This is a genomic window from Streptomyces acidiscabies, assembly GCF_020010905.1.
GTDB lineage: Bacteria > Actinomycetota > Actinomycetes > Streptomycetales > Streptomycetaceae > Streptomyces > Streptomyces acidiscabies.
In genome coordinates this window covers 950001-1006460 of record NZ_JAGJBY010000001.1, presented here as the reverse complement: position 1 = coordinate 1006460, position 56460 = coordinate 950001, and the positions used below count along the sequence as shown (strand labels likewise).

Here is a 56460-nt window from a genome sequence, read left to right as displayed (position 1 = left end):
GAGGGTGTAGCGGAGGTTCGCGGACGGCTGAAGGACCTTCGGTGAGGCCGCGTTCGTACCGCTGACCTGCTCCTTCAGGATCTGGATCACCTGCGCGCCGGTGAAGTTCTGAAGGTTGACGGTGTTCGCGAACGGCTGGACGGTGAACCCTTCCGCGTACGTCACGACGCCGTCGCCCTCCGCGCCCTTGGCCGCGTACGTGAACCCGGCGCGCACGCCGCCGGGGTTCATCAGCGCGAGGTCGGTCTCCGGGTCGAGGCCCTTGCCGTACGCGAGTTGCGCGTCCGCGATCAGGTCGCCCGCCGGGGACTCCGTGCCCGTGTTCGGGATGTCGGCCGCGATGTAGCCGATCGGGCGGTTGCCGATGGGCGCCGCGAGGATGTTCCACTTGTCGATCAGCTGCGTCATGTCCGGCGCCTTGGGGACGTCCCGGGTGACGACGTGGTTCGCGGACTTCACGGCCGTACGGGCGATGTCACCCGTCCAGCGGTCGTACGTCAGCGTCGTGTCGGTGTAGAGGCGGCCGAACGACGCCGCCGAGGTGACCATGCGCGGCTTGCCCGCCGGGTCGTTGATCGTGCACACGTACGCCGCGTGCGTGTGGCCGGTGACCAGCGCGTCGACCGCCGGGGTGACGTTCTTCGCGATGTCGACGATCGGTCCTGAGATGCCGTCGCCCGCGCCCGGGGAGTCGCAGTTGTAGTTGTACGACTGCGAGGCGGGCTGGCCGCCCTCGTGGATCAGCGCGACGATCGACTGCACGCCCTGGCGCTGGAGTTCGCGCGCGTACTTGTTGATCGTCTCGACCTCGTCCTTGAACTTGAGGCCCTTCACGCCCTCCGCCGAGACGACGCCCGGCGTGTCCTCCAGGGTGACGCCGATGAAGCCGACCTTCACGCCGTTCTTCCGCCACACCCAGTACGGCTTGAGGATCGGCTTGTTGGTCTTCTCGTCGAGGACGTTCGCCGCGAGGTACGGGAAGTCCGCGCCCGTGAACTTCGTGTCCGTGTAGCAGCCGTCCTTCGGGTGACAGCCGCCGTTCTGGAGGCGCGCGAGTTCCTTCGCGCCCTCGTCGAACTCGTGGTTGCCGACGCTCGTGACGTCCAGGTCGAGCTTGTTGAGCGCCTCGATCGTCGGCTCGTCGTGGAACAGGCCCGAGATCAGCGGCGACGCGCCGACCATGTCCCCGCCGGCCGCCGTCACCGAGTACGCGTTGCCCTTGCGGGCGTTGCGCAGGTGCGTGGCGAGGTACTCGACGCCCCCCGCGTCGATCGTCTTCGTCGTGCCGTCCGCCTGGAGCTCGGTGACCCGGCCGGACGAGCCGGACGGCGGCTCCAGGTTGCCGTGCAGGTCGTTGAACGACAGCAACTGCACGTCCTGGTACCGCTTGAACTGCGGCTTTCCGCCGTGCTTCGCGTCGTGCGCGTCCGCCGGCAGCGCGGCGGCCATGGCCCCGGCGGTGGCGAGCGCGGCGGCTGCGGCGAGTAGCCGGTACGTCCGTCTGCGGCCCGGGTGCGGCTGGGAACTGGCTGGCATGAGCCCCCCTGAAGATGGCTAGGAACATGTGGCCCCGTCCGGCGCAGCCTAGATTCAACGCGCGTAGCACGACAGGGGGTTCATGGTTACATCCTGGTTTCCCTTTGCCCCGCCCTTTGCGTACGGCGCCGCGGCGCGGGCAGGCCGGGGCGGGTGCGGCGGCGTACGGGGGTGAGTGCGGCGGCGTACGGGGTGCGGTCGCGCGGCGTACGCGGGTGCCCTCCCGCCCCCTCCCCGTACCCTCGTACGCATGACCAGCGACGACTCCGTACGGCCCCGATCCCTTGAGACCCTGCCCGTCCTCGACCCCGAGCAGATCGACGCCGTTCTCGCCCTGCTCGGGGACGCCGCTCGCGCCGACGGTCAGCAGGCGGTGTCCGAGCAGGGGCGGCTGAACCTGCGCGGGGGCGCCCGCGAGGGCATCTCCCACCTGCTCCTGTCCACCGGCCCCGAACTCGTCGGCTACGCCCAGCTGGAGGACACCGACCCCGTCGAGGCACCGGCCGCCGAACTCGTCGTCCACCCCACGCACCGGGGTCACGGGCACGGGCGCGTCCTCGGTACGGCGCTGCTGAGCGCGACTGGCAAGCGGCTGCGTGTGTGGGCGCACGGCGGGCATCCCGCCGCCCGGCATCTCGCCCAGGTCCTCGGTCTCACGCTGTTCCGCGAACTCCGGCAGATGCGCCGCCCCCTGACAGACCTGCACCTCCCCGACCCGGTCCTCCCCGCCGGCGTCACCGTCCGCGCCTTCGTCCCCGGCAAGGACGACGCCGACTGGCTCGACCTGAACGCCGCCGCCTTCGCGCACCACCCCGAGCAGGGCTCCCTCACCCAGCGCGACCTCGACGCGCGCATCGCCGAGCCGTGGTTCGACCCCGCCGGGTTCTTCCTCGCCTTCCGGAGCGACGAGTTGATCGGCTTCCACTGGACGAAGGTCCACGCGGCCGAGCAGCTCGGCGAGGTGTACGTCCTCGGCGTGCGCCCCGGCGTCCAGGGTGGCGGGCTCGGCAAGTCCCTCACCACGATCGGGCTGCGCCACCTCGCGGGCCAGGGTCTGCCGACCGCCATGCTGTACGTCGACGCGGACAACAAGGCGGCGGTCTCCGTGTACGAACGGCTCGGGTTCCTCACGCATGAGACGGACCTGATGTACCGCGCGGAGAGCTGAGGTCCTTCGGCCTGCCGAGGTTCTTCAGCCACTGCGGGGCCCCGCGTTCGAGCGGCTGCGGGGTCCACGCCGCGCACGCCAGCGCGGTCACCGCCAGCACCAGCGCCCACCTCCAGTGCGCGCCCGGCCAGTGCGGCTCGGCCGGCAGTGCGAACAGGCCCCACCTCGCGGGGATCACCGCGGCTGCGGCCATCGCCGCGAGCGTCCCTATGGCCGCCGCGCCGCCCGGTGCCGCGACGTCCGTGAAGCGGATCCTCGCGGTCGCCAGCGCCAGGGCCGTCGTCGCCATCGCGGCGGCTTCCAGGGTGAGGGGGAGCAGCGCGGGGCGTGAGCCTGCGGGGATGAGGAACACCGCCGCCGTCCACCACAGCGCCGCCAGCGGGAGTACGGGCGCGAGCCTCAGGGCCACCCTCAGGGGGCGGGGCGTCGGCGTCGTCTCCGTGGTGCTGCGCGAGCGGTCGTCCAGCAGGAACGCCAGCGCCAGGGCGCCCAGGAGAGCGGTGACCCTCAGGAGGTTCAGGGCGGAGAGGGCGTCGGGGGGTGTGTCCGCGATGCGCGTCGAGGCGGCGAGCAGCAGCCCGGCGCCGGCCGCGAGGGCGGGGGCGAGGCGGGGGGTGGAGCGCCAGGTGGGGAGGGCGAGGGCGGGGAGGGACCGCCAGTTCAGGCGCGGTGGAGTCGTGGTCGTCGGAGTCGTGGTCGTCGGCATCGGGTTCCGGGTCTTCTCTTCGTTGTTCCTCACTCGCCGCACGTCTCCGCTCCCTTCGGCGCCTCGACGCCCAGCAGGCGCGCCGCGTCCGCCGTGGTCGTCCTCGGGGAGGTCAGCTCGGTCCAGTGGGCCTTGACCGCCGCCGTGACCTCGGTGCGGGGGCGGGCCAGGAGGCTGTTGACGACGTCGGTCTGCTGGGCCGTCATGGAGACCGAGTCGGTGGTGGAGCGGACGATGGCGGAACCCACCGTGCTGTCATCCAGCCGGAGGCCCCTGAACGTGTCCTCGGGGGTGGGGTCGTTCCCCAGCGCCAGCCACAGGACGGTCACTCCGCGCGCGCCGCACAGGTTCTCCGCCGCCTTCTCCGACCCGGCGACCAGCACGGACGCCACACCGACCGCGAACTCGGGGACCCGGTTGCCGCCCCAGCGGGTGCCGACCGTGGCCTGGGCGGCGCCGGGCCGGGGCGTCAGTGTGTAGTCGCCGCCGATCCCGTCGGTGACGTCGATGCGCTGGCGCACCGTCAGCGGTGTCGCGACCCCGGCGCCTGCCCGGACCCGGTCCACGACCTTCGCCCACTGCGCCCGCTGGCTGTTCCACTCCGGGAACGAGCAGTACGTCGACCCGTCGTACTCCGCGCACGACTGCACCTTCTCCGGGTGCTCGGACGCCGTCCGCCGTGCCTCCGCCAGCGCTGTCTGGTCCCCCGGCCGCTGGCCGAGCCCGGCGACGACGGTGACCGCGAGGGCCAGCACCGCCGCCGCCTTGAGCGCCACGCTGCGGCCCCCCTTGACGAGCATCGCCACGCAGGCGAGCAGCACGCACAGGGCCAGCAGGTAGAGCGCGTGCCAGCCGGAGTGCCGGTCCAGGAGGTTCGAGGGGACCGGGATGCCGTTCGTGTTCTCGACGACGACCGGGGAGAACCAGCTCGTCCAGCTGCCGTCCAGCGACACCGACTCCACGACCGCCACGTACACGACCGCCACGATCAGTATCGGCACGAACGTCAGCGGCCACAGCCCCGCCAGCAGTATCCCGATGAGCCCCGCGAACATCACCGTCAGCGGACCCACCGCCAGCTCGGCGACCGACCCCGACCCCACCGCGCCCGGCCTGATCGCCGCCGTCCCGAAGTCGACGCCGACGACCAGCGCGGTGAACAGGGCGTACGGCACGACCGACAGGGTGTGGGCCAGCGCGCGGGCCCAGGGTTCCATCGGCAGCATCGAGAACTGCTCGTCCGTCTTGTTCCTGCGGGCGCGCAGCACCGCCGAGTTGACGGCGACCAGGATCGCGATGGAGAAGAACTGCGGGAGTGCCTGGGTGTCCCGGTCCACCATGTGGAGGATCGGGAAGTCGTCCATCCCCTCGTCCCGCACCAGCTTGACGACGGTGAAGGTGAGCCAGAGGAGCCCGAAGAGCACCACGGGGACCTGGAGGAGGAGTTCGCGGGCCTCGAAGCGGGCCAGGGCGAGGACCGGGGCGAGCCGGCGGGGGCCGGGGTTCTTCGGCTCGGCCACCGTGGTGGGGGTCGCGGTCAGGGTGCTCATGCCGACGCCTCCGCGCTCTCGCCGTCCAGGGTGAGCAAGTAGCCGTCCTCCAGGGTGGGTTCGAGGAGTTCGGCGCCCTGCGGGGGGTCGCCGATGTTGCGGAAGCTGCCGGTGCCGGTGCGCCAGCCGGCCCGCGCCGCCGGGTCCCGCTCGACGCTGCTCCAGACCCGGCCGGCCGCTCGCGCGGTCAGGTCGGCGGGGGTGCCCTCGAAGCGGACGCGGCCCCGGGTCATCACGATCACGCGGTGGCACAGCATCGCCACGTCCTCCGTCTGGTGCGTCGACAGCAGGACCGTCCGGCCCTCGCCCGCCTGCGCGATCAACTCCCGGAACCGCATGCGCTGTTCGGGGTCGAGTCCGACGGTCGGTTCGTCCAGCACGAGCAGTCCCGGGTCGCCGACGAGCGCCGCCGCGAGCGCGACCCGCTGCCGCATCCCGCCGGACAGCCTCTTCAGGCGCGTCTTGCGCACGTCGCTCAGGTCGACGGCCTCCAGCACGCGCCGCACCTCCTTGATCCGCGTCCCCCGGTCGTTCAGCTCCTTGAGGATCGCGACGTAGTCGACGAACTCGAAGGCCGTGAAGTCCGGGTGGAAGCCGGGGTTCTGCGGCAGGTAGCCGAGCGCCCGGCGCAGTCCCAGCCGGCCGGCCGACGTGCGCGGGTCGTGGCCCAGCGCCCTGAACTCCCCGCCGTCCGGGGGCACCGCGGTCGCCAGCACCCTCAGCAGCGTCGTCTTGCCCGCGCCGTTGGGGCCCAGCAGGCCGGTGACCCCCCGGCCGAGGCTCAGGGAGACGCCGTCCAGGGCGCGGGTGCCGCCGTAGCGCAGGGAAAGGTCTGTCGCCGTCAGTGTCGTGGTCCCGGTCATGGGGTCCTCTCAGGTGGTGTCGTGGTCGGTGGGGCGGGGTGTCCTGCGCGGTGTCACATCGCCCCTCCTTCCTGGAAGCCGCCCATCGGGCGGATGTCGAAGCGGTCCCGTGAGCGGTAGAGCGCGAACGCGGCGACCAGGGCCACCGCGGCGGCGGCGAGCTGGCCCGGTGTGGTGAAGGGCGCCAGCGTCTCGTGCGGGCGGGACTTGGCGAACAGGAGGATCCCGACCCAGGTGGCGCAGGTCAGGACCGGCGCGATCACCGCGCCGAGGCGGGCGGTCAGGGCCAGGCCCGTCGTCGTCAGCGCCAGCGCCGGCAGGAGCCAGGCCAGCGCCAGCAGGCCGTACCCCGGGAGGGCCAGGGTCGCGAGGCCGTTGAAGGCGAGGCTCGCGGTGAGGACGGCGACCGTACGGATCATCAGGAGCCGGAAGCCGTGCACCGGGGCGACCATCGCCATCTCGTACGTCGGGTCCAGGGCCCGGCCGAACGACACGGCCACACCCGCCAGCGGCAGCAGCGGCGCGAGCGCCAGGAAGAGCGCCGGGTTGTCGGCCGTACGGACCATCACGATCGTCATCACCAGGACCGACAACACCGCGAGGAACCAGGAGCGGCGCAGGATCGGCGTCGCCGTCAGCAGCCGCGCGGTGCTGTCGGAGACCCCGAACCGTACGAGCAGCCCCTCGAACACCCCCCGCCTTGGCGCGTCCAGCTCCGCGTCCAGCCGCTCCCAGCCGACGTCCAGCGCGACCGGGTCGGCTTCCCGCGCGAGCGTGGCCCGGCACTGCGCGCACGCCGCGAGGTGCGTGTCCGTCGACCACAGCAGCGGCGCCGCCAGCTCGCCCCGCGCGTAGGCCCGCAGTTCCTCATCACCGACATGCCAGCTCATGCCGCGCTCCTTTTGTCGATCCGACCCGACCCCGTCACTGCGCCCCGACCGCTCCGGCCCGGCTCCGTCGCCACGCCCTCGCCGATCCAGCGCAACCCCGTCACCGCGCCCCCTCTGGCACCCTCGTTCGTCGTCCCCCTCACGTCAGCGCCTCCCTCAGCTGTTTGCGGGCTCGCATCGCCCGTGTCTTGACCGTCCCCGCCGGGATGCCCAGCAGGGCCGCCGCCTCTCTGGTGCTCAGGCCGTCGATGACCGTGGCCTGAAGGGCCGCGCGCAGTTCCGGTGAGAGGCGGGCCAGGGCGCCGGCGAGGTCGCCGTGTTCCACCCCCGTGAGGACGCGGTCCTCCGCGGACACCTCGTCGCGATGGCGCAGTCGGGCGAGGGCCTGGCGGATCCGGCCCCGGGCGCCGTCGCGGCGCAGGGCGTCCACGAGACGTCTCGCCCCGATGCGCCACAGCCAGCCCGCGACGTCCCCCTCCTCGTGGTACCGGGCCTTGCCCCGCCACACCGCGAGAAACGTCTCCTGCACGACGTCGTCCACCGTCCCGGAGTCCGAGCAGCGGCTGCGCAACCGAGCGGCCAGCCACGGCGCGTACCGCCGGTACAGCTCCTCGAAGGCGTGACGGTCCCCGTCTGCGGCGATGGCCCGCAGCAGCTCTCCGTCACTTCTCGTTTCGCTCACACCCCCTCATCGCTTCGACCTCGCCGATCGGTTCACGATCTGCGGAAATTTTTTTGTCCCCTTATATAGCGCCCCGTGGGGCGCCTCCGACCTGCGGTTTCTTCCGGCGCTTGACGAACCGGCCCCGTTCCACCACCCTTTCACTACTCAATTAGTGAAAGGGTGGTGGAACCCGTGGTCGAATACCGCATCGACCGGCACAGCGGCGTGGCCACCTACGTCCAGATCGTCCAGCAGACCAAGCAGGCCCTGCGCCTCGGCCTGCTCCGCCCCGGCGACCGGCTCCCCACGGCCCGTGAGGTCGTCGAGGCGACCGCCATCAATCCGAACACGGTGCTGAAGGCGTACCGGGAACTGGAACGCGAGGGGCTGGTCGAGGCCCGCCGAGGGCTGGGCACCTTCGTCCGCCGCACCCTCGGCACCGCCCCCGCCGACGACTCCCCGCTGCGCCGCGAACTCGACGGCTGGGCGGACCGGGCCCGGGAGGCCGGCCTGGACCGGGAGGACGTGGCCGCTCTCTTCACCGCCGTGCTCGACGAGTACTCCGCACCGAGGTCCGGCCGGGACTCCCCTTACTCCCCCTCTCCGTCCGACCCCTCACAACCTGCTCATTCATCGGATTCCGGAGATTTCTCAAATTCTTCCGGCAGGACAGAACCGATCGAGGGGGCAGATCCGATCAACAGAGCAGAAGCACCCGAACAAGCCGAATCCGTACCATCCGCGACCCTCAAGGGGGACCGACCATGACCACCGCCGAACCCCAGCCCCCCGCCCTCACCGCCACCGGCCTCGGCAAACGCTTCGGCCGCCGGAGTGCCTGGGCTCTGCACGACTGCTCCTTCTCCCTCCCCGCGGGCCGGGTCTGCGCGATGGTCGGTCCGAACGGCGCGGGGAAGTCGACGCTGCTCGCGCTCGCGGCGGGCCTGCTTCCCCCGACGGAAGGGGAGCTGACCGTGCTCGGCACAGACGCCGCGTCCGCCCGGACCCGGGTGGGTTACGTCGCGCAGGACAAGCCGCTGTACCCGCAGTTGACGGTGGCGCAGACGCTGCGGATGGGCGCCGACCTGAACCCCGCGCGGTGGGACGCGGAGACCGCGCAGCGGGTGGCGACGGCCCAGGATCTCGATCCGGACCAGCGCATCAGATCGCTGTCGGGAGGTCAGCGGACGCGCGTCGCCCTCGCGCTGGCCCTCGGCAAGCGCCCCGACCTGCTCCTGCTGGACGAGCCGATGGCTGACCTCGACCCGCTGGCCCGGCACGAGCTGATGGCCACGCTGATGTCGCAGGCCGCGCGGTTCGGGACGACGATCGTGATGTCGTCGCACGTGGTGGCCGAGCTGGAGGACTCCTGCGACCACCTCCTCCTGGTCGGCGGCGGCCAAATCCGCCTCGCCGGCGAGATCGACGACCTCCTCGACGCCCACGTCCGGGTGCAGGGCCCGGCGGAGGGCCCCGACCTCGCCCCGCACACGGTCGTCGAATCCCGCACGACGGGCCGCCAGCTCACCGCACTGATCCGCCCCCAGGGCCCCCTCACCCCCGACTGGCGCACGACCCGGCCGTCCCTGGAGGAACTGCTCCTGGCCCACCTCCGCAACCCCGGCACACCTCCGCTGCCCCACCCCGCCCCGACAGCGAGGGCGGCGGCATGACGACACAGCCCCAGGACACACCGGACCCGTCCCACACCCCGCCGGACGACCTCGCGGCCCCGCCGGACGACCTCCGCAGCACGCCGAACGCCCCCTCCCCCACAACCGGCCACTCCCACGCCGCAACACCCTCGCCGAGCCACCTCGCAACCCCGCCGGACGACCCCACGACCCCGCCGGACGACCCCACGACCCCGCCGAACCACCTCCGCAGCACGCCGAACACCCCCTCCCCCGCAGCCGCCCACCCCCACACCGCAACACCCTCGCCCCACCCCACAACCGCCCACCTCCGCTGGCTCCTGCGCCTCCACCGCCCCGCCCTGGCCAGCTGGCTCGCCCTCGTCCTCCTCCTCGCCGCCCTTCAGCTCGCAGGCTGGATCCCCTTCGTCGACGGGGCGCTGCGGACCGCGCGGTACGGCGAGGGCGCGATCCTCAGGCACGACGACCTGTTCGGGTACGCGACGACCGCCCTGTTCGCCCTCCCGCTCGTCGTGGGCGCCTGGTCCGGGGCCGCGCTCTTCGGGCGGGACCTGGAGAGCGGGACCGCGCGGCTGACCTGGAGTCAGGGCGTCACCCCGGCCCGCTGGCTGGGCGGCGGGCTGCTCGCGTCGGCCGTCCTGCTCACCGTCGGGACAGGGCTCCTGGTCGTGCTGCACCGGCTGACCTGGCAGGCGGGCGACAGCGAGTCCGTGCACATGGGGCAGTGGTACGAGGACGACACCCTGTTCACCAACGGCCCCGCGGCCGTCGCGCTGGTCCTCGCCGGGCTCGCGGGCGGGGCGCTCGCGGCGCTGCTGTGCCGCCGGACGCTGCCCGCGCTGGCCGTCGGCGCGGGGATCGCGCTCGTGGTCCGGGAGGTGACGGTCCGGGTGACGCCGTACCTGTGGCCGACGGTCACCGATACGACCGGCCTCCACGCGGGGTACCGGAGTTCGGGGCTCGAAGTGGCCGCCGGGGTCGTCACGTCCTCCGGGGCGCACGTCGCGGACCCCGGGTGCGGGCCGGTCCTCCCGGAGGACGGGGGCGCCTCCTGTCAGGCCGTGTACGACAAGGTCGACGGGGCCGGGCTCTACGTGACGTACCACCCCGAGTCCCACTTCTGGCCGCTCCAGTTCGCGGCGACGGGGTTCGTCCTGGCCGTCGCCGGGCTGCTGGCCCTGGCCGCGTTCCTCGTCCTGCGCCGTACCTACGGGCCGGCCAGGAGCAGCGCGCCCGCGAACACCGGGCCCGGCGCCGTCCGGAGCGCCGCTCTCAAGGAGGTCACCGTATGAGCGCCACCCTCACCCCGGCCCGCGGGGGCCTGCCGCGGACCGTCCTGCGGCTGCACCGCACGGCGCTGCTGCTCTGGGCCGCGTTCGTGGTGGTGACCCTGGGGTGGCTGGTCTGGAGCGGCGAGGTCGACGCGCGGTCGATCCTCGACTACGGGCGGACCTGCGGCGACGACTGCACGTTGCCCTACCGGGCGCACCTGTACAGCGTCCGGCTGGACCGGGCGGGCCTGCTGATCGGGTACGCCTCCCTCGCGGTCGCCGCGTTCGCGGGCGGGGCGCTGGTGGGGCGGGAACTGGAGTCCGGTACGGCGCATCTCGCGTGGACGCAGGGGGTGTCGCCGGCGCGCTGGCTGGCGGCGAAGCTGGCGGTGCCGGCGCTGGCGGTGGGCGCGGGTTCGGCCGCCCTCATCGCCGTGTACCGCTGGAACCGGGGCGCGTCCGACGCTCTGCTCTACAACAGGGGCTGGTCGGAGGCGGGGGCGTTCGTGGCGAGCGGGCCGGCGGCGACGGCGTACGCGCTGTGCGGGCTGGCGGTGGGGGTGCTCGCGGCGCTGCTGACGGGCCGTACGCTGCCGGCGCTGGGGACGGCGTTCGGGGGGACGGCGCTGGTCCAGTGGATCGTGTTCACCGTCCGCCCCCATCTCTGGCCGTCGGTGACGCGCCCGACGGAGGCCGTAGACCCCGGCCTCCTGAACAGCTCCTGGGTCCTCGGCACCCACGGCACCACGACGACCTACCACCCGAAGTCCCACTTCTGGCCCCTGCACCTCATGGAGACGGGCCTGGTCCTCACGGTCGCCGCAGCAGCCACCGCAGCAGCCTTCTGGACACTCCACCGCCGGACCGCTCCTCGGGGGCAAGCAGGAGGCGGGCCGTCTCCTCGGGGCCGAGAGGAGCGGCGCCGGGCCAGTAGCGCTGCCCGTACCGCGCCCAGTACCGAGCCGTCCGACGCTCAAGGTCGGCCAGATCGGTCCGGTCGGTCCGGTGGAGGAGCACCGGCCCCTCGTACCCGTCAGGCGCGGACAGCTCCAGAACGCGGCCGTCCGGGAGGTACACCGCCGGGTACTCCGCGTCCTCCACGTCCATCGCCTCCAGGTGGTCCGTGACATGAGTGAGGGAGGGGTAGGCGAAGAGTTCCTCGTCCCGGTCGAAGACGAGAACCGTCTCCTCGGGCAGGGAGGAGGGCGCGGACATGGTGGGACCCCCGGCGGGCTGTGCGGCGTACGGCGTGGTGTTCCATCCTGGACGAGGGGCCGGGGCCGTCACCAACGGCTTTCCCGGGCGGCGACCCGGCCCGCGCCGGCCGCCGCCCCAACCGCCGCCCCAACTGCCACCCCGCCCGAACACCCCCCGCTATCCCGCACGTCATGTCTCCGTAACCGGCGATTCAGACGAGCTTGCGAGGCTCGGGCAATGAACCAGGCCGTGCCCGAGCCTTCGCCGCCGCCAGAGGGTCTGCCCCCCACGCATCCGCCCTCCGCAGGCGACGCCACCCCCCTCCCTCCCGCACGCTCCGACGCGCCCGTCCTGCCCCATGCGCGGAAGAATGGGTTTATGAGCCAGTCCAGCACCCAGTCAAACGCCCAGGCAGAAGCCCAGTACGCACAGCCCTCGGTGGGATCCATAGCGGCGCACCGCCCGCATACGGTCTCCCCCTCGACGGTGTCCGACCTGGAACCCGACATCGACGCCGATCTCGACGCGTACGAGGAGAGCGGGGACGGGGACGAACTCCCGCAGGGCCGGTTCCTCGACCGGGAGCGCAGCTGGCTCGCGTTCAACGAGCGGGTGCTGGAGCTGGCCGAGGACCCGAACACGCCGCTGCTGGAGAGGGCCAACTTCCTGGCCATCTTCGCGAGCAACCTGGACGAGTTCTTCATGGTCCGGGTGGCAGGGCTCAAGCGGCGTATCGCGACCGGCGTGGCGACGCGCTCGGCGTCGGGGCTCCAGCCGCGCGAGGTGCTGGAGATGATCTGGGCGCGCTCGCGCGAGCTGATGGCCCGGCACGCCGCCACGTACCACGAGGACGTCGCCCCCGCGCTCGCGGAGGAGGGCATCCACCTGGTCCGCTGGGCGGAGCTGACGGAGAAGGAACAGGCGCGGCTGTTCACGCTGTTCCGGCACCAGATCTTCCCCGTCCTCACCCCTTTGGCGGTCGACCCGGCGCATCCTTTCCCGTACATCTCCGGCCTCTCGCTGAACCTCGCGGTCGTCGTGCGCAACCCGGTCAGCGGGCACAAGCACTTCGCGCGCGTGAAGGTGCCGCCGCTGCTGTCGCGGTTCCTGGAGAGCTCGCCCGGGCGGTACGTGCCGATCGAGGACGTCATCGGCGCGCACCTGGAGGAGCTGTTCCCGGGGATGGAGGTGCTGGAGCACCACGCGTTCCGCCTCACCCGCAACGAGGACCTGGAGGTCGAGGAGGACGACGCGGAGAACCTGCTCAAGGCGCTGGAGAAGGAGCTCATGCGGCGCCGCTTCGGCCCGCCGGTGCGCCTGGAGGTCGAGGAGTCCATCGACCGCGAGGTGCTCGACCTGCTGGTGCGCGAGCTGAAGGTCTCCGAGGCGGAGGTGTATCCGCTGCCGGGTCCGCTCGACCTGACCGGCCTGTTCCGCATCCACGGCCTGGACCGGCCCGAGCTGAAGTACCGCAAGTTCATCGCGGGCACGCACCGGGACCTCGCCGAGGTGGAGTCGTCGTCCGCGCCGGACATCTTCGCGGCGCTGCGCGAGCGGGACGTGCTGCTGCACCACCCGTACGACAGCTTCTCGACGTCCGTGCAGGCGTTCATCGAGCAGGCGGCGGAGGACCCGGACGTCCTCGCGATCAAGCAGACGCTGTACCGGACGTCCGGTGACTCGCCGATCGTCAACGCGCTGATCGACGCGGCGGAGTCCGGCAAGCAGGTGCTGGTCCTCGTCGAGATCAAGGCGCGGTTCGACGAGCACGCGAACATCAAGTGGGCGAAGAAGCTGGAGGAGGCCGGCTGCCATGTCGTATACGGCCTCGTCGGGCTGAAGACGCACTGCAAGCTGTCGCTCGTCGTCCGGCAGGAGGGCGACACGCTGCGCCGCTACAGCCATGTCGGCACGGGCAACTACCACCCGAAGACGGCACGGCTGTACGAGGATCTCGGGCTGCTCACCGCCGACCCGCAGGTCGGCGCGGACCTGTCCGACCTGTTCAACCGGCTCTCCGGGTACTCGCGCCGCGAGACGTACCGCCGGCTGCTGACCGCGCCGAAGTCGCTGCGGGACGGGCTGGTCTCCCGCATAGACAAGGAGACCCAGCACCACCGCGCGGGCCGGCCGGCGTACGTCAAGATCAAGGTCAACTCGATGGTCGACGAGGCGATCATCGACGCGCTGTACCGGGCCTCGCAGGCCGGCGTGCCGGTCGACGTGTGGGTGCGGGGCATCTGCGCGATCCGCCCCGGCGTACCCGGGCTCTCGGAGAACGTCCGCGTACGGTCGATCCTGGGCCGGTTCCTGGAGCACTCCCGCGTCTTCGCCTTCGGCAACGGCGGCGAACCCGAGGTGTGGTTCGGCAGCGCCGACATGATGCACCGCAACCTGGACCGGCGTATCGAGGCGCTCGTGCGGGTCACCGACCCCGGTCACCGCGCCGCCCTCAACCGCATGCTGGAGACCGGCATGTCCGACACGACCGCCTCCTGGCACCTCGGCCCCGACGGCGAGTGGACCCGGCACGCCACCGACGCCGACGGCCAGCCCCTGCGCAACATCCAGGAGATGTTCATAGACGCCCGGAGGCGCCGGCGTGGCACAGCGACACCATGACCTGACGGGCCACGCCACCACGAGCGCCCCGGCCGGGGGACCGAACGCCGGGGGCCTCGGTGGCGGACCGACCGGGGCACAGGCCAGGGGGAGGAGTGACGTGGTGACCGGGGGACCGTCCGACGGCAGGGGGGACGGGCTCGCGCTCGTGAGAGGCGACGTACTCGCCGGTTACCTCCGCGCGCAGGCGACCGAGTTCCTGCGGGCGCTGCGCCTGCACCGGGAGACCGGTGCGGGCGCGGCCCCCGTGGACGAGTCCCTGGACGCGGCCCGCGCGCTGCGCCGTTCCGCACGGCGGATCAGCGGGAGCCTGCACACGTTCCGCCCGCTCCTCGACCCCGACTGGGCCGAGCAGATCCGCCCCGAACTGGCCTGGCTCTCCGGCACGCTCGCGCAGGAGCACGCGTGCGAGGCCCGCCTGGAGCGCCTCCTCCTCGCCCTGCACCGCCTCTCGGGCGCCCCCGCCCTGCCGGAACAGCCGTCACCGCCAGCCCGCAGAAGCGCCACGGCGAGCAGCCGTACGACGCTGACGCCCCCGGCCGACACACCCGGCACCGACCACCCGGACACCCCGACGGGTACGCCCCTGGCGCCGGAACCCGGCACGAAGGCCACCCCCACAGGCCCCGCCACCCCCACCTCCCGCACACCCACCCCCGACCGTCCCGCCCTAACCGTAGGCGCGGCCAAAGCCGGCGCCCTCCTCGACCGCCAGCTGACCCTCGCCCGCACCCGAGCCCACAGCACCGCCCTCCAGGCCCTGGGATCGAGCCGCTTCCACGCGGTAGCCGACAAGATCGCCTTACTCGCCAGCGAAGTCCCCCTGACCCCAGGCGCCCAGAGCACCCCCCTGGCCCACCTGTCAGGCGCGGCGGAGGAGCGCCTGACAGCGGCGATCACGGGCCTCCCGCTGCTCACGGCGGGCCACCCGTACAACGCGGAGGCCCTGATCCACGGCCTCTCCCCGGAGACGGCCCCGCACCCGCAGGACACCCCCTGGCACCAGGTCCGCCTGCTGCTGCGCCTGCACCGGTACGCCCTGGAGGTCCTGCACGGCGAGTCCCTCCAGGACGCCCGCCTGATCCAGTCCGGCGAGGCCCTGGACCGCCACCGGGACGCGTCGGAGGCAGCGGCAGCGGCGGCGCACGCGGCCCGCACCCCGAGGATCGCCCCGGCGACGGCGTACGCGCTGGGCGTCCTGCACGCGGACCAGCGGCACGAGGTCGAGGCCGCCCGGTACGCGTTCCAACAGAGCTGGCAGGCACGAACGCTGACGCCGTCGTCGTAAGGCAGAGACAGGCAGAGACAGGCAGAAACATGACCGAGGCCACCATCCAGGCAGCGGGCTGCGTCCTGTGGCGCACGTCCCCCATCGACGAGGACCTGGAGGTGTGCCTCGTCCATCGCCCCAAGTACGACGACTGGTCGCACCCGAAGGGCAAGCTCAAGCGCGACGAGACCCCCCTGGACGGCGCACTGCGTGAGGTCGAGGAGGAGACGGGGTACGCGGCGCGGCCGGGGGCCCGGCTGCTCACGCTCGCGTACGAGGTGAACGGGCGCCCGAAAGTGGTGCAGTACTGGGCGGCGGAGGCGATTCAGGGCGCGTTCGTGCCGAACGACGAGGTGGACCGCATCCTGTGGCTCCCCCCTGCCGCAGCCAGGAACCGCCTGACCCATCCGAGGGACAAGGACCTCGTGGACGCGCTGCTGACGGCGATCAGGCGCTCTACGGTGTCGTGGACGTGACATTCGTGTCCTCGACGTAAGCGTTCCGTGACCTAACCACACCGCCTTCAGGGGTTCACCCGCCGTTCATATGGGCCCATTGGCGCCTTCACCTGATCTGCTTAATTTCGGCCTTACACGGCACGGAACGCAGCACGACGGACGTTTCCGGGCCGCACAGTCTTCGCCTCGCACGCCGCCGGATTCAGGACGGCGGCTCTCGGAAGGATCTCTTTCAAGTGAAGCTTCAGCGCAAGAACCGGCGGGCACTCGCTCTCGGCGCTCTCGCCGTCTCCGGCGCCCTGGCCCTCACGGCGTGCGGCTCGGACGACACCGGCTCGAAGGGCAGCGACACCAGCTCCTCGGCCGCGTCGAACAACGCGGGCTCGGTCAAGTGCGACGGCGCCAAGGGCCAGCTCCTCGCCGACGGCTCCTCCGCGCAGAAGAACGCGATCGGCGCGTGGGTGAAGAACTTCACCCAGGCCTGCCCCGGCGTCCAGATCAACTACAAGGGCCAGGGTTCCGGCGCGGGCATCACCGCGTTCAACCAGGGCACGGTCGCCTTCGCCGGTTCGGACTCCCCGCTGAAGCCCGAGGAGATCACCGCCTCCAAGTCGGTCTGCTCCGGCGGCCAGGGCATCGACCTCCCGATGGTGGCCGGCCCGATCGCCGTCGCGTACAACCTCTCCGGCGTCTCCGACCTGGTGCTCGACGCTCCCACGATCGCGAAGATCTTCAAGGGCGAGATCACCAAGTGGAACGACCCGGCGATCGTGAAGCTGAACGCGGGCGCGAAGCTCCCCGACGTGAAGATCCAGCCGTACCACCGCTCGGACGAGTCGGGTACGACGGACAACTTCACCAAGTACCTCAAGGCCGCCGCCCCGTCCGACTGGACCTTCTCCGGCGGTAAGGCCTGGCAGGCGAAGGGCGGCCAGTCCGCCTCGGGTTCCTCCGGCGTCGCCGGCGGCGTCAAGCAGACCAACGGCGCGATCGGCTACATGGAGCTGTCGTACGCCAAGGACGGCCTGAACGCGGTCGCGATCAACACCGGCGCGGCTGCCCCGGTCAAGGCGTCCTCGGACGGCGCGACCAAGGCCGTCGCCGCCGCGCAGGTCGTCGGCACCGGCTCCGACCTGTCGCTGAAGCTCGACTACACCACCAAGGCCGAGGGTGCGTACCCGATCACCCTGGTGACGTACGAGATCGCCTGCGACAAGGGCAACAAGGCCGCCACGCTGCCCGCCACGAAGGCGTTCCTGCGCTACGTCGCCTCCACCGACGGCCAGAGCCTCCTGTCCGGCATCGACTACGCGCCGATCCCCGACGCCATCATCACGAAGGTCCGCTCCACCATCGAGGGCCTGAGCTGATCTGACGGCGCGGCCCGGGGAGTACGACACTCCCCGGGCCGCGCCATCCGGTGCACCGCCGCCCGGAGCCCACCGGCTCCCGCAGACCGGAGAACCCAGACATGGACACGACGCAGATAACCGACACACCTCCCCCCACGGCACCCGCCCCCGTGATCAAGAAGAAGAGCACGGGCCGCCTCGGCGACAAGGTCTTCCTCGGCCTCTCGCGCGGCTCCGGCATCTTCCTGCTGGTCATCATGGCCGCGATCGCGGTCTTCCTGACCTACCGCGCGGTCCTCGCGATCAACAAGGACGACGGCAACTTCCTCACCACCTTCGAGTGGAACACCAGCCTCGTCCCGCCGAAGTTCGGCATCGCCGTCCTGGCGTTCGGCACGATCGTGTCGTCGCTGATCGCGATGCTCATCGCGGTCCCGGTCGCCGTCTCGATCGCGCTGTTCCTCACCCACTACGCCCCCCGCCGGCTGCGCGGTCCGATCGCCTACGTGATCGACCTGCTCGCCGCGGTGCCGTCCATCGTGTACGGCCTGTGGGGCGCCCTGATCCTCGTACCGCACCTGGACGGCCTGTTCGGGTGGCTGAACGACTACCTCGGCTGGACCGGGATCTTCTCGTGGGACGAGGGGCCGGCGCGCTCGCTGCTCACCGTCTCGATCCTACTGGCGATCATGATCCTGCCGATCATCACGAACGTCAGCCGTGAGGTCTTCCGCCAGGTCCCGCAGATGCACGAGGAAGCGGCGCTCGCCCTCGGCGCGACGCGCTGGGAGGTCATCCGCATGGCCGTCCTGCCGTTCGGCCGCTCCGGTGTGATCTCCGCGTCGATGCTCGGCCTCGGCCGCGCGCTCGGCGAGACGATGGCCGTCGCGACGGTCCTCTCCCCGGACTTCGACATCCACGCCAGCCTCCTCAACCCCGGCGGCGGCACCTTCGCCCAGAACATCGCCAGCAAGTTCAGCGAGGCGAACGACTTCGGCCGGGACGCGCTGATCGCCTCCGGTCTCGTCCTGTTCGTCATCACGCTGCTGGTCAACGGCGCGGCGCGGCTGATCATCGCCCGCCGCAAGGAGTACTCGGGGGCCAACGCATGAGCACCGCGACCGTCAAGAGCACCCTGCGCGGGGCCAGCCTCCCCAAGTGGACGCCGTGGGCCATCGCCGCCGGTTCCGTCGCGCTCGGCCTCGGTGTCAGCGCCGCCGCCGGACTCGACAGCAGCATCCAGTGGGCGCTGATGGCGGGCGTCTTCTTCGTCGCCGGCACGTACGGCATCGCCGCTCGCGTCGAGGGTCCCCGGCAGGCCAAGGACCGGGTCGCGACCAGCTTCGTCTGGGTCGCCTTCCTCCTCGCGCTGGTCCCGCTCACCTCCCTGGTGTGGGCGACCGTCCAGCGCGGCGTCAAGGTCCTCGACTTCTACTTCCTCTCCCACTCGATGGGCATCGTCGCCGACACCGACCCCGGCGGCGGCATCTACCACGCGATCATCGGCAGCCTCGAACAGGTCGGCCTCGCGACCGTGATCGGCGCTCCGGTCGGCGTGCTCACCGCCGTCTACCTGGTGGAGTACGGGAGCGGCAACCTCTCCCGGGCCGTCACCTTCTTCGTCGACGTCATGACGGGCATCCCGTCGATCGTCGCGGGCCTGTTCATCCTCAGCCTCATGCTGATCTTCGACATGGAGCCGTTCGGCTTCGCGGGCTCGCTCGCGCTCGCGATCCTCATGATGCCGGTGGTGGTCCGCTCCACGGAGGAGATGCTCAAGCTCGTACCGAACGAGCTGCGCGAGGCGTCCCTCGCGCTCGGTATCCCGAAGTGGCGCACGATCCTGAAGGTGGTCATCCCCACCGCGATCGGCGGCATCACGACCGGCATCATGCTCTCCATCGCACGCATCGCCGGCGAGACCGCGCCCGTCCTGCTGCTGGTGTTCGGCAACCCGTTCATCAACAACAACCCCTTCGAGGGTGCGCAGGAGTCGCTGCCGCTGTACATCTACAAGCAGTACTCGCAGAGCGCGGGCTCCGAGGCGGCGTTCGACCGTGCCTGGGCCGCCTCTCTGACGCTGATCGCGTTCGTGATGATCCTCAACCTGGTGGCGCGCGGCATCGCCCGCTGGAAGTCCCCCAAGTCCGGTCGCTGACGCGACCCTCAGTCAGCGACTGTCTGGAAGTGAAGTAGAAATGTCCAAGCGAATCGACGTAAGCGGACTGACCGCCTACTACGGCTCCCACAAGGCCATCGAGGACATCTCGATGACCGTCGAACCCCGCACGGTCACCGCGTTCATCGGCCCCTCCGGCTGCGGCAAGTCGACGTTCCTGCGCACCCTGAACCGGATGCACGAGGTGACGTCCGGCGGCCGGGTCGAGGGCAAGGTCCTGCTCGACGACGAGGATCTGTACGGCCCCAACATCGACCCCGTGTCGGTGCGCCGCGAGGTCGGCATGGTCTTCCAGCGCCCCAACCCCTTCCCGACGATGTCCATCTTCGACAACGTCGCCGCGGGCCTGCGCCTCAACGGCAGCTACAAGAAGAGCGAGCTGGCGGACGTCGTCGAGAAGTCCCTCAAGGGCGCGAACCTCTGGAACGAGGTCAAGGACCGCCTCAACAAGCCGGGTTCCGGCCTGTCGGGTGGCCAGCAGCAGCGCCTGTGCATCGCCCGAGCGATCGCGGTGGAGCCGAAGGTCCTCCTGATGGACGAGCCCTGCTCGGCCCTCGACCCGATCTCCACCCTCGCCATCGAGGACCTGATCGGCGAGCTGAAGGAACAGTTCACGATCGTCATCGTGACGCACAACATGCAGCAGGCGGCCCGCGTCTCCGACCGCACCGCGTTCTTCAACCTCGCGGCGGTCGGCCAGCCCGGCAAGCTGATCGAGATAGACGAGACGGAACGCATCTTCTCCAACCCGTCGGTCCAGGCCACGGAGGACTACATCTCCGGCCGCTTCGGCTGATCCGGGACACCAGACCCCTCGCGGTGCTGCATGGCGGTGCCACCGCGAGGCCGTAAAGGGCCCGCCTCCTGCTCGCAGGGGGCGGGCCCACGCGCGTTTCGTTCAGAGCCCTGCGATGACCTCGAAGATGTCGGCGTCCGTCTCCCGGCGGGGTTACAGGTGGTCGGCGAGTTCGGTGAGGAAGTCGGCGTTGGCCGCAGTGTCGTGGCCCAGGACCACTTGGTGGTGCGGCAGCTGGGCGAGGCGGTCGGCGACGGTGGCGCGGGCCGGCTTGTTGCCGCCGCCGTCGATGCCCTGGGCCAGGCCGAAGATGTCCGGGTAGCGGTCCTCGGTGGCACCGCTCATGAAGTCGTCCTCACCCAGAGCCCTGTCGCCGTCGACCAGGGCCGGGACTGCGGCGGGGTCGATGCGCGGGAACAGCAGACCGGCCGCCCGGCCTCCGGTGGCGAGGGTCATCCCGAACCAGGTGGTGAACTGGTCGGGGAAGACCTGGGCTTTCCTCTCCCTCTTGCCGCCGGGCTCCCACAGCGGCTCGCGCCGTCCGTCGAGAAGGGCGTCGGTGACGTCCTGGTGCTGCGTGGGGTGCAGGTGCTCCCCGGCCTTGAGCCGGTCACGGACGACGTCGTACAGGCCGAGGGCGTCCAGCAGGCCCAGCCCGATGGCAGCCGCCGACGGCCACGGCAGCACCTGCAGTTCGCCGCCGCCGTCCGGGCGGACGAACACCCGGTCGTTGGCCAGCAGTTCGAAGCCGTGAGAGGCCAGCAGCAACGCGGTCGTGGTCTTTCCGGCACCCTTGGAGCCGAACGTCAGCAGCGTTTTGCCGTCGCGGACGACGGCGGAGGAGTGCAGCAGCGTCCACCCGTCCCGCAGCAGCGTCGCCCGGATCATCTCGCGGGCGATCCGCGCGGCAGCCAGCGCCACGGGCTCGGCAGCCCGCCCGGCGATGGTCAGCCAGCCGGATCCGGGCTCGGAGCGGTAGGCCAGCCCCTCGGCGGGCGAGATCGCGGTGACGGTACCGGCCCCGTCGCGGGCCAGGAGCGTCTTGGCCTTGGCGTAGGTGACCTTCTCATGCGGGCAGACGTCCACCAGCGCGGCCAGCTCGACGTAGGCGGAGCTGTCGACGTCGGCGACGACCAGCGGGCCGGCGCAGATGCTCTCGGCAGGCACCTCGAACGCGTTCCACCATGGACCGAAGTAGCGGCGGGACCAGTCGGAGACGGACGCGGTGTTGCTCAGGACGGTCACGCTCGCGTCAGCGGCATGCAGCTGGGTGGCGGTTGGGGTACTCACAAGGTCTTCTCCCTGTCGAGTGGATGGGTCAGGACAGCCGTAACGCCTGGTAAGCGGTCCGGAGCTTGATACCGGCAGCGGTCAACCGGCGGTCCTCGCCGGAATCGAGAGCAGGCAGGCACGCTATGGGCTCACCGGCGGTGAACCGCAACGGAATTCCCAGCCAGTCGCCGCGATGCGGCGCAGTCAGCTCCTCGATGCCGTCGGCCAGGCCAAGGGCCTTGCACAGGGTGGACAGCACTCCCACCCGACTACCGCACCGGCCTGACCCACAGCCGGGTCCTGGACCTGTACCAGTCCATCCCCGTTCGGTACCGAACCGAGGATTGCCGTCCAGGAGCTGAAAGAGGCCCTTGCGGCCTGATGCGGGAGCAACTGACCACTCAGCAAGCAAGTTCGCAGGTGGCCCGCGTCTCCGACCGCACCGCGTTCTTCAACCTCGCCGCAGTCGGCCAGCAGGGCCCGCCTCCTGCTCTCAGGAGGCGGGCCCACGCGTACGTCAGACGCCCTCGACGGCCTCGAAGATGTCGGCGTCCGTCTCCCGCTGCCACTCCGGCAGCTCGGCCCAGTCGGCGACGTACCCCGGCTTGGGGTCCTCGAAGTGCCGGTACATCTGAGCCGTCCAGCACAGGGCAACAAACCGCCCCTTCTGCTCCCGCGACAACCGGCCCGCATGCCCGCCGCTCAGTACGAGGAACTGGCGCACCTGCTCGTACACGGCCCCCGCAGCCTCACGCTCCCAGCCGGGCATGTCCTCCCACGGGGTCACGTAGCCCGGTTTCGGCTCGCCGGGGAAGTGCTTGCGGACCCCTGCGATCCACGCGTCACGGAAGATCCGCGAGCCGTCGTTCTCGGACATCCATTCCCTCTCGTCACACTGTCAGGGCGCCGATCTCGGCCTTCAGCTCGACGACGCGTCGGTCTCGCCCGAAGGCGACCAGCTCAGCAGTCAGATCCTGGAGTCTACGGGCGACGTATCCGGAACCGGACGCCCTCGCCAGGAGGAGGGCCTCGCGGCCGTACTGCACAGCCTGTTCCGGGTCCTTGCGTCGGGCGCCGACGACTGCCAGGTCGGTGAGCGCGGCTCCTCTCCGCCGGAAGGACGCACCAGGGGCGAGGGGCTTCTGGCCGAGAGCCTCATGGAGAGCGCTCTCCGCCAGGTCCAGTCGGTTGAGCTGCAAGTAGCGGGCACCACGCTCTTCTGGCAGGCGCGAGCCGTCGAAGCGCAGCCATCCCCCGTTGGACACCAGTCCTCGGAGGTCCTCCACTTTCTGAGCCTCGTCGATCGCCTCCTTGCAAGCGTCGACATCGCGGAGACACGCGTATGCCTCAGCCTGAACTGAGGCCGCCCAGTACCTCGTTGAGAGCGTGCTGTCTCCTCGGAGGGCTAGGCGGCGTGCTGCGCCGAGAGTTTCGGCCGCACGCTCATAACGTCTCTCCGAGAGATCCACGTAAGCGCTCCGGATCAAGGCGCAGGCCCAGAGGTCAAACGCTTTGACTTCCCGGCTCGCGCTGGCGGCCAAGGCGTAGCACGCGATCGCGTCCCCGTACCGGTTGGCGTCGAACGCCAACTCCCCAGCCAGCTGATACGAAAATCCCCCATCGGTGCTGGTCACAGCAGTTCATGTGGCCTGTACGGGTTGGAGGGTGACCTGGTAGCCGAGGTGGTTGAGCTGGCTGACGAGGCGGCGGGTGGCCCGGGTCTTGCCGGTGCGTTCGAGGAAGTAGTCACCACCGAGGTCGGCGTACTCCTTGTCGTGGGTGAACATGTGCCAGATCGAGATGATGATCGAGTGCTGCAGGGCGACCAGAGCCCGGCGGCGGCCACGGCGGCCGACCAGGCGCCGGTAGCGGGCGGCGAGATAGGTGTCCTTGGTGCGGCAGGCCGAGATCGCGGCCTGGCCGAGCACTCCCTTCAGCCATGCGTCACCGGGCCGGGTCCTGCCGGAAGGACTTTTGCCCGCGGACTCGTAGTTTCCCGGACACAGCCCCGCCCACGAGGCGAGATGGCCGGCCGAGGGGAAGCGGGTGATGTCCGCGCCGATCTCGGCGAGGATCACCTCGGCGGTATGCGCGCTCACCCCGGGGATGGTGGCCAGCAGCTCGACCTGCCGCCGGAACGGGCGGATGTGCTCGGCGATCCGGGCGTTGAGACGTCGTTCCATCGCGGTGGCCTCGTCGATCCGGTCCAGCATGGTCCGCGCCAGGAATGCGTGGTGGTCGGTGAAGTAGCCGGTCAGCGCCTCAACCAGCACCTCGTGCCGGGTCCTGAGGTTCGGGGCGGCCAGTTCGGCCAGCATCTTCGGATCGCGTGTGCCGCTGATCAGAGCCTCCAGCATCCGGCGTCCGGAGACACCGAGGAAGTCGGACACCACCGAGGTGAGTTTGATCCCGCAGTCCTCCAGCAGGTTCTGCAGCCGCTGGGCCTCGCGGGCGCGTTCGCGCACCACATCGGTGCGATACCGCGTCAGGTCACGCAGCTGGCGGATCGGCCGCGGCGGCACGAACGAGGGGCGGACCAGGCCGTGTTCGACCAGCTTGGCGATCCACTCGGAGTCCTTCACGTCGGTCTTGCGGCCGGGGACGGCCTTCATGTGACGGGCATTGAGCAGCCAGCAGTCCATGTCGTTCTCCAGCAGGTAGAACACCGGCTTCCAGTACGAGCCGGTGGCCTCCATCCCGACCACCGTGATCCCCTCGGCCAGCAGCCAGTCCCGCATCTCCAGCAGTCCCGACGTCAGGGCCGGGAACGTACGGACCTCGCCGCGGCGCCGGGTCCCCTTGCCCCGGCCCGGCACCCGGATACACACCTTCACGTCCGCCTTGCCGATGTCGATCCCGGCGCAGCGTTCATAGACCACGTCCACGACCGGCTCCTTCCACTCGCCACCCGATCGGGGCGTCCGGCGGGGACCCGAACGGCGGAAGAAGCTGATACGCGTGCTCGAGGCAACACTTCCGAGCGCCTGACAAGCAGGTCCCCAGCGTCCTGCTGATTGACGGGCTCGGACACGCCAAGTGGCCACGACGTCGGCCGGACGTGCCCCGATTTTCCCCCACTCGGGGCGAGGACCGCAGGACCTCCGGCTTCCTGATAGAGATCTGCGGCAGCGACGCAGAAGGGGGAAAGCGGAACGCCGCCCTCGCTCAGAGCGTCGTTCATCGTCGAGAGCTGTGCCCGCACAGCAGGGAGCACCGACTGTTTGGCACGGGCGAGTTGGTAGACCTGCCACAGGTGCCGGTTCATGAGATCGAAACCGTCCGCATCGCCTTGCGGCGCGTCCAGCCCACCGACGAGCGCACTGGACACCGTCATGAGGCGCAGGAACTCGCGTCGGATCATCTCGTCCATGTCCTCTGGGCTGTGCCAGGCACTCGGCGAGGGCCCTCCTGCCGCATCGGCGTCCAGCAGAGCGTCGAGGTCTTCGAGGTCCATCCGCAGCAACGCCGCCATCTTCGGCCGCTGATGAGGCTGGGGTTTCGCCGTGCCTTTCTCCCAACGCCCGGCAGTACGCCGGTCGACGCCCATCGCATGAGCGAACCCCTCCTGGGTGAAGCCCTGAGTTCTACGCCTCTTGGCGAGGCTCATACCGGCTCCTTTCCCTCGGATCTCTCCCAGCCAACTGTGGCGCACATCTCATGTCCCGGAGATGTCCCAACACTGGCCCATGAACGCCGTGGTCCGCATGCGTTTCGCTCGGAATGATGATTACGGCCCGTAAACCGCCATACCCACTTGGCGGGAAGGGCGGCCTCCTCGCTCTCGACCCCCACGGAGGACAGCGTGACGACCCTTGCCCTGCCAGGCACTTGCTCCCTCGCGATACGGCGCTCAGCGTTACGCGTCCTCGGCGCGGCCGACGCCGAGTCATCTCAGCGGGGAGTACCGCAGGCAGGGAGCTTGGGGAGAACCATGGAACACCCGGACCGCTTCGTCGTCTCGTGCTCCCGGGAGCCTGAGCGGGTGAGCCAGATCCGCAGGACCGGCGCCGCCCACCTCAGCAAATGGGGGCTCAACTCCCTTGTGGACACGGCCAGTCTGCTGATCAGCGAACTGGTCACCAACGCCGTCCGGTACGGCACGGGCGACATCACCTTCTCCATGGCGCACCGTTCGGGCGAGGTCCTCATCGAGGTGACCGACGGGTCGTCCGCCTTCCCCCGGGTCCGGCATCCGACGGCCGATGAGGAGAGCGGTCGAGGCATGTTCCTCGTCGAGGCCATGGCCGACAGGTGGGGCACCAGCGCCGACGGCACCCACACCTGGTGCACGATCGCCGTACGACAACCACTGACGCCCATCGCCGGTTTCCGGTCCGAGTGGCGCCAGGGCAATCGCCTGATCGCGTCGGGCTCCTACTCCACCCCGCAGGACACGATCCGTTACGCCCGCGCCCAACTACGTTTGATCACCACTGCACTTGAGGCCGAGCTGATCGGCTACATCTGGGAGAGCTGGGCCGACTGGGCCCCCTCCTTGAAGACGCTGGAGAACGGCGAGGCAGCGACGATCCCGTTCACCTACGACACGTTCACCCTCACCTGGCACGCCCGCCCGGCACTCTTCCTGCCAGTCGTGGACAACACCCGGCACATGTAGACGAATTGAACGCCAGCTGGTCAACTCCCCTGCCCCACATGCCTCCGGCCACGCCTCCGGGCACATCCGTCAGCATGCTTCCCCCGACCAACGTCCAAGTCGGCGCATCGCCGACCTACGCGCGACCCAAGACGGCACCGGAAGGGTCCTGCTCTTCGAGGGCCGAGACCCCTTCGTCATGCGAGCACCGATGCCCATCTGCCGTCCGGTCGGCCGGAGTTGAGCCGGTCGACGTCACCCTGACGCATCCAGGCTGTGGCCGGTGAGGAAGTAGCCGCTTCCCCACCGGCTCCTTCACTCATTCACCAACCCGTCGGAAGGGAAAGCGATGAGCAATCCCAGGCTACTCAGGTTCACGTATCTCGAAGTCACAGGGTTCTGCAACGAGAGGTGCGGCCACTGCTACGCCGACTCGTCCCCGAAGGGAACTCACGGTTCCATGTCGGTCGCCGAGTGGGTGGCCGCGATCGACCAACTCGGCGACCTCGGAGTCGTCGACGTCCAGTTCATCGGGGGCGAGCCGACCCTGTACCCGAACCTGCCGAAACTGATCCGGCACGCCCACGCTCGGGGACTGAACATCGAGGTCTTCTCGAACATGACACACATCAAGGACGGCCTGTGGGACACCCTCCGCGAATGCGGAGCCAAACTCGCCACCTCGTACTACTCGGACGACGCCGCCGAGCACGACGCCGTGACCCGGCTCCGGGGCTCCCACAAACGGACGCGCGCCAACATCGAGAAGGCGGTGGAGTTCGGCATCCCGATCCGGGGCGGAGTCGTCGCTGTGCACCCCGGGCACCGAGCCCTCGAAGCGATCACGGACCTCGCAGCGCTCGGTGTCGGGCACGTCGGGGCGGACCGCATGCGGGCCTTCGGCCGCGCGAGCGAGGGGACGATGCCCGACGTGGCGGATCTCTGCGGACACTGCGCGCGCGGGCAATGCGCGATCGGCCCCGACGGCGACGTGTGGCCGTGTGTGCTCGGGCGGTTCATCACCCTGGGCAACCTGCGGAACGCATCACTGGAAGAGATCTGGAACGGCCCCCGTACCACGCAGGCCCGTGCCGAGATCTCCGCGGCTCATGGTGGGCAAGTGGCGGAGAGCTGTACTCCTCCGCAGTTCCTTCCCATGTGCGAGCCCTGCGGACCATGCGTCCCGTCCGTGGGTCACTGCGATCCGAGAGAGGTGGGCAACGGCGCACCTACCATGAGGCCACCGGTTTAGTTCGCTGCGATGATCAGGAGCGCACATGGACGATCACGGGGACGACTTCGGACCGTGGGGCTGGGAAAGTTCCAGTAATCCCGTGCACCGGACCGACGAGGAGTGGACTCAGATCGCCCGCTTCATCCGACAGGCGGCGAACAAGGTCGGTCCGAGTCTGCCGCTGTGCCTCCCCGGCGAGCCGAGGCAATGCGGCCGGACCGCGCAGCAACACGTACTGGCGTGGTCGGCACACCTCAAGGCCGTGGCACATCACCTGATCGAACAGTCGACGCCCAGCGAGGCCCGGGGCGCGCATGCGGCCGGCCCGCTGTACCAACGACGGCTGGCTGAACTCCGGGAGCAGAGCGCTTCGGAAGCAGCCTCACGCTGATCGAGCAATCCAGAACGGCCCCGTTCACCGCGTCTGCCACAATGCGGAGCACGGGGCCGAACTCCACGTGGACGCAACGCGACGTACGCCGCCCGCCACCTCAACGGCTGACGTCAATCCCGTCGAGGATGGCCCGCGCACCCCGCCCGATCAGCTCCGCCGCCAAACCCGCACCGACCTTCTCCGCGTCCCCGGCCGATCCGGACAGCGTGCCGGAGACCCGCCGAGACCCGTCGAGGGACGTCACCTGGGCGTGCAGGGTCAGGACGCCGTCCGGGGCGGTCTCGGCGTACGCGCCCACGGGGACGCTGCATCCGCCGTGCAGCTCCGCCAGAAGCGCGCGCTCGGCCCGGACCTGTGCGTCGACGGCGAGGTCTCCGACGCTGGAGAGGATCTCGGCCAACTCGACGCTGTCCTCCCGGACTTGGACGCCGAGTGCGCCCTGTCCGGGCGACGGAGGGAACAGGTCGAGAGGCAGCAGTTCGCCGATCGCGTCGTCCAGCCCGAGCCGCCGGAGCCCCGCGGCGGCGAGGACCACCGCGTCCAGCCCCATGGTCTCGATCTTCTTCAGCCGGGGTGGCACGTTCCCTCGGATCGGTACGACGTCGAGGTCCGGGCGTACGGCCAAGAGCTGGGCTACCCGCCGAGCGGCACCGGTCCCGACCCGAGCGCCCTCCCGGAGCCCCGCCAGCGTGGACCCGCACAGCGCGTCCCGGACGTCTTCGCGACCAGGGGGCGGAAGCAGAATCAGACCGGGCGGATTCGCGGTCGGCAGATCCTTCAGGGAATGGATCACCACATCCACGTCCCCCCTACTGAGCGCCGCTTCCTGCTCGGAACTGAACGCACTGCCACCACTGATCGCCGAGACATCGGAAAGCTGCGACTTCCGGTCTCTGTCGCCACCTTCGAGAATCACCCGGTGGGTGAACGTGATTCCGGGAAAGCGCGGGCGAAGAATTTCGAGGTACTGGCGGACCTGGGTTTTCGCCAACTTACTGGCCCGCGAACCAACCAAGTACGTCGTCATATCAACCAGCTCCCGACAAGCGATGAACCGTCAATTGATCGTACGCCTTGACCAGTTAAGCCTTTCCCGACGATTCGTCGGAACCAACTCACCGCTAAAGGAACCCCGTTGCCCGCTGCTGAGCACAACTACGCCCACGAACGCGCCGTCTGGGACACGTACGCCGAAGCCACCAAGAAGGACGTCTTCGAAGCAGACCCCGTATTCCAGTGGACGCAGTACCAAGGACACGGCCCAGGACCGGAGTTGCTCGGTGAACCCGCAAGTGTGCTGGAGATCGGGTGCGGTACGGGGCGGGCGCTGGCGTTTCTTGCCGGGCGCGGGGTCGAGGCGCGCGGCGTGGACATGTCCCCGGTGATGGTCGCGAACGCCACCGAACGCTGGGGACCCCTCGGTGTCGAGTTCGTCTGTGCCGAGGTGCTCGAATTTCTGGCCGGGGACACCCGTACCTACGACGCCGTGTACTCCGTCTTCGGCGCCGCCTGGTTCAGCGATCCGCGCCGGCTGTTCCCGTTGGTGAAGCGCAGACTCACCCCCGGCGGACGGTTCGTCTTCTCCCAACCCCCCGCCATCCCCGGCGCATACGGCCCCCAGGGCATGTACAAGGGCGGCTTCGCAGGGCCGGCGACATACACCTACCGCTACAGCTACACGCCGGCCACATGGCGAAGCCTCCTGCACGGCGCCGGGTTCGGCGAAGCCGGCGTACGTGTTCATGACGCCCCGGAAGCCGGCCACATCGGGACGCTGATCGGGTGCGGGGTCGCGTCCGTGTAGGGCTCGCGCTTAGTTACCCGACAGTTCCTGACGGGATATCGGGAGTTTGCAGCAACTGCGTGCGCTGGAGCCGATGTTGGTGCTAGCGTGCGGTTCACCACAACAAAAAGTGGCCCCATCAGGACTCGGAGTGTTGGCACACTCCGCTGACGGGGCCGTGACGACAACTACGTCTAAGGAACTGTCGCCATGCGTCATGCTATCGCGCGCGCTATTTTCGCGTGCCTCCACATCCTCCTCACCCTCGCCCTCCCCGCCTCGGGCCAGCGCCGCAAGCCCCCCGCCGCAGCGGTCCCCGCACCCCCGCAGCCGTACGTCAGCCCGTGGTCGCGCCCCTGGACCGGGCCCACGAAGGAAGAGGCTGCGGAGTTCTTCCGCCAGCAGGCCGAGTACGAACTCCAGGCCGAGTACGAACTCCAACAGGAACGCCAACTCGCGGCGGCGTACGCGACGTTGGGCATCGACTACCCGTACACGTTCCCCGACGCCCCCTTCTCCGCCGAAGACTTCGAGACCCACGTATGAACCGCGACGCCCTGACCTCCGACGCCCCGCCCGCCTCCCTCTGGGCCGTCTGCAACCGCTGCGGACGCTGGACCCGCGCGGCGGTGGAACTCCGGGGCTTCGGCCCGGGGCCGGTCCGGTTCGCCTGCCCCGACTGCGTACTCCTCGCCGAAACCGGGACCGGAGCCGGAATCGGAAGTCACTGAGCCTTCAGCGGCCCGCGCGTGCGTGACAGGTGTGACCAAAGAGGTCCGTGACAGATTCGGTCACCGGGTGGGCAAGAACTAGCCCTTCCGTGCCATGCGCCGCGCGTGGGCCGCTGCCTACTCTAGGAAGCCGGGTTCGGCTTCAGCAGGGACGAGGTGAGGTGCGTGGCTCCGGGGGGCGGTACGGCGGTGCAGGATCACGTGGCACTCGCCGAGATCGAGCTGTGCGGGGAGCTGATGATCGCGGCGTCCTCGGCGGACGGGGAGCGGCTCAGCCTGGACTCGATCGACGCGGTGCTGAGGGTGGTGCGGGTGCGGGACGAGCCGCCGGGGGACGCGCCGCCCCGGTGAGGACACCTACGTACGCAGCATCCTCCCGATCGCCTTCGTCGCCTCCTCCACCTTCGCATTGACCTCGTCGCCCCCCTTCAGCGCCGCGTCCGCGACGCAGTGGCGGAGGTGTTCCTCGAGGAGTTGCAGCGCAAAGGACTGCAGCGCCTTCGTGGACGCGGAGACCTGCGTGAGTATGTCGATGCAGTAGGTGTCCTCGTCGACCATGCGTTGCAGGCCCCGGATCTGGCCCTCGATCCGGCGCAGGCGCTTGAGGTGTTCGTCCTTCTGTTTGTGGTAGCCGTGCGTCGTGTGCTCGGAGGGTGCCGGTGTCTGCTCGGCCTCGGTGGTCGTCATCGCGTCCTCCGGTTCGTCTTGTATACCCCTACTGGGTATATCGTAGCCAAGTTTGCTGGGTATAGGGCCCTTGGTCCCACCCCGTGCTGGTCACTGTGCCTGATGGGCGACACTGGGGACGGCCCCTTAGCCCTGACCGGATGATGCGCTTAGCATCAGCCTGACCGAAACCGATGCATACCGAGGACCCCACGTGCGCTTTCGTCTGACCCCCAGGGAGACGAGCTTCTACGACATGTTCGCCGCGTCCGCGGACAACATTGTCACGGGCTCGAAACTCCTGATGGAACTGCTCGGGGCGGACACCGCCGGCCGGGCCGAGATCGCCGAGCGGATGCGGGCCGCGGAACACGCCGGTGACGATGCGACGCACGCGATCTTCCACCAGCTGAACTCCTCCTTCATCACGCCCTTCGACCGCGAGGACATCTACAACCTCGCGTCCTGCCTCGACGACATCATGGACTTCATGGAGGAGGCCGTCGACCTCGTCGTCCTCTACAACGTCGAGGAACTCCCCAAGGGCGTCGAGCAGCAGATCGAGGTGCTGGCGAGAGCCGCCGACCTCACGGCCGAGGCGATGCCGAACCTGCGGACGATGCAGAACCTCACGGAGTACTGGATCGAGGTCAACCGGCTGGAGAACCAGGCGGACCAGATCCACCGCAAACTGCTGGCCCACCTCTTCAACGGCAAGTACGACGCCATCGAGGTGCTGAAGCTGAAGCAGATCGTCGACGTCCTCGAAGAGGCCGCCGACGCGTTCGAGCACGTGGCGAACACGGTGGAGACCATCGCCGTCAAGGAGTCCTGAACCGCGTGGACACGTTCGCCCTGGTCGTGACCGTCCTGGTCGCGCTCTTCTTCACGTACACCAACGGCTTCCACGACTCCGCCAACGCGATCGCCACGTCCGTGTCCACCCGGGCGCTGACCCCGCGTGCCGCGCTCGCCATGGCCGCCGTGATGAACCTCGCGGGGGCCTTCCTCGGCTCCGGGGTCGCCAAGACCGTCAGCGAGGGGATCATCCAGACGCCCGAGGGGTCCAAGGGGATGGGCATCCTCTTCGCGGCCCTCGTCGGCGCGATCACCTGGAACCTCGTCACCTGGTACTTCGGCCTCCCCTCCTCGTCCTCGCACGCCCTGTTCGGCGGGATGGTCGGCGCCGCGCTCGCCGGGGGGACGACCGTCTACTGGCACGGGGTCCTGGACAAGATCGTCCTGCCGATGTTCATCTCGCCGGTCGTCGGGCTCGTCGTCGGGTACCTCGTCATGACCGCGATCATGTGGATCTTCCGGCGCGCCAATCCGCACAAGGCCAAGCGCGGGTTCCGTATCGCCCAGACCGTCTCCGCCGCGGGCATGGCCCTCGGCCACGGCCTCCAGGACGCGCAGAAGACGATGGGCATCGTCGTGATGGCCCTCGTCATCGCGGACGTCGAGGACGCCGGGGACCCGATCCCCGTCTGGGTCAAGATCGTGTGCGCGGTCATGCTGTCGCTGGGTACGTACGCGGGGGGCTGGCGCATCATGCGGACGCTCGGCCGCAAGATCATCGAGCTTGATCCGCCGCAGGGTTTCGCCGCCGAGACCACTGGCGCGTCGATCATGTTCACGACGGCGTTCCTCTTCAAGGCGCCGATCTCCACGACCCATGTCATCACCTCCGCGATCATGGGCGTCGGGGCGACGAAGCGCATCAATGCCGTGCGGTGGGGGGTCGCGAAGAACATCATCCTGGGGTGGTTCATCACGATGCCTGCGGCGGGGGTTGTGGCGGCGGCGGTATATGGGGTTGTGAAGCTGGTGGCGCTGTAGGGAAGCTGGGGCCATGGTTTCTGTGGTGCAGAACGTGGCGGTCGACTGTGGGGACGCGTATGCGTTGGCGCGGTTCTGGAGCGAGGTGACCGGGGGGTCGCTGGGGCCGGAGGACGAGCCGGGGAACCCGGAGACGCTGGTGGTGCTGCCGACGGGGCTGGTTCTCTACTTCAACGAGGTGCCTGAGCCGAAGGTGGGGAAGAACCGGCTCCACCTGTGCCTGCGGCCCGAGACATCGCGGGATGCGGAGGTGGAGCGGCTGGTGGCGCTGGGCGCGACCTTCGTCGCCGACCGGCGGGAAGCCGACGGTACGGGGTGGGCGGTGCTGGCGGATCCTGAGGGGAACGAGTTCTGTGTGCTGCGGAGTGAGTCGGAGCGGGCGATTTCCGGGTGAGGTGGGGGGGCTCCGAACGGGCGTCGGTGGGTCGGTGCCGAGGGCTTCCCGACGAGGAGTACGCGACCGTATCGGACAGGGCCCGTCGACGGCATGTCCGCACCTCGCCACGCAGGAAGCCCCCAGTCACCCCGCCCGGCGCGCCCTACAGCCCGGGAAACACCCGCCCTAACGGGCCGCCCGCGATGAGGGGGTGCTGCCCGCTCCAGAGGGAAGACCCGGTCGACGGGGGGCGTGATGGCCTTGCGGACGACCAGGTCCAGCGATGCTGACGAGGGTTTCGCCCCGGGCGAGCGCGCCCAGTGACCACCCTGCCCAGGACGACGTCGACGCCGCGTCCGCCGGTGAACCGTGCGACACCGTCCCGGAGTGACTCGCGCGTGAGGTCGACGACCTCGTACCCCGCCGCCCGGCTCAGCTCGGCGTTGGCCGGTGGTGACGGCGAGGTACGCGGTGAGGTGGGCGAGGTCGGCCGCGAGGTAGTCGGCCTGACTGCCGTCGACGCCGATGCCGTACCGCCCACCGCCGTCATCCGCACCCAGCCCCGAACAACACGTCCCCCAAGACTCGCCACCGAGGCACTGATCGAGCCCCCTCCCGAACGCCCATAGCTGACCCCAACTGTCAGACCCCCCTGACAACATCACCCCCATGCCCACCACCCGCACCACCCCACCAAGACCCCTCGACATCACCACCCTCGTCCCCGCCCTGACCCCCCTCGCCCGTACGGCCACCCGCCTGCACCCCCGCCCCGGCTCCCCGTCCGTGCACGACAGCTCCATCGGCGGCCCCCTCCTGTGGCCGACGACCCACCACTGGCCGCACTGCGACAAATGGCACGAGGGCCCGGTATCCCCGATGATCCCCGTGGCCCAGCTGTACGTCCGGGACGTACCCCAGCTGAGGCCGCCCGGAAAGACCGACCTGCTCCAAATCCTGTGGTGCCCCTCCGAGGAACACCCCCCGGACCACAAACCCCCGACGTACCTGTTCTGGCGAACGGCGGCCGACGTCACCCAGATCCTCACCGCCCCACCCCAACCGTCCGAGCCGACCACCTGGTACGTCCCGCAGCCGTGCGTACTCGCGCCGGAGCAGGTCACCGAGTACCCGCACTTCCTGGACCTGACCGAGGAGCTGCGGCAGCAGGTCATGGCCGTCGTGGACGTGGACGAGTCCTACGAGTCCGGCCCGGACGGGTTCTACCGGAACGAACTCTCCACCGCCCCCGGCTGGAAGATCGGCGGCTGGCCGCAATGGGGCCTCACCGACCCCATCTCCCGCTTCTGCATCCACTGCGGCACCCGAATGACCCCGCTGCTGACGATCGCCTCGGACGAATGGCACCCGGACAACAGAACCTGGATCCCGTACGAGGACCAGTCCCTCGGCGACGCCGACTCGAACCCGCCGGACGTCACAGTGATCGACGCCAACCACCTACAGCTCTACGTCTGCCCCGAGCACCCCACCCACCACACCGACCTCGTCCAGTGACCCCTCACTCCGCGATCGTCCCGGCATAGATGTCCCGAGACTCCGGAAGCCGTACGACGGCCGGCGCCCCGAAGTCGTACAGCAGGACCGTAGACGCCACAGCCACCACCCCCGCCCGCCCGCTGTTGACGAAGCTGAACCGGTGCCGGACCTTGCGGATGCGCCCCTGGTCGTCGAGGTACACGTCGAAGGGGACCTCGGCCGTGGCGAACCCCTCGGCCGCGGCGGCGAGGGAGGCCCGGTTGCCGGGGGTCGCGCCGCGCGCGGCGAGCGCGAGGTCGGCGGTGCCCCGGTAGTGCCGGACCCCGACCCCGGCGACATCGCTCCGCCCGACGTACGACGCCGTACGCACCCCCCGCAGCAACTCGGCGGCAGCGAACGGATCGGTGGCACCGCCGGTGACGAGATTGCCGTCGGAAAGGGTCGCGGTATCGACGCGGACCCACTTGTCCGCAGGCACCCCGGCCCCCCGGTTCTTCATGAACAGGGCCCCCGGCGCGAGGAGTTCGGTGATCGGCCGGTGCTCGCTGACCCCGGACGGGTCCTGCGGAAGGACGACCTTCAGCTGACCGAGCTGCCGCCGGTAGTCGTACACCCCCTCCCCCCGGATCGTGACGCGCGTCCCGCCGGTCGCCATCTCCATGGACGTCTGCGCACGGGAACTACCCGCCGCGAGCAGCGTGTCGGCGGCCCGGTGCAGAGTCCCGACCGGATCCCCGACGGGCGCGTCCTCCGCCGCCGCGCCGCTGCTCACACACCCCGCGGCCCCGGCCACGACCCCGGCCACCAGTCCCGCGACGGCCACCACACCGCCCCGACGGTCCTTCATCTCCCTACCCCCAGCTCGCGGGCCCCCATGTGGCCCTGTTCAACGACCCGCAAGTACCACCGTCACGCCCACCCACGCCTGGAGAACCCTTTACCGACGGTCGGTACCGTGGAGTACGTGACGCAACCGGACGGCACCCGCACTCCCTCCGGCGACCATCTCGCCACCACCGTCGACCAGGGCCGCTTCTGCTTCGCCCGCTGCACCTGCGGCTGGCGCGGACCGGCCCGCCGAGCGAGAAGCCTGGCGCGGACGGACGCGGAGACGCACGCGAAGGGATGAACCCCGGTCGGGGAACCCCGCGTTCCGGGAACTCGTCTCGTTCGACAGACACCAGGCCGCGACGGAGGACGACACCATGGAACGGCGCATGTTCATCGGCGGCGCGGCAGCACTCACTGCGGCAGCGGCGACCGGCTGCCGGTCGACGACGACCGGCAGTCCCACCCCGAGCACGTCCGGCTGGTTCGCGTACTCCCCGCTCGCCAGCGCCCCCACCGACTGGAAGGCCCTCGCGAGCGACCTCGACGGCCTCCTCGTCCGCCCCGGCGAGGCCCAGTGGGCAGCGGCCCGCCAGCTCTACAACACGCGCTTCGACACCCTGAAGCCCACAGCGGTCGCGTACGTCGCGCACGCGGAGGACATCCGTACGACGCTGGCGTTCGCCCGCGCGCAGAAGCTGAAGGTCGCCATCCGCAACGGCGGCCACTCGTACGCGGGCTGGTCGTCCGGCGACGGCCGCCTGATCGTCGACGTCTCCAAGCTGAACCGCGTCCGCGTGGGCGGCGGTACGGCCGTCGTCGGCGCCGGCTCGAAGCTGATCGACGTCTACCGCGCGGTGACGGCGAAGGGCGTGACGATCCCCGCCGGCTCCTGCCCCACGGTCGGCGTCTCGGGCCTCGCGCTCGGCGGCGGGCACGGCGTGGTCTCCCGTGCGTACGGCCTGACCTGCGACAGCCTCACGCAGGCGACGATCATCACGGCCGACGGCAAGCAGCTCACCGCGAACGCGCAGCAGAACCCCGACCTGTTCTGGGCCCTGCGCGGCGCGGGCAACGGCAACTTCGGCGTGGTGACGGAACTCCAGTTCAAGACCCACGCGGCGCCCCAGGCGGTCTCGGGCTACCTCACCTGGTCCTGGTCGAAGGCGGCGGCGGTCATCCGAGCCTGGCAGGAATGGGGCCCGACCCAGCCGGACGAGATCTGGTCGGCCCTCAACCTCGCCAACTCCCCCGGCGGCACCCCCACCATCTCCGTCGCCGCCTTCTCCCTGGGCACGTACAACGAACTCCAGAACGCGATCGACCGCCTCACCGCGAAGGCGGGCGCCCCGAAGTCGGTCTCGCTACGCCGCCGCGCATACGCGCAGGCGATGGAGGGGTACGCCGGCTGCTCCGCGTACACCCAGCCCGCGAGCTGCCACCTCCCCGGCACGCTCCCGGGCCGCACGCCGGGCGGCAAGCTGGGCCGCGAGACGTACTCGGCCCGCTCGGACTTCTACGACAAGTCGTTGTCGGAGGCGGGAATCCAAACGCTCCTGAAGCAGCTGAAGACGGTCCGTGAGGGCGCGGGAAGCATCGCCCTCACAGCGCTGGGCGGCGCGGTGAACCGCGTCTCCCCCACAGCAACGGCTTTCGTCCACCGCCGCTCCCGCTTCCTGGCCCAGTACATCGCGTCATGGAAACCGGGCACGCAGGGCACGGCGGCACAGTCCTGGCTCAACTCCGCCCACAAGGCAATGCAGCCGTACGCATCGGGGGCGGCGTACCAGAACTACACGGACCCGACGCTGACGAACTGGCGGAAGGCGTATTACGGGGATGCGGCGCCGAAGCTGGCGAAGGTGAAGCAGCAGTACGACCCGGCAAGGTTTTTCACATACCCGCAGGGAATCTAGCCGCTTTTGAAAAAACAGGGCGCGCAGCGCCCGTTTTTTCAGGGGCGCGGGGCTGTGTCGATTTGCGGCTCCGCCGCGTGGGCGCGACCAGCCACAACGAAGCCGCACCCGCCAGCCCCCAGAACCCCCCACCCCATCAAGCAGCCAGGTCCCTCTCCCCCGCCTCAACCCCCGTCCGAGCCCCCGGCACAAACGCAACCCGAGCCGCCCGACTCCGCACCAGCCACCCCACCCTCGGCGACCGCTCGATCGCCTTGAGAACCGGCGTCAGGAGAATCGAGGCCAACGGGGACAGCAACAGCGCAACGGCCGTCCCCAACGCGAACCCCCCGATGACGTCGGTCGGATAGTGAACCCCCATATAAACCCGGCAGAACCCTTCCAGAACCCCCAGCAGCAGCCCCCACACCCCGAACCGCCGATTCGCGACGAACAGCGCAACCCCCATCGCCATCGTGATGGTCGCGTGGTCACTCACGAACGAGAAGTCCGTCTTCCCGGAAACAAGAACCTCAAGCCCCTGATGGTCATTGAACGGCCGAGGCCGCTCGACGAACCCCCGAATGGGCACGTTGATCAGAACGGCAACGCCGGCCGCAAGCGGCGCCCACACGAGCGCGGCGACAGAAGCCGCCGCCTCTTCCCCGGACGCGGCCCGCCGCCGCACAGCCAACCAGCACCACACGATGAGCAGAACCATCGCGAACAACAGCCCGTATTCACCGACGAACCCGACGATTCGGTCGAACCAGTGCGGCGCGTCCTTGGCGAGGCCATTGATGTCGTACAGCAGCTCGACATCGGGGTTGGATCCGGAATCGGCGAGTCCAGCCATGGTGCTGCGGCCCCTTCGTCGTGGTCGTCTCAACAGGAACGCACGGCCCCGCTTACAACGTTCCTGTCTCCACTGAATGATCACTGAGACGTTATCGAAGGGAGATGCGCCATCTCAGCCCAGGGCCGGTTTAAGGAACCGTCACCCGTTTTCAGACATTGGTCGGCAGCGCTTTCGCGCCATCCGCGGTGACCCGGGTCGCCCCGAAATAGTCGGGTGTGTCGATCGGGTCGAACCGGATGACGGCCCCCGTACGGGGCGCGTCGATCATGTACCCGCCCCCGACGTAGATCCCGACGTGCCGGATGGCCCGCGAGTTCGTGAGGTCGTCGGAGAAGAACACCAGGTCACCGGGGAGCAGTTCGGCCCGCGTGGGGTGCGGCCCGGCGTTGTACTGGTCGTTGGCGACGCGCGGCAGCTCGATGCCGACACTCTCGTACGCCGCCTTCGTCAGCCCCGAGCAGTCGAACCGCCCGCCGTCCGCGGCGGTCCCGTCGCCGCCCCACAGATAAGGCGTGCCGAGTTTCTTCTGCGAGTAATAGATCGCCCCGGCGGCCTGCTCGGACGGCGACACCCGCCCGACCGGCGCCGCGAAACTCTCTTCGAGGGTGGTGATGGTCTTCACGTAATTCTGGGTCTCGCTGTACGGCGGTACGCCCCCGTACTTGATGACCGCGTACGCGCCCGCGTTGTAGGCGGCGAGCATGTTGTGCGTGGCGTTCCCGGGCACGTCCTTGACGTATTTCGCGATCTCGCAGTCGTACGAGGCGGCGGACGGAATGGCGTCGGCGGGATCCCAGACGTCCTTCCTGCCGTCCCCGTTCGCGTCGAGGCCGTGCGTCGCCCAGGTACCGGGAATGAATTGCGCTATTCCCTGCGCGGCGGCGGCGCTCTGTGCGCGGGGATTGAATCCGCTCTCCTGATAGAGCTGCGCGGCGAGGAGCGCGGGATTGATCTCGGGGCACAGGTTGCCCCATTTCTGCACGAGCGCGGTATAAGCGGCGGGCACGGCCCCCTTGGCGAGCGCCTTGGTCCCGCCCCCCACCCCGTTCGCCATGTTCCCGGCGACCAGGTACACCCCGACGATGAGCACCATGACGAACGCGAGCCCGGCCCCGGCGACCGCGGTCACCCAGATCCACGCCTTACGCACCGTCAACCGCCCCTCGCCGCCCGGGAGTCACCGCGCGTCAGTCTACGGCGGGAACTCGCCGCGCACGGGTAGGTTCGCCCCGGTCGGAGGCTGTCCATCGCGAGGGCGTTCTAATCCCCTGTCCCGCAGGGCTCGTCGGCCTCGTGGGGGACGCCGCAGCGGCGACAGCGGACGTCGGGGACAGGTCCCGCGGCCGGCTTCACGGCATCCTGCTGGGACCAGGATCTGCCGGGGACGCGGCGGGGAAGAGGGGTGCGGGGGGCGGGCGTACGAAGGCGAGGCGTGGGGGACAAGACCTTCTCTATCCAGCGTTCAGGGCGCGCGATACGACAGACGATCGTACGCCCGTCACCCCCCTGCCTCCTTGTACAGAGCCTCGGCCTCCGCCCCCAGCACGACGCTGTACGACACGTCGTCCGTGTCCCCGCCCTGCTCGTGCCCGCCGAGCACGCCGACGACCTCGTGGTGCCCGTTCACCCAGGGGCTGCCGCTGGTCCCCGCGCTGAACCGGGGGCACTCGATGCGCTGCTGCGTACTGCTGTGCACGGCCGGCCGGTTGGTGCAGGTGATCGCCCGCTCGGAGGTGTCCGGGTACCCGGTGACGGTCACGGGAGAAGCGCCGGTGGCGGTGCCGGGGGCGAAGAGGTTGCCTCCGACGACATCCTCGATGTCGCGGTGCTCGGCGTTGGGCGCGAGGGCGGCGAAGGCGATGTCACTGTCCTCGTCCTGCTCCTTGGCCCATCCGGCGGGCAGGAAACTCTTCCGCACCTTCCAGATCCCGTAGGGCGCCTTCCCGTCCTTGTACCCCGGCACAAAAACGAACCCGGACCCATCGTCCCCACCAAAACAATGAGCGGCGGTAACGATCAGATCCCGCCCCTGGCTCTCCACCACCGACGCCGTACAGAAATGCTCCCCCGCCGGCTTCCCCACATCGTCCGCGTAGAACAACGCCCCCACCCGCGCCGCAGCCGCAGCCGCCTCCCCCTGAGCCACCACCGTCACACCCAACGGCCCACCCCCGTCATCGGCGACAGCCGCCGACGCCAGGACACAACTCCCTGCCATCAACACCGTCGCGCCGAGCAGCGCGAACCTTCGGTTCCCCTGGGGGCGGGTGCGGTTCATCGGGGTCACTCTGAACCATCAAGGTGAGAAAAACATCAATCCGGGCTGTCGAAGAGCTACCGACGACAGGGTGCTCCCCATGCGTCACTCCAAACCCGGGCCTGGTGTGACGCCGGACACAATCGAACATCGTCACTCGATCGGTCGATTAGACATATGGCGTTTGGGTAAGCGCTCCTTGACCGCACCACTCGGTGACATGGCAGTTCGGCAGTAGCCGTAAGGAAAATGCCTGACTGGCCTACACCGTTCGGCTACCAAGCGGTGTGACGTTGTCATAGGCTCGCCCACTGGGGCTCTTGACACGCAAGCAACGTTGACCTAGACGCCTTGGTCGCGTTCTGGTCCCGTGCAGTGCGTGGAGCGCGGCCAGGAAGGAGATTTCCATGCCCAGCGCCTCCGATCCCAGCCTGAACCGACGCAAGCTTCGCCTCGCGTTGAAGGCCGCACGGGACAAGACGGGGCTCACGCAGCGGGAGGCCGCGGACCGTCTCGACTGGTCGCTCTCCAAGGTGATCAGGATCGAGGCGGGGACGGTGAGCCTGTCCGTCACCGACCTCCAGGCGATGTTGCGGCTGTACGAGGTCGACGACGAAGCGGTCGTCGGGGACCTGGAACAGGCAGCGCGCGGCAGCAAGGGCCAGTCGTGGTGGTCCGACTACAGCGACATCATCACTCCGACGTTCGCCCAGTACCTGGGCTACGAGAGCGCGGCCCACACCATTCGCGCCTACCACCCGACGTTCTTCATCGGCCTGCTCCAGACCGTGGACTACATCGAAGCGATCTTCGCGGCCTTGCCCAGCGTCACTCAGGCTCAACGCCTCACCGACCTCAGGACCGCCCGGCAGGAACGCGTCTTCGCCGACGGCGGCCCGGCCCTGGCGATGATCGTCGACGAGGCAGCCGTACGACGCCTCATCGGTGGCGCGAGCACCATGCGCAACCAGCTGACACACGTCAAGCGGCTGGCCGAGACCGGGAAGATCACGCTCCAGATCCTGCCGTTCTCCGCCGGAGCTCACGCCAGTCTGGAAGACAGCTTCATCCTCTTCGGCTACCACGACGACGAGGACGTGCTCTACCTCGCCGGGACGAGTGGTGTCCTCACCAACCGGGACGACCGCGCGAAGGTGGCTCTCTACCAGGAGTGCTTCGAGGACCTCACCGACAAGGCGTTGAGCCAGGAGGCATCGATCGCACTCATCGACGAGGTTCTCGGGCAATTGAATCTGTCCTGATTCCGACCAGGCACCGACGGGGGCGTGCATGCCATGGTGAACGAGAGGCGGAGGAGTCGGCGCCCGGGCGCCGGTCGCTCTCCTGGCAACACCACCCGGCCGACGAACCGGGCGTCCGCCCGCGCCCCGTCGGTGCCCAGCTCACTCACCGCGCAGGGCCTCACCAGCGACAAAGCGTGCACGCGGTTGCAGCAGCTGCGCACCGAGGACACCGACAACGCGATACGGCGGAGAAGAGCACACACCGACGACCTCATACGGGTGTTACGCAACCTGACCGCGCTGGCGCTGTTCTCCTCGGCCACTCTGACTCTCGTGGCCTACGCGGGCGTCCGGATGGGAATCCCGCCGGAAGCCTGCGTGGCAGGCAGTTTCAGCGCGGCCGTCCTGCTGATCAGGACCTTCGCGAAGGCGTTCGAGTCGATACGCCCTTCGCTGCCGGACGCACCAAAAGACCCACCGTCCACCGATGAGCGATAGCCGGGGCCGACGCCCACCACCAGCCTGCAGCACCGGACATCAGCGCGAGGACCGACACCCACAGCACCAGCCGGACGACGAGATCCCCGCCCAGCAGCGACGCAGCCGCCCCCGCCGCCGCGGACGCCAGCCCGGTGACCAGGCAGTAGCGGGTGAACTCCCGCCGCCCGCGCGGCGCTTCGCCATCCGGATCGTCTGCATCACATCTGCTCATGGGCGCCCCCAGCGGCCGTTCTCTCTCCCCAGTACGCTACTGCGGCCCGCCAGGCGGGGAAGGAGAAACCGAGCATCGCCCGCTCGGGAGCCTTGGAGTCACGTACCCGGACACAGACCGGGAGGCGAGCGACCTCGCAACAACCCCCTCCCTCCTGGTTGCTGTAACTGCTCTTCCACCAGACAACCGGCCCACTCTCCTCGACCACCGCCGTCTCCTCCCAACCGCCTGCCACATCCCGGTACTCGCGATCGGCCCCCAGGCCAGGATCGGGCCACATTCAGGGCAGGGAAACGCACCCGACGGCCCGCTGTGCGCAAGGGACTTCTACCCAGGAAGCCGGACCGTCAACAGCGAACCCCCCGCGCACAGGCCCTTTCCGCCACGACCGGCGATGCGGCAGACGCCGTCACCTCACCCCCACCCCCACCCCCACCGGAAACTCCACCCCGGTCATCTCCTCCGACAACGTCCACAGCCGGCGTGCAGCTTCCGCATCGCTCGCCGCCCCCGTCCGCCCCACCAACGTCGGCGCCCCCCGCATCTCCCCGAACCCATCGGGCCCGACATAGCTCGCCCCGGGAAGATCCTGGGTCGCGGCGTACAGGGTCGGCAGCGCACCCGCCCGGTTGGACTGGGCGAAGAAACGGTTGCCGACGGCCATGGCGCCGCGGACGAGGGCGTTGCCGTGGTGGCTCTGAAGGTTCGTGGCGGACCAGCCGGGAAGCGCGGCCAGGGCCCGGACGGAGGAGTTCGCGGCCGTCAGCCGGCGCTGGAGCTCCAGCGTGAAGAGGAGGTTCGCCAGCTTCGACTGGGCGTAGGCGCGGACGGGCGTGTAGCCGGACGTGAGGTTGACGTCGTCGAAGGCGATCCGCCCCGCCCGGTGCGCGCCGGAGGCAAGGCTGACGACGCGGTCCTCGACGTACGGCAGGAGGAGGTTGGTCAGCGCGAAGTGGCCCAGGTGGTTCGTACCGAACTGCATCTCGAAGCCGTCCGCCGTACGCGCCTCGGGGATCGCCATGACGCCCGCGTTGTTGATGAGGACGTGCAGCGGGCGCGCCTCCCAGTCCCGCGCGAAGTCCCGTACCGACCCGAGGTCGGCGAGGTCGAGCCGGCGCACCTCGGTGCTGCCGTTCAGCCCGGAGGCGGCGGCCTGCCCCCGCTCGACGTCCCGTACGGCGAGGACGACATGCGCCCCGGCGCCCGCGAGGGCTCGCGACGCGGTGAGTCCGATGCCGCTGTTGGCGCCGGTGACGACGACGGTACGGCCGGAGAGGTCCGGCATCCGGTCCACGTTCCACTTGCTCTGTTCGGTGTCAGCCATGGACCCAATGTAGACGCCGCCAACAATGATGGCAACGTCAACATGAAACGGGTTCCGCGCTACGATGACGCCCATGTCCGCGCCGTCCGGGAACCGCCCCTACCACCACGGAGACCTCCGCTCCACGCTCCTCGCGAGCGCGGAACGCACCCTGCGTGAGAAGGGCGTCGCGGCCCTCTCCCTCCGCGAACTGGCCCGCACGGCCGGCGTGAGCCACGCGGCCCCCGGCCGCCACTTCAAGGACAAGCAGGCCCTCCTCGACGCGCTGGCCCTGGACGGCTACGACCGCCTCAACACGGCGATGGACGAGGCGAACGACCCGGCGCTCACCCTGGAACCCCGCCTCACCGCCCTGGCCCGCGCGTACCTGACCTTCGCCACCGACCACTCCGAGCTCCTGGAGCTCATGTACACCCGCAAGCACGACCCGGACTCCGCGGCCCAGTTCACCGGCGCGGTGGAACGCTCCCTGGCGGCGTTCCTCACCCTCATCACGGACGCGAAGACCTCCGGCGAGATCATCGACGCGGACCTGGACAGCATCACCCTCCTCACCGCCACGTCCCTGCACGGCCTGGCGGCCCTGGTGGCGGCGGGCGCGTACCCGGCGGAGGAGATCCTGGCGCGACTGGACACACACGTGCACCTGCTGGTGGAGGGTCTGCGCCCGAGGTAGGGGACCGCTCGCAAGCCTCCCCGGCACCCCCCGGCCGCCCCGCGTGAAAGTCCCTCAAGGACGCTTCCTGCACGTCACCGTCCCCACCCACACCCTTGCCCCTTTCGTAACGCGCACGTTTCCCAGGTCAAGCCCCCCTCATCCACGGGCCATTCCGAGGCCAACCCCGGGCAATCCCTGAACCTCGTTCAGTAACGCGGAAGTCAGGATTCCGCCACCTGTCTTGTTTGTCGCGTACCCAACAAGCCACAGTCGTCGCCGGGCCGCCGCCCACACTCCCCACACTTCACCCGCACCGCCCCTGAACACCCCACTTCCAGGAGGCTGTACCTTGCGTACGACCGACAACACCCCTGCCATATCCGGCAGATGGCGCCGCACCGGCGGCGCGGCCTTCGGCACCGCCGCTCTCCTCCTCGCGGGCCTCGGCACAGCGGCACAGGCGAACGCGGCGACCCCGGCGGCGAGTTCCCCCGTCACCTGGACGGCGACCCCCTGCTCGACCCCGAAGCACGCGGGCGACCTGACCTGCAACTCCTTCCGCGTGACGGGCGGAGTCACCGCGTTCTCGAAGGAGAAGGCGGCGAAGTCGCACAAGGGCGCGGCGCTCACCCCGAAGGCGGCCAGCGCCACCCCGACCGGCTTCGGCCCGAGCGACCTCCAGGACGCGTACGGCCTGACCGACGCCGCCGCGAGCAACGGCTCCGGCGAGACGATCGCGATCGTCGACGCGTACGACGACCCGAACGCGGAGGCGGACCTCGCCAAGTACCGCGCGAACTACGGTCTGAGCGCCTGCACGACGGCCAACGGCTGCTTCAAGAAGGTCTCCCAGACCGGCTCGACCACCTCGCTCCCGACGGCGGACAGCGGCTGGGGCCAGGAGATCTCCCTGGACCTGGACATGGTCTCGGCGATCGCCCCGAACGCCAACATCCTCCTGGTGGAGGCGAGTTCCTCCAGCATGGCCAACCTCGGCACCGCCGTGAACGAGGCCGTCAAGCTGGGCGCCAAGTTCGTCTCCAACAGCTACGGCGGCTCCGAGTCGTCGAGCGACACCTCGTACGACTCCTCGTACTTCAACCACCCCGGCGTCGCGATCACCGTCTCCGCCGGTGACGAGGGCTACGGCGCCGAGTACCCGGCCGCGTCGAAGTACGTGACGGCCGTCGGCGGCACCGCGCTCAAGACCGCGTCGAACAGCCGCGGTTGGACCGAGTCCGTGTGGAACACCTCGTCCACCGAAGGCACCGGCTCCGGCTGCTCCGCGTACGACGCGAAGCCGTCCTGGCAGACCGACACCGGCTGCACGAAGCGCGCGATCGCCGACACCTCGGCCGTCGCGGACCCGGCGACGGGCGTCGCGGTGTACGACTCGTACGGCGTCACCGCCGGCTGGTACACCTTCGGCGGCACCTCCGCCTCGTCCCCGATCATCGCGTCCGTGTACGCCCTCGCCGGCACCCCCGGCAGCAGCGACTACCCGGCGTCGTACATCTACAGCGCGGCCGGCACCTCCGCGCTGAACGACGTCACCAGCGGCTCGAACGGCACCTGCTCGTCCAGCGCGAGCTACCTGTGCACGGCGAAGTCCGGCTACGACGGTCCGACGGGCTGGGGAACCCCGGAAGGGCTGGACGCCTTCACCGGCTGACCTACTGACTCACCGTCAACAACGGGCCACGGCGATCGAGCCGTGGCCCGTTCGTGTTACGAGCGTGAGAGCATCGGGAAAGTGTCTCAACGACGGAAGCGCCGACAGGTTCCGCAGAACCACACCCCAAGGTTCCGCGCTCACCTCATTGCCCGGCGTGACCTGCCGTGATACACAGAGTGACGATACGAACCATTCATACGAATCCCACCCGTCAATGCCGCCAAGTCGACATACCCAGGCGGCATTGTCGGTGACAATGACTCCCGACCCCTGCGCACGGCAGCGGGCCACGAACGGAACTACCCACCAGGGGCGGTGACTTACATGCTCTTCGCAGCCGACAAGGGCGACATCAACACCATCATCGGCGGGATCGCTCCGGACTGGGGCCCCTTCGGCAGCCTGGGTACCGAGGCCAAGACGATGATCCAGGTCGTGATGGCCTTCGCGATCCTCATCTGCCTCGGCATCGCCGTCTGGGGCGCCGCGAAGCAACGGATCGGCGCCACCGCCCTGCGGGACACCTTCAGCGCGGAACAGGGCAAGGGGCTGATCATCGCGGGCCTCACCGGAGTCTTCATCATCGGCTCCCTCGGCACGCTGTTCACGATCGTGTACGGCATGGCCGTCTAGCTCCTCCCCCTCTCTCCCCCTCCCGGCTGAGGTTGCGTCCCCCTGATGTCGAGTCACCACACCGCGCCCGCGCGGGAACCAGCACGGCTACCGTCGTACGGCACCGCGTCGTTCCACGACGCCCACGCCGCATACGACGCAGAGGGGGCGCACGCCGCATGAGTCCCGCCGACGAGCCCGGCCACGACACGTCCACCGGTGGCTACGCGGGTACCCGCACCCGCCTCCCCGAAACGGACTCCACGCGCCGCCCCGCCCGCTCCTCCTCCCGCAGCCTCGTCACGGTCGTCGCGGTCGTCGTCCTGCTGATCGCGGCGATCGCGTTCGCGAACCGGGGCAACGGGGACGGCGGCGGTTCCGGTACAACGGCCGACGGCGCGTCCGGCACGAAGCCGCAGGCGCAGTCGACGGCGGCGACGGGCACGAAGCCGGTGGATTCCAAAACGGGCAGCATCCCCACCGGATACGCGCAGACCCGCCAGGGCGTTCAATCGGCCGCCGCCAACTACGCGGTGGCGCTCGGTTCCACGGCGATGTTCAAGAAGGCCACCCGGGACGACGTCGTCGGCACCGTCTACACCTCGGCCGAGGCCGCCCGCCTCGTACCCGAACTCGACAAGGCGTACTCCACCGACTTCCTCGCCAGAGCCGGCCTCGACGCGAACGGCGACGCCCCCCAGGGCAGCACCTTCGTCTCCCGCACGGTCCCTATCGGCACGACGGTCAGCGCCTACGCCGACACCACCGCCACCGTCGCCGTCTGGTCCATGGGCCTCATCGGGATGTCCGGCACGAACTCGACGGACCCCGTCAGCTCCTCGTGGTCCACCTGGACCTTCACCTTCCGGTGGACGGACGGCGACTGGAAGGTCGCCTCCCAGAACCAGACCTCCGGGCCCGCCCCGGTCCCCGGCGACAACAAGGCCGCCAGCTCCGACGAGATCAGCAAGGCCATCGAGGAGTACGGAGGGTTCACGTATGCCCGGTAAGCCAGCGCTCCGCCTCGCCGGAGTCTTCGCAGCCGTACAGACCACGGCCGTCCTGCTCTCGGCCAGAGCCTTCGCCGCGCCCACCCCCGACCCGAACCCCACGGGCGGTGCCGCCGCCTCCCCCACGCCATCGCCGTCGCCCTCCAACGACCAGTGCCGGCTCATCGTCGGCGACGCCAAGGAGTACTGCGAGCGCGGCACCAGCGGCCGGACGAGCACCACCAACCCCGGCGTCTCCGACACCCTCGACCCGCTCTCCTCCCTCGCCAAGGGCTGCGCCGACGCCGCCTCCTGGACCGTCAAGAAGCTCAGCGAGGCCGTGAAGGAGACCGCGAACGTCGACTTCACCAACGAGAAGTTCCTCCAGCAGTACGCGGTCGTCTTCGCCGCGTCGACGGTCCTGACCCTCGTCCTGTGGCTGCTGGCCGTCGCCAAACGCGCGGTGCGCGGCGTCCCCCTCGGCACCGCGATCTCCGAGGCCGTCGGATTCCTGTGGCTGACGGTCCTCGCGTCCGCGTTCACGCCGCTGATCCTCTACACCGTCGTCTCCGCGACCGACGGCATCACGGAGGTCCTCGCGAAAGCGACCGGTGACCAGACCGACACGTTCTTCGGCACCTTCTCCACCGCGCTCGCGAAGGGCGAGAACATCGGCGGCGGCCCGATCATGCTGATCGTGGTCTCCCTGGTCTCGGTCCTCGCCGCGGGCATCCTCTGGCTCGAACTGGTCATCCGTACGGCCCTGTTGTACGTCGGCGCGCTGCTCGGCACGGTCGTGTACGCCGGTCTCGTGGACAAGAACCTCTGGGGCCACGTCCGCCGCTGGGCCGGTGTCATGATCGCCGTGATCATGGTGAAACCGGTGATCGTGATCGTGCTCGGCCTCGCCGGAGCCCTCTCCGGGGACGACGGTCCCGACTCGTTCTCGGCGATCGTGTCGGGGCTCGCGATCATCCTGCTGGCCATCTTCGCCAGCGCGATGATCTACCGCTTCGTCCCCGGCTTCGGCGACGAGATCGCCGCGTCCCGCAACAACCGCATCATGCAGGGCGCGGAGAGCAAGGCGGCGGCCGTCATCTCGTCCCCGGCGACCCTCGTCGCGCAGGGCATCAAGACGCACAGCACCCGCGCCAACGACGGGGGCGGCGGCGGGAGTTCGTCCAGCAGCACGCCCCGCCCCGCCAACCCGGGCTCCGGCGGCATCGCCGCGCACGGCTCGCGCCCCGCGAACGGCGGCGGCTCGGCGGGCGCGCCCGCCCCGCGCACCGGCAGCCCCCTCAACACCCCGCACGCCAGCAACAACCGCACGGGAGGTGAAGGGCGTTGACGACCGAGTCCCACCTGTCGCACCCGATCGCGCCCCGCCGTACGTATCTGATCGGCCGGGCCCGGCCGAACGCGATCGTCGGCAAGAACCGCGAGACCGGAGAGATCGCCCTCATCATCACGGGCGCCTTCTTCGGCATGATGAGCGGTCTACTCGTCCCCGTGCTCGCCCTGCGGATCGTCCTGCTCACCGGCTTCCCGCTGATCGCCCTGATGGCGGTCTACGTGCCGTACAAGCACCGCACGTTCTACAAGTGGTTCGAGATCAACCGGAGTTACAAGCGCAGCCTGCGCAAGGGCACCGCCTACCGCAGCTCCGCCATGGAGGCCGGCATCGCGCTCGACGGCCGCGAGGTCGAGATCGGCCCGCCCCCCGGCATCGGCCGCATCACCTGGCTGTCCGCGCCCTTCGGCCCCGACGAGATCGCCGTCCTCCTGCACGCCGACCGCCGTACGGTGACGGCCGCGATCGAGATCGAGGGCCCCGGCGTCGGCCTGCGCGACAGCGAGGACCAGGAAGCCCTGGTGGACCGTTTCGGCACGCTGCTCAAGCACGTGGCCAACGGCGACGGCTTCGTCACCCGGCTCCAGATCCTCGCCCGCACCCTCCCCGCCGACCCCGACGCGCACGCCAAGGACGTCAGCCAGCGCGGCGACGACAAGGCGCTGCCGTGGCTGCAATCGTCGTACGAGCAGCTCCAGTCGATGGTCTCCACGAGCAGCGAGCAGCACCGCGCGTACCTCGTCGCCTGCATGCAGTACAGCCGTGAACTCGCCGCCGAGGCCCACGCGATGGCCCGCTCCGCACGCCCCCAGGCGGGCCGCAAGGTGGACCGGGACGCCGGACTCGCGGTCGTCATGGCGCGCGAGCTCACCGACATCTGCTCGCGCCTCCAGGAGGCCGACATCCGCGTCCGCCAGCCCCTCGGCCAGGGCCGCCTGTCGTCGCTGATCCACTCCATGTACGACCCCGACCACCCCATCGACCACATCCAGGCGATGACCAAGCGCAACGCCTGGCCGGCCGAACTCGACGCCATGGAACCGACGTTCCTCCAGGCGAAGACCCGCGAGTCCTCGACCCGCGCCCCCTGGTGCCACTCCACGGCGTGGATCAAGGAGTGGCCGATGACCCCGGTCGGCGTCAACTTCCTCGCGCCGCTGCTCGTCCACACCCCGGACGTGATCCGCACGGTCGCCGTGACGATGGACCTCGAACCCACCGAGGTCGCCATCGAACGCATGCTGACGGAGAAGACCAACGACGACGCCGAGGCCTCCCGCCAGGCCAAGATGAACCGCACCCTCGACCCCCGCGACGTCGCCGCCAACTCCCGCCTCGACCAACGCGGTGAGGACCTCGCGAGCGGCGCGGCGGGCGTCAACCTCGTCGGCTACATCACGGTCTCCTCGCGCTCCCCCGAGGCCCTCAACCGCGACAAGCGGACGATAAGGGCCTCGGCCGGAAAGTCGTACCTCAAGCTGGAGTGGTGCGACCGCGAGCACCACCGAGCGTTCGTCAACACACTCCCCTTCGCCACCGGCATCCGGAGGTAGGACCAGATGCGGGATCCGCTCTCCCTCCTCACCGACGCCTTCACCACCTTCCTCTTCGGCAAGGTCGAGACGACCCGCCTCCCGGTCCGCACCTCCACCGGCCAGGCCCAGGCGGTCTATCTCCCCACCGCCGCACCGGGGTTGGGCGACTCCGGCGTCATCATCGGCCGCGAGGTGTACTCCGGCAAGGGCTACATCTACGACCCCTTCCAGCTCTACGGCCAGCAGCTCCCGGCCCCCCACTGGCTCGTCCTCGGCGAGTCGGGCAACGGCAAGTCCGCCCTCGAAAAGACGTACGTCCTACGGCAGTTGCGCTTCAAGGACCGCCAGGTCGTCGTCCTGGACGCGCAGGGCGAGGACGGCGCCGGCGAGTGGAACCTCATCGCCCGCGAGCTGGGGATAACCCCCATCCGCCTCGACGCGATGGCCGCCCTCGACGACGGCATCCGCCTCAACCCCCTCGACCCGGCGATCACGACAACAGGCCAACTCGCCCTGCTGCGCACGATCATCGAGGTCGCGATGGGCCACGGCCTGGACGAGCGCTCCGGCTTCGCGCTCAAGGTCGCGCACGCGTACGTCAACGAGACGATCCTGGAACGCCAGCCGGTGCTGTCCGACATCGTCGAGCAACTCCGCCACCCCGAACCGGAGTCGGCCGAGGCGATGAACGTCGCCATAGACGACGTACGCGCATGGGGACTTGACGTCGCCCTCGTCCTGGACCGCCTGGTGGACGGCGACTTGAGGGGCATGTTCGACGGCCCCACGACGATCGGCATCGACCTCGACGCGCCGCTCATCGTCTTCGACCTGTCCCACATCGACCGCAACTCCATCGCCATGCCGATCCTGATGGCGATCGTCGGCGTCTGGCTCGAACACACGTGGATCCGCCCCGACCGCAAGAAGCGCATCTTCCTGGTCGAAGAGGCGTGGCACATCATCAACAGCCCGTTCGTGGCGCAGCTGTTCCAGCGCCTGCTGAAGTTCGGGCGGCGCCTGGGCCTGTCCTTCGTCGCGGTCGTCCACCACCTGTCCGACGTGGTGGACGGGGCGGCGGCGAAAGAGGCCGCGGCGATCCTGAAGATGGCGTCCACCCGGACGATCTACGCGCAGAAGGCGGACGAAGCGCGGGCGACGGGACGGGTGTTGGGCCTCCCGAGGTGGGCGGTCGAAATCATCCCGACCCTCACGCCGGGCATCGCGGTGTGGGACGTCAACGGAAACGTGCAGGTGGTCAAACACCTGGTCACGGAGACGGAACGCCCCCTGGTCTTCACGGACCGCGCGATGACGCAGTCCTCCTCGGAGGCAGCGGACGACGCATTGCGCGCGGCCGAGCTGGAGGCGGAGCAAAGGGCGGCGGCGTTCATGGAGCAACACCTGTCCGACCTGGACGGCACGGAATCCACGGTGGCGTGACCGATGCCGACCCCGCGCCCCAAGAACCAGGGCGGCATCCCGGACGGCCTGCTCCTAGGGATACTGGCGCTGCTGCTGGTGATCACGGTCCTGACCTGGACAGCAACGGGCTTGTCGGCCCTGCTCTCCCACGGCGCCTGGCCACCCGCCCTCACTTTCATGCGTACGCCCTTGGCCCTACGCCACCTGATCTCCAACCCGAACGACCTCGCAGGCGCCTGGCCGGACACCCCACCGGACGCCTTGTCGGGGTACGGCTTCTTCTGGGGCCTGTTCATCGGCCAGTTGATGATCCTGCTGACCTTGACGTTCTTCGGCTTGGGGACGTGGGCGAGATGGAGGGTGGTGAGGGCGAGGAAGCGGGAGGAGAGGCTGGGGGCGTACGAGAAGGGCACCCCGGAGCCGTACCTCGCAGACGAACCGGAACCTCACCCAGCTGCGGGCAGTCGTGCCGCTAGGGGCGGCACGGGTGGGCGCAGCGGCACTCCGCAAGCGCGGGTGAGCGAAACGCCCCCCACCCCAGCCCCCACCGAACCCGCACCAGCCCCCGACCCCCAGCCGTCCACCACCCCCGTCCCCACCCTCCAGGCCGCCCCCCGCGACTCCCGCCTCCACACCGCCACCCAAGCCCTCCAGAACGCCCCCGGCCCCGCCGTGGTCCTCACCTCGAACCCCGCCCTCTGGCACACCACCAAGGACGCGAGGGCAAAACTCGGCCCCACCCTCCTGTACGACCCCACCCACCTCTGCGACACCCCGTCCCGCCTCCACTGGCCCCCCACAACGGGCTGCGAGGACAAGGAAACGGCGATCGCGAGAGCAACAGCGCTCCTCACCCCCACCCGCCCCACCGCGAAGATCGACCAGGCGATCGCGGACACGGCCCACACCCTCCTGCGCAGCTACTTGCACGCAGCAGCACTGGACGGGAAGACGATCAGACACGTACACCGCTGGAGCCAGGGCACACACGTCCAGGAAGCGGTGAAGACACTGCGTACGCACCCGAAGGCGGCCCCAGGAGCAGCAGGCGAACTGGAAGCGGCCCTGACGGCCCACCCGGAGCGCAGGGACATAGCGCAGGAACTGACGACAAGAACCTTGGCGGCCCTCTCGACGGTGAACATCAGAGAGGCCTGCGCACCGAACAGAACAGACGCCGTCACGCTGGATTCCTTCGTCCACGAGACGGGCACGCTCTATGTAGTGGGCGACTCGATCGAGGACCCCCGCACGAACCCCGGCGCAATGCCCCTGCTCACGGCTCTCGTCGCAAGCGTGGTCGAGCGCGGCCGGCGCATGGCCGAACGGTCATCCTCCGGTCGCCTCGACCCACCACTGACCCTGATCCTGGACGACGTCGCGGCAACGGCCCCGATCCCGACGCTCCCGGACCTCCTGCGGACGGGAGAGGCCCAAGGCCTCCCGACCTTCGCCCTGGTCCGCTCGGAGGAACAGGCGAAGTCCCGCTGGCCGGACAGCGCCCTACCGTTCTGAGGGCCGTACGTAGACGTACTCCAGCTCGTCCTCACCACTGTCGCCTTCGAGGGGTACGACGACCCCGGTGGCCACGAACCCGATCCGCTCGTACGCGGCCAGCGCACGCCCGTTCTCCCGGTGGACGAGGAGCCGTACGCGATCGAGCCCGATCCCCCAGGCCCACTCCAGGGCGGCCCGGAAGAGCGCGCCGACCACAACCCCGCCCCCACGCACGGCGGGCCGCACATACACGCCGACGATCTGCCCCTGCCGCTGCTCGACGGGCTGCCCGGCCCAGTCGACGCTGCCGGCCTCCTCGACGAGCACGGCAAGCCCCCCGACCCACACCCCGTCCGCCCCCACGGCGACGAACTGCCGTGCCCCGACGGCCCCTTCGGCGCACCCTGCGGCCCGCTCCTGCCAGAAGGAGTCGGGCAGCTTCTCAGCGCTGTCGTACGTCTCGAAGAAGGCGAGGGGTGCGGCGGGGTCCTGGAGGGCGGCGAGCCGGAGTTCCCGCATGGCGGGCCACTCGTCGGCGTGTATGGGGCGTACATCGAATTCGTTCATGCAGGTCACGGTAGCCGTAAACGCAGAAAACCCCCGCACCAATTAAGGTGCGGGGGTTTCCCGGAATGATTGTTCGGCGGCGTCCTACTCTCCCACAGGGTCCCCCCTGCAGTACCATCGGCGCTGTAAGGCTTAGCTTCCGGGTTCGGAATGTAACCGGGCGTTTCCCTCACGCTATAACCACCGAAACACTATGAAACACATCAACCGCACCGTATATGGCCATACGGGGTTGTTCGTGGTTTCAGAACCAACACAGTGGACGCGAGCAACTGAGGACAAGCCCTCGGCCTATTAGTACCAGTCACCTCCACACCTTACGGTGCTTCCAGATCTGGCCTATCAACCCAGTCGTCTACTGGGAGCCTTACCCTCTCAAGGAGGTGGGAACACTCATCTCGAAGCAGGCTTCCCGCTTAGATGCTTTCAGCGGTTATCCCTCCCGAACGTAGCCAACCAGCCATGCCCTTGGCAGAACAACTGGCACACCAGAGGTTCGTCCGTCCCGGTCCTCTCGTACTAGGGACAGCCCTTCTCAATGTTCCTGCGCGCGCAGCGGATAGGGACCGAACTGTCTCACGACGTTCTAAACCCAGCTCGCGTACCGCTTTAATGGGCGAACAGCCCAACCCTTGGGACCGACTCCAGCCCCAGGATGCGACGAGCCGACATCGAGGTGCCAAACCATCCCGTCGATATGGACTCTTGGGGAAGATCAGCCTGTTATCCCCGGGGTACCTTTTATCCGTTGAGCGACGGCGCTTCCACAAGCCACCGCCGGATCACTAGTCCCGACTTTCGTCCCTGCTCGACCCGTCGGTCTCACAGTCAAGCTCCCTTGTGCACTTACACTCAACACCTGATTACCAACCAGGCTGAGGGAACCTTTGGGCGCCTCCGTTACTCTTTAGGAGGCAACCGCCCCAGTTAAACTACCCATCAGACACTGTCCCTGATCCGGATCACGGACCCAGGTTAGACATCCAGCACGACCAGACTGGTATTTCAACGACGACTCCACAACCACTGGCGTGGCCGCTTCAAAGTCTCCCAGCTATCCTACACAAGCCGAACCGAACACCAATATCAAACTGTAGTAAAGGTCCCGGGGTCTTTCCGTCCTGCTGCGCGAAACGAGCATCTTTACTCGTAGTGCAATTTCACCGGGCCTATGGTTGAGACAGTCGAGAAGTCGTTACGCCATTCGTGCAGGTCGGAACTTACCCGACAAGGAATTTCGCTACCTTAGGATGGTTATAGTTACCACCGCCGTTTACTGGCGCTTAAGTTCTCAGCTTCGCCACACCGAAATGTGACTAACCGGTCCCCTTAACGTTCCAGCACCGGGCAGGCGTCAGTCCGTATACATCGCCTTACGGCTTCGCACGGACCTGTGTTTTTAGTAAACAGTCGCTTCTCGCTGGTCTCTGCGGCCACCCCCAGCTCAAGGAGCAAGTCCTCTCACCAGTGATGGCCCCCCTTCTCCCGAAGTTACGGGGGCATTTTGCCGAGTTCCTTAACCATAGTTCACCCGAACGCCTCGGTATTCTCTACCTGACCACCTGAGTCGGTTTAGGGTACGGGCCGCCATGAAACTCGCTAGAGGCTTTTCTCGACAGCATAGGATCATCCACTTCACCACAATCGGCTCGGCATCAGGTCTCAGCCTTGATGAGCGGCGGATTTGCCTACCACTCGGCCTACACCCTTACCCCGGGACTACCATCGCCCGGGCTGGACTACCTTCCTGCGTCACCCCATCACTCACCTACTACCAGATCGGTTCAGCGGCTCCACCACTTTCCTTTCCCCGAAGGGTCCGGAACGGCTTCACGGCCTTAGCATCACTGGATTCAATGTTTGACGCTTCACAGCGGGTACCGGAATATCAACCGGTTATCCATCGACTACGCCTGTCGGCCTCGCCTTAGGTCCCGACTTACCCTGGGCAGATCAGCTTGACCCAGGAACCCTTAGTCAATCGGCGCACACGTTTCCCACGTGTGAATCGCTACTCATGCCTGCATTCTCACTCGTGAACCGTCCACCACTGCCTTCCGGCGCAGCTTCACCCGGCACACGACGCTCCCCTACCCATCACAGCAGGCGTTGGCCCTATATGCTGCAATGACACGACTTCGGCGGTACGCTTGAGCCCCGCTACATTGTCGGCGCGGAATCACTAGACCAGTGAGCTATTACGCACTCTTTCAAGGGTGGCTGCTTCTAAGCCAACCTCCTGGTTGTCTCTGCGACTCCACATCCTTTCCCACTTAGCGTACGCTTAGGGGCCTTAGTCGATGCTCTGGGCTGTTTCCCTCTCGACCATGGAGCTTATCCCCCACAGTCTCACTGCCGCGCTCTCACTTACCGGCATTCGGAGTTTGGCTAAGGTCAGTAACCCGGTAGGGCCCATCGCCTATCCAGTGCTCTACCTCCGGCAAGAAACACACGACGCTGCAC

The 56460-nt window shown here is 69.2% G+C and carries 56 protein-coding genes, 2 rRNA genes and 1 pseudogene (2 of these 59 running past the window's edge); 36 read left to right on the top strand and 23 right to left on the bottom strand.

From position 1 onward, the window contains the following. On the bottom strand, window positions 1-1536 hold the 5' portion of the coding sequence (locus J8M50_RS04905; RefSeq protein ID WP_010355744.1) for a bifunctional metallophosphatase/5'-nucleotidase. It extends 267 nt beyond the left edge of the window; the window shows 1536 of its 1803 coding nt (coding positions 1-1536); its start codon is at window positions 1534-1536; its stop codon lies off the left edge, out of view. Window positions 1537-1786: 250 nt separating this feature from the next. On the opposite strand from J8M50_RS04905, the gene mshD reads away from it, so the two are divergent. Continuing rightward, window positions 1787-2704 carry a mycothiol synthase gene (gene mshD / locus J8M50_RS04900; protein WP_010355743.1) on the top strand — a complete coding sequence of 306 codons (918 nt, stop codon included), beginning with the start codon at window positions 1787-1789 and terminating at the stop codon, window positions 2702-2704. Here the strand turns inward: mshD and J8M50_RS04895 are convergent. The 5 genes from J8M50_RS04895 to J8M50_RS04875 form a co-directional block, all read right to left on the bottom strand. Then, window positions 2664-3443, bottom strand: a complete 780-nt coding sequence (locus J8M50_RS04895) for a hypothetical protein (protein ID WP_010355742.1) — start codon at window positions 3441-3443, stop codon at window positions 2664-2666. The genes mshD and J8M50_RS04895 overlap by 41 nt on opposite strands. Beyond that, entirely contained in the window at window positions 3440-4960 is a 1521-nt protein-coding gene (locus tag J8M50_RS04890) for a hypothetical protein (protein WP_010355741.1), read from the bottom strand. Before J8M50_RS04890 ends, J8M50_RS04895 begins: the two co-directional genes overlap by 4 nt. Beyond that, window positions 4957-5823, bottom strand: a complete 867-nt coding sequence (locus J8M50_RS04885) for an ABC transporter ATP-binding protein (protein ID WP_010355740.1) — start codon at window positions 5821-5823, stop codon at window positions 4957-4959. The genes J8M50_RS04890 and J8M50_RS04885 overlap by 4 nt, the downstream gene beginning before the upstream one ends. Window positions 5824-5876: 53 nt before the next feature. Further along, window positions 5877-6713, bottom strand: a complete 837-nt coding sequence (locus tag J8M50_RS04880; protein ID WP_010355739.1) for a cupin domain-containing protein — start codon at window positions 6711-6713, stop codon at window positions 5877-5879. Window positions 6714-6852: 139 nt separating this feature from the next. Next, window positions 6853-7395 carry an RNA polymerase sigma factor gene (locus tag J8M50_RS04875; RefSeq protein ID WP_010355738.1) on the bottom strand — a complete coding sequence of 181 codons (543 nt, stop codon included), beginning with the start codon at window positions 7393-7395 and terminating at the stop codon, window positions 6853-6855. A 174-nt stretch (window positions 7396-7569) separates the two neighbouring features. Here J8M50_RS04875 and J8M50_RS04870 point away from each other — a divergent pair. The 11 genes and pseudogenes from J8M50_RS04870 to pstB form a co-directional block, all read left to right on the top strand. Then, a pseudogene (locus tag J8M50_RS04870) lies at window positions 7570-7935 on the top strand (GntR family transcriptional regulator); the annotation flags it as partial. 206 nt (window positions 7936-8141) lie between these two features. Then, window positions 8142-9050, top strand: coding sequence for an ABC transporter ATP-binding protein (locus J8M50_RS04865; protein ID WP_010355736.1), 909 nt, complete (start codon window positions 8142-8144; stop codon window positions 9048-9050). Further along, entirely contained in the window at window positions 9047-10324 is a 1278-nt protein-coding gene (locus J8M50_RS04860; RefSeq protein ID WP_010355735.1) for an ABC-2 membrane transporter-related protein, read from the top strand. The genes J8M50_RS04865 and J8M50_RS04860 overlap by 4 nt, the downstream gene beginning before the upstream one ends. Continuing rightward, the gene (locus J8M50_RS04855) at window positions 10321-11430 is read left to right on the top strand and encodes an ABC-2 membrane transporter-related protein (RefSeq protein WP_010355734.1); all 1110 of its coding nucleotides are present in this window, start codon (window positions 10321-10323) and stop codon (window positions 11428-11430) included. The genes J8M50_RS04860 and J8M50_RS04855 overlap by 4 nt, the downstream gene beginning before the upstream one ends. A 307-nt stretch (window positions 11431-11737) precedes the next feature. Then, window positions 11738-14122, top strand: a complete 2385-nt coding sequence (locus J8M50_RS04850) for an RNA degradosome polyphosphate kinase (protein ID WP_078480970.1) — start codon at window positions 11738-11740, stop codon at window positions 14120-14122. A gap of 100 nt (window positions 14123-14222) precedes the next feature. Continuing rightward, window positions 14223-15410, top strand: coding sequence for a CHAD domain-containing protein (locus J8M50_RS04845; protein WP_010355732.1), 1188 nt, complete (start codon window positions 14223-14225; stop codon window positions 15408-15410). 29 nt (window positions 15411-15439) lie between these two features. Next, window positions 15440-15868 carry an NUDIX hydrolase gene (locus J8M50_RS04840; RefSeq protein WP_010355731.1) on the top strand — a complete coding sequence of 143 codons (429 nt, stop codon included), beginning with the start codon at window positions 15440-15442 and terminating at the stop codon, window positions 15866-15868. Between the two features lie 218 nt (window positions 15869-16086). Next, window positions 16087-17220 (top strand): phosphate ABC transporter substrate-binding protein PstS, encoded by a 1134-nt coding sequence (gene pstS / locus J8M50_RS04835; RefSeq protein ID WP_010355730.1) that lies wholly within the window; start codon window positions 16087-16089, stop codon window positions 17218-17220. Window positions 17221-17321: 101 nt separating this feature from the next. Further along, window positions 17322-18314, top strand: a complete 993-nt coding sequence (gene pstC, locus J8M50_RS04830; protein ID WP_010355729.1) for a phosphate ABC transporter permease subunit PstC — start codon at window positions 17322-17324, stop codon at window positions 18312-18314. Further along, entirely contained in the window at window positions 18311-19360 is a 1050-nt protein-coding gene (gene pstA, locus J8M50_RS04825) for a phosphate ABC transporter permease PstA (protein WP_010355728.1), read from the top strand. Before pstC ends, pstA begins: the two co-directional genes overlap by 4 nt. Before the next feature lie 40 nt (window positions 19361-19400). Continuing rightward, on the top strand, window positions 19401-20177 hold the full coding sequence (gene pstB, locus J8M50_RS04820; protein WP_010355727.1) for a phosphate ABC transporter ATP-binding protein PstB: 777 nt from the start codon (window positions 19401-19403) through the stop codon (window positions 20175-20177). Window positions 20178-20330: 153 nt separating this feature from the next. Here pstB and J8M50_RS04815 read toward each other — a convergent pair whose 3' ends face one another. The 6 genes from J8M50_RS04815 to J8M50_RS04790 all read right to left on the bottom strand — a co-directional run bounded on the left by J8M50_RS04815 (window position 20331) and on the right by J8M50_RS04790 (window position 25056). Next, window positions 20331-21467 carry a phosphoenolpyruvate carboxykinase (ATP) gene (locus J8M50_RS04815; RefSeq protein WP_010355726.1) on the bottom strand — a complete coding sequence of 379 codons (1137 nt, stop codon included), beginning with the start codon at window positions 21465-21467 and terminating at the stop codon, window positions 20331-20333. 28 nt (window positions 21468-21495) lie between these two features. After that, window positions 21496-21708 carry a hypothetical protein gene (locus J8M50_RS04810; protein ID WP_010355725.1) on the bottom strand — a complete coding sequence of 71 codons (213 nt, stop codon included), beginning with the start codon at window positions 21706-21708 and terminating at the stop codon, window positions 21496-21498. Window positions 21709-21966: 258 nt separating this feature from the next. After that, window positions 21967-22326, bottom strand: a complete 360-nt coding sequence (locus J8M50_RS04805) for a hypothetical protein (RefSeq protein WP_010355724.1) — start codon at window positions 22324-22326, stop codon at window positions 21967-21969. A gap of 13 nt (window positions 22327-22339) precedes the next feature. Further along, entirely contained in the window at window positions 22340-23083 is a 744-nt protein-coding gene (locus J8M50_RS04800; protein ID WP_010355723.1) for an NsdA family TPR-like regulatory protein, read from the bottom strand. Window positions 23084-23089: 6 nt separating this feature from the next. Further along, window positions 23090-24334: an IS110 family RNA-guided transposase gene (locus tag J8M50_RS04795; protein ID WP_010355722.1), complete on the bottom strand. Its 1245-nt coding sequence runs from the start codon at window positions 24332-24334 to the stop codon at window positions 23090-23092. Further along, window positions 24280-25056, bottom strand: a complete 777-nt coding sequence (locus J8M50_RS04790; RefSeq protein WP_078480967.1) for a helix-turn-helix transcriptional regulator — start codon at window positions 25054-25056, stop codon at window positions 24280-24282. Before J8M50_RS04790 ends, J8M50_RS04795 begins: the two co-directional genes overlap by 55 nt. Window positions 25057-25380: 324 nt before the next feature. On the opposite strand from J8M50_RS04790, the gene J8M50_RS04785 reads away from it, so the two are divergent. The 3 genes from J8M50_RS04785 to J8M50_RS04775 all read left to right on the top strand — a co-directional run bounded on the left by J8M50_RS04785 (window position 25381) and on the right by J8M50_RS04775 (window position 27671). Beyond that, window positions 25381-26067, top strand: coding sequence for an ATP-binding protein (locus tag J8M50_RS04785; protein WP_010355721.1), 687 nt, complete (start codon window positions 25381-25383; stop codon window positions 26065-26067). 328 nt (window positions 26068-26395) lie between these two features. Next, the gene (locus J8M50_RS04780) at window positions 26396-27298 is read left to right on the top strand and encodes a radical SAM/SPASM domain-containing protein (protein WP_075661477.1); all 903 of its coding nucleotides are present in this window, start codon (window positions 26396-26398) and stop codon (window positions 27296-27298) included. A 25-nt stretch (window positions 27299-27323) separates the two neighbouring features. After that, entirely contained in the window at window positions 27324-27671 is a 348-nt protein-coding gene (locus tag J8M50_RS04775) for a hypothetical protein (protein WP_010355719.1), read from the top strand. A 100-nt stretch (window positions 27672-27771) separates the two neighbouring features. On the opposite strand, the gene hemC is transcribed toward J8M50_RS04775, so the two are convergent. Further along, window positions 27772-28701: a hydroxymethylbilane synthase gene (gene hemC, locus J8M50_RS04770; RefSeq protein WP_029184131.1), complete on the bottom strand. Its 930-nt coding sequence runs from the start codon at window positions 28699-28701 to the stop codon at window positions 27772-27774. A 108-nt stretch (window positions 28702-28809) separates the two neighbouring features. On the opposite strand from hemC, the gene J8M50_RS04765 reads away from it, so the two are divergent. The 4 genes from J8M50_RS04765 to J8M50_RS04750 all read left to right on the top strand — a co-directional run bounded on the left by J8M50_RS04765 (window position 28810) and on the right by J8M50_RS04750 (window position 30539). Beyond that, window positions 28810-29478, top strand: coding sequence for a class I SAM-dependent methyltransferase (locus J8M50_RS04765; protein ID WP_010355717.1), 669 nt, complete (start codon window positions 28810-28812; stop codon window positions 29476-29478). A 189-nt stretch (window positions 29479-29667) separates the two neighbouring features. After that, the gene (locus tag J8M50_RS04760; RefSeq protein WP_010355715.1) at window positions 29668-30003 is read left to right on the top strand and encodes a hypothetical protein; all 336 of its coding nucleotides are present in this window, start codon (window positions 29668-29670) and stop codon (window positions 30001-30003) included. Beyond that, window positions 30000-30188: a hypothetical protein gene (locus tag J8M50_RS04755; protein WP_010355714.1), complete on the top strand. Its 189-nt coding sequence runs from the start codon at window positions 30000-30002 to the stop codon at window positions 30186-30188. Before J8M50_RS04760 ends, J8M50_RS04755 begins: the two co-directional genes overlap by 4 nt. Before the next feature lie 165 nt (window positions 30189-30353). Next, window positions 30354-30539, top strand: coding sequence for a hypothetical protein (locus J8M50_RS04750; protein WP_010355713.1), 186 nt, complete (start codon window positions 30354-30356; stop codon window positions 30537-30539). Between the two features lie 6 nt (window positions 30540-30545). On the opposite strand, the gene J8M50_RS04745 is transcribed toward J8M50_RS04750, so the two are convergent. Beyond that, window positions 30546-30875, bottom strand: coding sequence for a metal-sensitive transcriptional regulator (locus tag J8M50_RS04745; protein WP_010355712.1), 330 nt, complete (start codon window positions 30873-30875; stop codon window positions 30546-30548). Window positions 30876-31068: 193 nt separating this feature from the next. Here J8M50_RS04745 and J8M50_RS04740 point away from each other — a divergent pair, with 193 nt between their 5' ends. The 5 genes from J8M50_RS04740 to J8M50_RS04720 all read left to right on the top strand — a co-directional run bounded on the left by J8M50_RS04740 (window position 31069) and on the right by J8M50_RS04720 (window position 34587). Then, complete coding sequence (locus tag J8M50_RS04740; RefSeq protein ID WP_010355711.1) at window positions 31069-31689, top strand: DUF47 domain-containing protein; 621 nt, start codon at window positions 31069-31071, stop codon at window positions 31687-31689. 5 nt (window positions 31690-31694) lie between these two features. Further along, the gene (locus J8M50_RS04735; protein ID WP_010355710.1) at window positions 31695-32693 is read left to right on the top strand and encodes an inorganic phosphate transporter; all 999 of its coding nucleotides are present in this window, start codon (window positions 31695-31697) and stop codon (window positions 32691-32693) included. A 13-nt stretch (window positions 32694-32706) separates the two neighbouring features. After that, window positions 32707-33087 (top strand): VOC family protein, encoded by a 381-nt coding sequence (locus J8M50_RS04730; protein ID WP_010355709.1) that lies wholly within the window; start codon window positions 32707-32709, stop codon window positions 33085-33087. 380 nt (window positions 33088-33467) lie between these two features. Beyond that, complete coding sequence (locus J8M50_RS04725; RefSeq protein ID WP_141655599.1) at window positions 33468-33698, top strand: hypothetical protein; 231 nt, start codon at window positions 33468-33470, stop codon at window positions 33696-33698. 40 nt (window positions 33699-33738) lie between these two features. Continuing rightward, window positions 33739-34587 (top strand): YwqG family protein, encoded by an 849-nt coding sequence (locus J8M50_RS04720; protein ID WP_010355708.1) that lies wholly within the window; start codon window positions 33739-33741, stop codon window positions 34585-34587. A gap of 4 nt (window positions 34588-34591) precedes the next feature. Here J8M50_RS04720 and J8M50_RS04715 read toward each other — a convergent pair whose 3' ends face one another. Further along, window positions 34592-35416, bottom strand: a complete 825-nt coding sequence (locus J8M50_RS04715; RefSeq protein WP_029184130.1) for an SCO4651 family lipoprotein — start codon at window positions 35414-35416, stop codon at window positions 34592-34594. 117 nt (window positions 35417-35533) lie between these two features. Between J8M50_RS04715 and J8M50_RS04710 the strand changes: the two genes are divergently transcribed. Further along, on the top strand, window positions 35534-35698 hold the full coding sequence (locus tag J8M50_RS04710; protein ID WP_162947214.1) for a hypothetical protein: 165 nt from the start codon (window positions 35534-35536) through the stop codon (window positions 35696-35698). A gap of 76 nt (window positions 35699-35774) precedes the next feature. Continuing rightward, on the top strand, window positions 35775-37313 hold the full coding sequence (locus J8M50_RS04705; protein WP_010355706.1) for an FAD-binding oxidoreductase: 1539 nt from the start codon (window positions 35775-35777) through the stop codon (window positions 37311-37313). 136 nt (window positions 37314-37449) lie between these two features. Here the strand turns inward: J8M50_RS04705 and J8M50_RS04700 are convergent, their stop codons facing one another. The 3 genes from J8M50_RS04700 to J8M50_RS04690 form a co-directional block, all read right to left on the bottom strand. Next, window positions 37450-38148, bottom strand: coding sequence for a phosphatase PAP2 family protein (locus tag J8M50_RS04700; RefSeq protein WP_010355705.1), 699 nt, complete (start codon window positions 38146-38148; stop codon window positions 37450-37452). 151 nt (window positions 38149-38299) lie between these two features. After that, window positions 38300-39307: a C40 family peptidase gene (locus J8M50_RS04695; protein ID WP_010355704.1), complete on the bottom strand. Its 1008-nt coding sequence runs from the start codon at window positions 39305-39307 to the stop codon at window positions 38300-38302. A 342-nt stretch (window positions 39308-39649) separates the two neighbouring features. After that, window positions 39650-40429 (bottom strand): trypsin-like serine peptidase, encoded by a 780-nt coding sequence (locus J8M50_RS04690; protein WP_029184129.1) that lies wholly within the window; start codon window positions 40427-40429, stop codon window positions 39650-39652. Window positions 40430-40815: 386 nt separating this feature from the next. Between J8M50_RS04690 and J8M50_RS04685 the strand changes: the two genes are divergently transcribed. Then, window positions 40816-41670 (top strand): helix-turn-helix domain-containing protein, encoded by an 855-nt coding sequence (locus J8M50_RS04685; RefSeq protein ID WP_010355702.1) that lies wholly within the window; start codon window positions 40816-40818, stop codon window positions 41668-41670. Window positions 41671-41802: 132 nt separating this feature from the next. Then, entirely contained in the window at window positions 41803-42150 is a 348-nt protein-coding gene (locus tag J8M50_RS04680) for a hypothetical protein (protein WP_010355701.1), read from the top strand. Window positions 42151-42350: 200 nt separating this feature from the next. On the opposite strand, the gene J8M50_RS04675 is transcribed toward J8M50_RS04680, so the two are convergent. Together J8M50_RS04675 and J8M50_RS04670 are read right to left on the bottom strand one after the other, a co-directional pair. Then, window positions 42351-42644, bottom strand: coding sequence for a DUF397 domain-containing protein (locus tag J8M50_RS04675; protein WP_078480964.1), 294 nt, complete (start codon window positions 42642-42644; stop codon window positions 42351-42353). Window positions 42645-42773: 129 nt separating this feature from the next. Next, window positions 42774-43688 (bottom strand): oxidoreductase, encoded by a 915-nt coding sequence (locus tag J8M50_RS04670; RefSeq protein ID WP_010355699.1) that lies wholly within the window; start codon window positions 43686-43688, stop codon window positions 42774-42776. Between the two features lie 64 nt (window positions 43689-43752). On the opposite strand from J8M50_RS04670, the gene J8M50_RS04665 reads away from it, so the two are divergent. From J8M50_RS04665 to J8M50_RS04630, 8 genes are all read left to right on the top strand, one after another. Beyond that, a complete protein-coding gene (locus J8M50_RS04665) occupies window positions 43753-44364 on the top strand; it encodes a TetR/AcrR family transcriptional regulator (protein WP_010355698.1) in 612 nt (203 codons plus the stop codon). 331 nt (window positions 44365-44695) lie between these two features. Further along, the gene (locus tag J8M50_RS04660) at window positions 44696-46018 is read left to right on the top strand and encodes a S53 family peptidase (RefSeq protein ID WP_010355697.1); all 1323 of its coding nucleotides are present in this window, start codon (window positions 44696-44698) and stop codon (window positions 46016-46018) included. Between the two features lie 327 nt (window positions 46019-46345). Further along, window positions 46346-46654, top strand: coding sequence for a DUF8827 family protein (locus tag J8M50_RS04655; RefSeq protein ID WP_010355696.1), 309 nt, complete (start codon window positions 46346-46348; stop codon window positions 46652-46654). Between the two features lie 158 nt (window positions 46655-46812). Continuing rightward, window positions 46813-47643, top strand: a complete 831-nt coding sequence (locus J8M50_RS04650) for a DUF8175 domain-containg protein (RefSeq protein ID WP_029184128.1) — start codon at window positions 46813-46815, stop codon at window positions 47641-47643. Next, window positions 47633-48970 carry a hypothetical protein gene (locus J8M50_RS04645; RefSeq protein ID WP_010355695.1) on the top strand — a complete coding sequence of 446 codons (1338 nt, stop codon included), beginning with the start codon at window positions 47633-47635 and terminating at the stop codon, window positions 48968-48970. Before J8M50_RS04650 ends, J8M50_RS04645 begins: the two co-directional genes overlap by 11 nt. Window positions 48971-48984: 14 nt before the next feature. Further along, entirely contained in the window at window positions 48985-50526 is a 1542-nt protein-coding gene (locus J8M50_RS04640; protein ID WP_086014028.1) for an SCO6880 family protein, read from the top strand. 6 nt (window positions 50527-50532) lie between these two features. Continuing rightward, window positions 50533-51951: an ATP-binding protein gene (locus tag J8M50_RS04635; protein ID WP_010355693.1), complete on the top strand. Its 1419-nt coding sequence runs from the start codon at window positions 50533-50535 to the stop codon at window positions 51949-51951. A gap of 3 nt (window positions 51952-51954) precedes the next feature. Continuing rightward, window positions 51955-53448, top strand: coding sequence for a type IV secretory system conjugative DNA transfer family protein (locus J8M50_RS04630; RefSeq protein WP_010355692.1), 1494 nt, complete (start codon window positions 51955-51957; stop codon window positions 53446-53448). Here the strand turns inward: J8M50_RS04630 and J8M50_RS04625 are convergent. From J8M50_RS04625 to J8M50_RS04615, 3 genes are all read right to left on the bottom strand, one after another. After that, window positions 53437-53997, bottom strand: a complete 561-nt coding sequence (locus J8M50_RS04625; protein ID WP_010355691.1) for a GNAT family N-acetyltransferase — start codon at window positions 53995-53997, stop codon at window positions 53437-53439. The genes J8M50_RS04630 and J8M50_RS04625 overlap by 12 nt on opposite strands. Before the next feature lie 71 nt (window positions 53998-54068). Further along, window positions 54069-54185, bottom strand: a 5S ribosomal RNA gene (rrf, locus tag J8M50_RS04620). Window positions 54186-54271: 86 nt separating this feature from the next. Then, window positions 54272-56460, bottom strand: a 23S ribosomal RNA gene (locus J8M50_RS04615) (it continues 935 nt past the right edge of the window).

Bases quoted from the DNA above. Each gene is read 5' to 3' on its own strand.
- mshD (WP_010355743.1), top strand. From the start codon at position 1,787: ATGACCAGCGACGACTCCGTACGGCCCCGATCCCTTGAGACCCTGCCC.
- J8M50_RS04890 (WP_010355741.1), bottom strand. From the start codon at position 4,960: ATGAGCACCCTGACCGCGACCCCCACCACGGTGGCCGAGCCGAAGAAC.
- J8M50_RS04885 (WP_010355740.1), bottom strand. From the start codon at position 5,823: ATGACCGGGACCACGACACTGACGGCGACAGACCTTTCCCTGCGCTAC.
- J8M50_RS04880 (WP_010355739.1), bottom strand. From the start codon at position 6,713: ATGAGCTGGCATGTCGGTGATGAGGAACTGCGGGCCTACGCGCGGGGC.
- J8M50_RS04865 (WP_010355736.1), top strand. From the start codon at position 8,142: ATGACCACCGCCGAACCCCAGCCCCCCGCCCTCACCGCCACCGGCCTC.
- J8M50_RS04860 (WP_010355735.1), top strand. From the start codon at position 9,047: ATGACGACACAGCCCCAGGACACACCGGACCCGTCCCACACCCCGCCG.
- J8M50_RS04855 (WP_010355734.1), top strand. From the start codon at position 10,321: ATGAGCGCCACCCTCACCCCGGCCCGCGGGGGCCTGCCGCGGACCGTC.
- J8M50_RS04850 (WP_078480970.1), top strand. From the start codon at position 11,738: ATGAACCAGGCCGTGCCCGAGCCTTCGCCGCCGCCAGAGGGTCTGCCC.
- J8M50_RS04840 (WP_010355731.1), top strand. From the start codon at position 15,440: ATGACCGAGGCCACCATCCAGGCAGCGGGCTGCGTCCTGTGGCGCACG.
- pstC (WP_010355729.1), top strand. From the start codon at position 17,322: ATGGACACGACGCAGATAACCGACACACCTCCCCCCACGGCACCCGCC.
- pstA (WP_010355728.1), top strand. From the start codon at position 18,311: ATGAGCACCGCGACCGTCAAGAGCACCCTGCGCGGGGCCAGCCTCCCC.
- pstB (WP_010355727.1), top strand. From the start codon at position 19,401: ATGTCCAAGCGAATCGACGTAAGCGGACTGACCGCCTACTACGGCTCC.
- J8M50_RS04805 (WP_010355724.1), bottom strand. From the start codon at position 22,326: ATGTCCGAGAACGACGGCTCGCGGATCTTCCGTGACGCGTGGATCGCA.
- J8M50_RS04790 (WP_078480967.1), bottom strand. From the start codon at position 25,056: ATGAGCCTCGCCAAGAGGCGTAGAACTCAGGGCTTCACCCAGGAGGGG.
- J8M50_RS04785 (WP_010355721.1), top strand. From the start codon at position 25,381: ATGGAACACCCGGACCGCTTCGTCGTCTCGTGCTCCCGGGAGCCTGAG.
- J8M50_RS04780 (WP_075661477.1), top strand. From the start codon at position 26,396: ATGAGCAATCCCAGGCTACTCAGGTTCACGTATCTCGAAGTCACAGGG.
- J8M50_RS04775 (WP_010355719.1), top strand. From the start codon at position 27,324: ATGGACGATCACGGGGACGACTTCGGACCGTGGGGCTGGGAAAGTTCC.
- hemC (WP_029184131.1), bottom strand. From the start codon at position 28,701: ATGACGACGTACTTGGTTGGTTCGCGGGCCAGTAAGTTGGCGAAAACC.
- J8M50_RS04760 (WP_010355715.1), top strand. From the start codon at position 29,668: ATGCGTCATGCTATCGCGCGCGCTATTTTCGCGTGCCTCCACATCCTC.
- J8M50_RS04755 (WP_010355714.1), top strand. From the start codon at position 30,000: ATGAACCGCGACGCCCTGACCTCCGACGCCCCGCCCGCCTCCCTCTGG.
- J8M50_RS04745 (WP_010355712.1), bottom strand. From the start codon at position 30,875: ATGACGACCACCGAGGCCGAGCAGACACCGGCACCCTCCGAGCACACG.
- J8M50_RS04730 (WP_010355709.1), top strand. From the start codon at position 32,707: ATGGTTTCTGTGGTGCAGAACGTGGCGGTCGACTGTGGGGACGCGTAT.
- J8M50_RS04720 (WP_010355708.1), top strand. From the start codon at position 33,739: ATGCCCACCACCCGCACCACCCCACCAAGACCCCTCGACATCACCACC.
- J8M50_RS04715 (WP_029184130.1), bottom strand. From the start codon at position 35,416: ATGAAGGACCGTCGGGGCGGTGTGGTGGCCGTCGCGGGACTGGTGGCC.
- J8M50_RS04705 (WP_010355706.1), top strand. From the start codon at position 35,775: ATGGAACGGCGCATGTTCATCGGCGGCGCGGCAGCACTCACTGCGGCA.
- J8M50_RS04700 (WP_010355705.1), bottom strand. From the start codon at position 38,148: ATGGCTGGACTCGCCGATTCCGGATCCAACCCCGATGTCGAGCTGCTG.
- J8M50_RS04690 (WP_029184129.1), bottom strand. From the start codon at position 40,429: ATGAACCGCACCCGCCCCCAGGGGAACCGAAGGTTCGCGCTGCTCGGC.
- J8M50_RS04685 (WP_010355702.1), top strand. From the start codon at position 40,816: ATGCCCAGCGCCTCCGATCCCAGCCTGAACCGACGCAAGCTTCGCCTC.
- J8M50_RS04675 (WP_078480964.1), bottom strand. From the start codon at position 42,644: ATGTGGCCCGATCCTGGCCTGGGGGCCGATCGCGAGTACCGGGATGTG.
- J8M50_RS04670 (WP_010355699.1), bottom strand. From the start codon at position 43,688: ATGGCTGACACCGAACAGAGCAAGTGGAACGTGGACCGGATGCCGGAC.
- J8M50_RS04665 (WP_010355698.1), top strand. From the start codon at position 43,753: ATGACGCCCATGTCCGCGCCGTCCGGGAACCGCCCCTACCACCACGGA.
- J8M50_RS04655 (WP_010355696.1), top strand. From the start codon at position 46,346: ATGCTCTTCGCAGCCGACAAGGGCGACATCAACACCATCATCGGCGGG.
- J8M50_RS04650 (WP_029184128.1), top strand. From the start codon at position 46,813: ATGAGTCCCGCCGACGAGCCCGGCCACGACACGTCCACCGGTGGCTAC.
- J8M50_RS04645 (WP_010355695.1), top strand. From the start codon at position 47,633: ATGCCCGGTAAGCCAGCGCTCCGCCTCGCCGGAGTCTTCGCAGCCGTA.
- J8M50_RS04635 (WP_010355693.1), top strand. From the start codon at position 50,533: ATGCGGGATCCGCTCTCCCTCCTCACCGACGCCTTCACCACCTTCCTC.
- J8M50_RS04630 (WP_010355692.1), top strand. From the start codon at position 51,955: ATGCCGACCCCGCGCCCCAAGAACCAGGGCGGCATCCCGGACGGCCTG.
- J8M50_RS04625 (WP_010355691.1), bottom strand. From the start codon at position 53,997: ATGAACGAATTCGATGTACGCCCCATACACGCCGACGAGTGGCCCGCC.